This is a genomic window from Vreelandella halophila (assembly GCF_019903425.1).
GTDB lineage: Bacteria > Pseudomonadota > Gammaproteobacteria > Pseudomonadales > Oleiphilaceae > Halospina > Halospina halophila.
Window position 1 is genome coordinate 1 of sequence record NZ_JACHUZ010000011.1, and the last position, 55421, is coordinate 55421.

The following is a 55421-nucleotide window of genomic DNA, read 5'->3' on the forward strand; positions in this document are numbered from 1 at the left end:
GTAGTGTGGGAGATCCCATGTGAGAGTAGGTCATCGTCAGGCCCCTACACCCAAAGCCCCGCCGGTACTCGCCGTGCGGGGCTTTTTTTTGTGTGTGATAATGACGCCATGGATGAACGTCTGCGCCGCTATTACCTGACCGCCCTGGGGATTGAGCCTTGGTGTGCCCGCTGGCCCCTGCCGGGTGCGGCACCGTCTCCTGAGTTTCCTCCTGAGCCCGTGGCGCCGGCGCAGCCTGATAAACCAACGGCGGCGAAAGGTGTTATCCGCCAGCCGCCCCGGCCTGCACCTGCGGGGCAGGGTGTTTCCCTGGATGCAGTCCGAGAAGCACTGGGTTCCGGTGACGATGCGCAACCGGCGGAGCCCTCTGTAGAGGAAGCGCCTGTAGAAGAGGCCAGCGCCACTTCCGTTGCGGGTCAACAGGCGTTCAGCGCCATGGTCTGGCATGGGGGGCACTTCAGCCTCGCCGCCTCGGCCGCCGGGGATCTTCCGTATAAGCTTGCAAACAGGCTTGGTGTCAATATCCTTTGTGCGCTCGGGGAAGTCGTGCAGGATGGAGCTACCGTTTTCCGTTGGCCGCCGTTCGATAATCCTGAACTTCCCGGCAGTGATGACGCCACTTTTGAGAATGTGCTGGAACGCCTTACGGGTGGGTCAGCCTCAGGGCAGTGGATCCTCCTTGGCGAGGAGGTGGGGGCTGCGATGGGGTCCATGCTGTCATCGAAAGGGCATACTGTATTGCTGTCGTCTGAGCAGATACTCGGTGAGCTTCTGGCGGAACCGGCCGCCAAGCGTGCGCTCTGGGAGCATATGAAACCCCTGGTGCAGCAGGGGCAGAACCGATGACCCACGGCATGCATGAACTCCGTCTGGATCAGAGCCAGCTGGCGATGACAGCGTTGGATGAGGCTGACGTTCCCGGGATGATGGCTCTTGAGGAGGCAGCCTCCGGCCATCCCTGGACCCAGGGGCAGTACCTGACCTGTATGGGCGCTGAATACCGGTTCCATGGTGCCTGGTATGGCGATGCCCTTGTGGGGTTCATCGTGGACTGGCGCATGCTGGACGAAGGGCACCTGATGAACCTGTGCGTTCATGGGCAGTTCCAGCAGCAGGGAATCGGCCGCTGCCTTTTGCGGTACTGGCTTGCCACCATGCAGCGCGAGGGTATGGCAACGCTCACGCTGGAAGTCCGTGAGTCCAACCAGGCGGCCCTGCGCCTCTATGCCAGTGAAGGGTTCGAGGACCAGGGGAGCCGCCCCGGGTACTACCGTACAGCCGATGGGACCGAGGCTGCGCGGATCATGTCGCTGAGGCTTTACGCCGGTTCGTGCCGGTAACGCCTGAACTGCTACAATCGCCGTCCTTTCGCCGGAGCGTACCAGAGAGAGAGCAGACCCGACGCCATGAGCGATTTCACCGAGGAAGTCCGTAAACGCCGTACCTTTGCGATCATTTCGCACCCTGACGCGGGTAAGACCACCATCACCGAGAAGGTCCTGCTGTTCGGCAATGCGCTGCAGAGTGCGGGAACCGTCAAAGGCAAGAAGTCCGGGCAGCATGCCAAGTCCGACTGGATGGAGATGGAGAAACAGCGGGGGATCTCCGTAACCACCTCCGTCATGCAGTTCCCGTATCAGGACTGCCTGGTGAACCTGCTTGATACCCCGGGGCACGCGGACTTCTCCGAGGATACCTACCGTACGCTCACCGCCGTGGATTCCTGCCTGATGGTGATCGACGCGGCCAAGGGCGTGGAGGAGCGTACCATCAAGCTGATGGAGGTGACGCGCCTGCGGGATACGCCCATCCTGACCTTCATGAACAAACTGGATCGCGATGTCAGGGATCCGGTGGAGCTCATGGATGAGGTCGAGGACGTGCTCAATATTGCCTGCGCCCCCATCACCTGGCCCATCGGCATGGGCAAGCAGTTCCAGGGGGTCTATCACCTGCTCCGGGACGAGGTGGTCCTGTATCAATCCGGCCAGGGGCATCGCATCCAGGACACCCGCGTGATCAAGGGGCTGGATAACCCGGAACTGGACCAGACGATCGGTACCTACGCGGAGGAGCTGCGCGAGGAAATCGAACTGGTCAAGGGTGCTTCCCATGAGTTCGACCTGGATGCCTTTCTCCGGGGCGAGCTCACCCCTGTTTACTTCGGTACGGCGTTGGGGAACTTCGGCGTGGATCACATGCTCGACGGGCTGGTTGAGTGGGCACCGTCGCCCCAGACCCGGGAGCTCACGCAGCGCCCGGTTGAGGCTACCGAAGAGAAGTTCTCCGGCTTTGTGTTCAAGATCCAGGCGAACATGGACCCCCGGCACCGTGACCGGATCGCATTCCTAAGGATCGTCTCCGGGCGCTACCAGCAGGGCATGAAGATCCATCATGTGCGGATCGGCAAGGATGTGCGCATCAGCGACGCACTGACTTTCATGGCCGGTGACCGGGAGCGGGCCGAGGAGGCCGTTGCGGGCGACATCATCGGGCTGCACAACCATGGCACCATTCAGCTTGGTGATACCTTCACCGAGGGTGAGAAGGATCGGTTCACGGGTATTCCCAACTTTGCGCCGGAGCTGTTCCGTCGTATCCAGCTGCGTGACCCGATGAAGGCCAAGCAGCTCCAGAAGGGGCTGATCCAGCTTTCCGAAGAGGGCGCCGTGCAGGTATTCCGGCCGGTGCGCAACAACGACCTCATCGTGGGTGCCGTGGGCACGCTGCAGTTTGACGTGGTTGTGGCCCGGCTTAAGAACGAGTACGGGGTGGATGCCGTCTATGAGCCCATCAACGTAGCAACGGCGCGCTGGATTACCTGCGATGACCCGAAAAAGCTGGAAGAATTTGAGCGCAAAAACCAGGATAATCTGGCCCTTGATGGCAGCGACAACCTGACCTATATCGCGCCCACCATGGTCAATCTCCAGCTGGCGCAGGAGCGTTACCCGGATGTGTCCTTCCACAAGACCAAGGAGCGGTGAAACGCCCGCGCAGGGGTTGATCGATGCCCACTGCCACATTGATTTCCCCTGTTTTGACGAAGGGCGGGAGCAGCTTCTGGCCGAATGCGCCGCAAGCGGGATCCGCAGGATTGTGGTGCCCGGGACGGTGCCGGACGGCTGGTCGAAGATCCTGGAGCTGGCATGCACCTATCCCATTCTGGCTCCGGCAGCCGGCCTTCATCCCTGGTGGGCGGATGAATTCGGGGACGACAGCCTCGAGCAGCTGGACCAGCTTCTGGCCGCCAACAGTGATCTGGTGGCGGTGGGGGAATGCGGGCTGGACCGGAAGCGGGGAGCGGCTCTGGAACCGCAGCAGGCGGTTTTTGAGGCCCAGATCCGGTTGGCCGCACGCCATGGTCGGCCGTTGCTAATCCACAGTGTGGGAACCCATGACACCGTGCTGTCATTGCTGCGCCGGACCGGATTCACGGCCCCCTTTCTGATGCACGGTTTTAGTGGCTCCCTGGAGCAGGCCAAAGCGCTGGTCCGTCAGGGCGGGTTTATCGGTGTCAGCGGCATCATCACGCACCCGCAGGCCAGCAGGGCGCGGCGTGTCATGGCTCAGCTGCCTCTGGAAGCGCTGGTGCTGGAGACGGATGCACCGGGCCTGCCACCCCACGGGGTGCCCAGGGATAGCAATACGCCACTTAATCTACCCTGGGTCCTGAATGTCCTCTGTGGCCTCCGGGAAGAACCCCGGGCGGCGATTGTGGCCGCAATCCGGGACAATACCCGGCGGCTGTTCATGCAGCGACTGGGTACCGAGGGTTTGCAGAAGCGGGGCGCTCCGGTATAATGCCGCACCTGGCTTTTGGCGGGATCCGCAGCCCAGCCCCGATGCGGACCCGTTCGATACCTGGTTGTGATTACACGTCGCGGCCCTCGCAGGACGTGACGTCATAGCTTATTGATTCAAGGCGGGATTCATGAAAACTCAGAGTGCAAAACCGGAAAGCGTTACACGCGACTGGTTCGTGGTGGACGCGGCTGACAAGACGCTGGGGCGTCTTTCAACGGAAATTGCCCGTCGTCTTCGGGGCAAGCATAAACCGGAATTTACCCCTCATGTGGACACGGGTGACTACATCGTGGTCATCAATGCGGAGAAAGTGCGCGTGACTGGCAGAAAGAGCACGCAGAAGCACTACTATCGCCATACCGGCTATCCGGGTGGGCTGCGTTCGATGAACTTCGAGGAGATGATCCAGCGTCATCCCGAACGTGTCATCGAGTACTCAGTGAAGGGCATGCTGCCGCGTGGTCCGCTGGGTCGTGCCATGTTCCGGAAGCTCAAGGTCTATGCCGGCGACGAGCATCCGCACGCCGCTCAGCAGCCCCAGCAACTCGAGATTTAAACGGAAGGCGATTATGTCAGCTACTTATAACTACGGTACCGGTCGTCGCAAGATGTCGTCCGCACGGGTGTTTATCAAGCCCGGCAGCGGTAACATTGAAGTCAACGGGCAGTCCCTGGAACACTTCTTCGGTCGTGATACCCTCCGGATGATCGTCAAGCAGCCACTGGTGGTTGCCGACGCCGAGAACCGGTTCGATATCAAGATCACCGTCAGCGGTGGTGGTTCCAGCGGCCAGGCCGGCGCGGTCCGCCACGGCCTGACGCGCGCGCTGATGGACTACGATGAGACGCTGCGCCCTGCGCTGCGCCGTGCCGGCTACGTGACGCGTGATGATCGCGCGGTTGAGCGTAAGAAAGTCGGTCTCCGCAAGGCTCGTAAGCGGCCGCAGTACTCCAAGCGCTAAGCCGCCTTCGGCGGCAGCCCCGGAAGGCCCGATTTGCAGATCGGGCCTTTTTGTGTCGGGCAGTGCAAGGTTGCAAACTTGTAAGCGGTGACTGATTTAAATAACATTTGGTCGTTTTGATGCGGGTTGAACGCGACCGAATCAGGAGCGAACCGAGTGCGTCGAATGACCGCCTCGGCACGCGAATGCTTAATGGGAGAAGGCCAGTATGAACAATGGCGACGTGAACCACGGTCGGCGGCGCTTTCTGGTGGGCGCAACGACGGTTGTTGGTGGCGTCGGGGCTGTTGGAGCCGCGGTGCCGTTTGTCAGTTCCTGGTGGCCCAGTGCCAAAGCTGAGGCAGCTGGGGCCCCACGCAGGGTGGATATCTCAAAAATCGATGCTGGTCAACGGATAACCGTTGAGTGGCGTGGGAAGCCGGTTTGGGTGGTAAGGCGCACATCGGTAATGCTGGAAAACCTTGAAGGGATTTCTGATCGCCTTGAGGATCCGGAGTCCAAGGAGCCTCAGCAGCCTCCCTACATCGAGGGCCATGCCCGTGCGATCAAGCCGGAGTTCCTGGTTGTAGTTGGTATCTGCACCCATCTGGGCTGCTCGCCCAGCTTCAGACCTACGGAAGGCGCTGAAGGTCTCGGTGATGATTGGCCCGGCGGATTCTTCTGCGCCTGTCACGGATCCAAGTTTGATCTTTCGGGGCGGGTCTTCACGGGCGTTCCTGCACCGACCAATCTCGAAGTCCCGCCGTACCGATATGAGGATGACGGTCAGACCATCGCCATTGGCCTGGATCCGGAGGATGCAGCATGAATAAACTTCTTCAGTGGGTCGACGAACGGTTGCCGGTTGTGGACGCTTTCGAGCGCCACATGAGCAAGTACTACGCCCCCAAAAACTTCAACGTCTGGTACGTCTTTGGCGTTCTCTCGATGCTGGTGCTGGTCAACCAGCTTCTGACAGGCATCTGGCTGACTATGATGTACACGCCGACTGCCGAGGGCGCGTTCGCCTCGGTTGAATACATCATGCGGGATGTGGAATACGGCTGGCTGCTGCGCTACATGCACTCCACCGGCGCCTCCATGTTCTTTCTGGTGGTCTACCTCCACATGTTCCGGGGCCTCATGTACGGCTCCTACCAGAAGCCACGTGAGCTGATCTGGGTCTTCGGCATGGCGATCTACCTGATCCTCATGGCGGAGGCGTTCATGGGCTACGTGCTTCCCTGGGGACAGATGTCCTACTGGGGCGCCCAGGTCATCATCAACCTGTTCAGTGCCATTCCCGGCATCGGCGAAGACCTGGCGTTGTGGATCCGGGGTGACTACCTGATCTCGGGCGCTACCCTCAACCGCTTCTTCGCGTTGCACGTGGTGGCGATGCCGATGGTGCTTATCGGGCTGGTGATCCTGCACATCCTTGCTCTGCACGAGGTTGGGTCCAACAATCCTGATGGCATCGATATCAAGAAGAACAAGGACGCTGACGGCAAGCCGAAAGACGGCATCCCGTTCCACCCCTATTACACGGTGCATGACCTGGTACCGATTGCGGTCTTTCTTGCGGTGTTTGCCATCGTTGTTTTTTACTTCCCGGAAATGGGCGGGTACTTCATTGAGAAACCGAACTTCCAGGAGGCGGACCCGCTGCAGACCCCGGATCACATCGCGCCAGTGTGGTACTTTACACCCTTCTACGCGATGCTGCGGGCAATCACCTTCAATCTGTTGGGCCTTTCCTCGCAGTTCTGGGGTGTTGTCGTGATGGGCGCTGCCGTAGCCATCCTCTTTGTGCTGCCCTGGCTTGACCGGAGCCCGGTGCGGTCGATGCGCTACAAGGGGTGGTTCAGTCGTGGCGCGCTGGCGCTGTTCGCGGTCAGTTTCGTGATGCTCGGCTATCTGGGGGCTGAACCGGCGACGCCGATCAAGACGATGCTCGCGCAGCTCGGCACTGCCATCTACTTCGGTTACTTCATCCTCATGCCGTTCTATACACGGATGGAGTCCACAAAACCGGTTCCGGAGAGGGTGACAACCAAATGAAACAGCTTCTGACCATAATACTGGTGATGTGCATGCCGGTCGTCGCCCTGGCGGCTGGTGGTGGTGGCGGCAACCTCGACAGTATGGAGCCGGACCTGAGTGATCAGGCCTCGCTCCAACGTGGTGCCCAGCTCTTCACCAACAACTGCATGGGTTGCCATTCGGCGGAGTATTCCCGCTACAAGCGGGTGGCCAAGGACCTCGGGATTCCGAAGGAGCTTTACGAAAAGAACCTGATCTTCACGGATGCCCGTTTCGGTGAACTGATGAACATCGCCATGCCCGAGGAGCAGGCCGCTTCCTGGTTCGGCACAGCACCGCCGGACCTGACCCTGACTGCAAGGGTGAATGGGCCGGACTGGCTCTACTCGTACCTGCGCGCTTTCTATAAGGATGAAAGTCGGCCGCATGGCGTGAATAACGCGGTGTTCGACAACGTGGGCATGCCCCATGTAATGGTCAACCAGGGCGGGCTCTGCGCCGAGCCGCCTCATCTTGGCCAGGAACCGGAAGTGGATCCCTCCACCGGCGAAGTGGTCGGGGATAAGATCTGCGATGACTGGGCGATTGAAGGTAGCATGGAGCCGGAAGAATTCGACCGGGCCATGTATGACCTTACGAACTTTTTGGTCTATCTTGGTGAGCCGGCCCTGATGGATCGCAAGCGTATTGGCGTTTACGTGCTGATCTTCATCGGTGTCTTCTTCATCTTCGCGTACCTGCTGAACCGCGAATACTGGAAAGACATCCACTGAGGGAGTCCGGTATAATCCCGCCTCCAGCGCCCGGTACGCCGTACCGGGCCATCCGCGTTCAGTCCCTTCTTTCCGATCGGCGATATCATGGGGTAATACTATGGCGGCTGTGACCAAACGGTCCTCAATGACCTTCTTTTCCGACCCGCAGAGCCATTACAGCCACCGGGTGAGAATTGTACTGGCTGAGAAAGGGGTGACCGTTGATGTGGTCAATGTCGACCCCTCAAATCCGCCTGCGGAGCTTGCCGACCTGAATCCCTATAATGCGCTGCCGACTCTGGTGGATCGGGATCTGGTGCTCTACGAACCCAATATCATGATGGAATACCTGGATGAGCGGTTCCCGCACCCGCCGCTGCTTCCGGTGTATCCGGTAGCACGGGCCCAGAGTCGGTTGATGATGTGGCGTGTGGGGCGCGACTGGTGCTCCCTGGTGGACCGGATTGAGGTGGGCGGCAGCAACAGTGATGCCGAGCAGGCGCGGAAGGAGTTACGGGAAAGTCTGGTAGCCTCGGCCCCGCTGTTCCAGGAGATGCCGTTCTTCCTCAGTGAGGAGTTCACCATGGCGGACTGTTGCATTGGGCCACTGCTCTGGCGCCTGCCAGTGTTGGGCGTTGAGTTGCCGGAAAAGCGCATCAAGCCGCTGGAACAGTACATGGATCGGCTTTTCGAGCGTCGGGGATTCAAGGCCAGCCTTTCCGATTCGGAAGAGGACATGCGAACCTGATCCAATTGATCGGGCAGACCGGGAGTGAGTAATGAAATCGAGCCGACCCTATCTGATTCGGGCGCTCAATGAATGGGTTCTGGATAATGATGCGACACCGCATCTGGTTGTTGATGCAGGTATGAATGGCGTCCAGGTTCCGGCGGATTACGTCTCCAACGGTCAGATCGTGCTCAATATCAGTCCTTCCGCGGTCAAGGAGCTGATGCTGGGTGATGACGCCGTTTCCTTCACTGCTCGCTTTGGGGGCGTTCCGGTCAGTATTTACGTGCCGGTGTACGCCGTCATGGCCATCTATGCCCGGGAGAACGGCGAGGGTATGGTCTTCGGGCAGGAGCCTGGCGACCCCGAACCTCCGGATGGGCCTTCAGGGGAGCCTGGAGAGCAGAGCGATGAGGGCGGCAGTGCCGCGGATTCCGGCTCGAAGCGCCCGAATCTCAAGGTGGTTAAGTAGCCCCCGGAGTCAGCTGTCGCTGAAAAGGTGAGCCTCAATCTCGGCGCAGAGCGTATTGAGGATCACCACCATCAGTTCCGCAGTGCAGGCTGTGCCCATATCCGGAAGCGTGATGTCGATATCGTCTTCGTGGAACAGTGCGTGGATGTCGGTCTCCGAGCGACCGGTTACCGCGATGACCCTGATACCTCTGTCGTGGGCAGCCTGAAGGGCCTGGATCAGGCTTGAGCGGTTCCCATCATCGGTCAGAAGAAGCAGTGAGTCCCCCTCGTGGCCGAGTGCCTGGATCTGCCGTGAAAACACTTCCTGAATCCGGTTGCTGAGACCGATTGCGGCCAGCGTCGTGGCATCCGCTCCCAGGTTCAGGACCGGCAATGCCGGCCTTTCCGTCTCGTGATAGGCAAGCATGCAGCTGGCGAAATACTGGGCAAAGGCATTGGCCTTGCCACTCCCGCATACCAGAACCTGGCGTTCACTGAGCAGTGTTTCCACTATGGCCTCGGCGGCCTGACCCAGCACAGGCGCAACGATGCTGGCTGTCTCGCCGATGCATTCCATGTGGGTGGCAATGTGCTGGTTGAAGCGCTGTTCTGTGTCACTCATGGCGTAGCATCAAAGGCATTGGGTATCCATTCAAACTCATAGTGGTGCTCCCGGGAGATGGTGACCGCAAGCATATCAAAACGGCAGAAACAGTCGTTGAGGCCGTTACGGTGCAGGTAGAATCGGGCTGCCTGGATCAGCTTGCGCCGCTTGCGCCCATCCACGGAGGCAGCCCCGTCCACAAGGGCGCCTTCCTGGCGGGCTCGGACCTCTATGAAAACAAGCGATTCCCCATCATGTCCGATCAGGTCAATCTCGCCGGCGCGGCAGTTGAAGTTCCGTTCAAGGATGTGTAGACCCTGGGATTCCAGATAGTCCGCCGCTGCTGTTTCCGCATCCCGTCCCTGGCTGCGTCTGTCCATCCCTGCCTCTCCTGTTTTCCTTTACTCGTTGTCAGTGGTGTCCGGCAGCACGCCCTTTTCTTCCGTTGGCAGAGGGGTGGGCTCTCCCTTGCGGAACACTGCCCAATCGGGAGTTCGTTCAAAACTGCCATTACCGCTGTTGCGGATCATGCCGGTAACCCCCTGGTAGCGGTAGGCCTCGATCTCCTGCAGAGGCTGGATCTGGTGGGTCAGGCGATAGCTGTCAAAGCCAAGGGCAAACAGCCGGTCGTAGTTGTTTCCCAGTGCGGGAAACAGCGACTGCAGCGTGTCGCGCTTCGGCGGTGCGTCGCCCAGAACCCAGGGGATATCGGTAAACCGGATTCCATCCAGGTCGCTGTCCCTTGACGGGTTGGGGGAGCCGCGATAGAGCAGGGAACTGCCGTAAACCGGCAGGTCGCCTCCGTAATAGAAAGCGAAGAGCGGGTTGATCTGGCGTGCGTTCTCCGGAGACGCCAGCAGAACGATCGCATCCATGTCCTGGCGACGGCGTGGTTCGAAACGCATTGTGGTGCCGGTCAGACGCATCAGGGCATTGGCACGCCGACGACTCTGGTTGATATTGAAACCGTCCGCCACAACACGGTTGAGGTTGCTGTCCCCGGCGTATTGAACCGTCTCCAGCAGAGTGATGCCTTGATTCTCCGCTGCCCTGCGCAGGGCCTTTTCCATCCGTATGCCCCAGTCGCCTTCGGGCAGGAAGGCAAGCACGTTACTGTGGCCGTCCTGTTTCAGGCGCCGTGCGATAGCCTGCATCTCGTCTTCGCTGCCCAATCCGAACTGGAGCAGGTTGTCCGGCGTAATGAGCGCATCACGGTCGTAGTTCAGTGCCAGGACGGGGATGCTCAGCGCCGGCAATGCGGTCAGTTCCTGAACGCCCTCCTTGCTGAGCGGCCCGACTACGAGGTCCGGGTCTGTGTTGAGCAGGTTCCCGTAGATAGCGCTGAAAGTGCTGGCGTGGGTATCATGCAGGGTAATGGTGGGTGTTGTGCGGTCAGGGTCTTCAAGGTCCTGATAATAGGCAGCGAGGAACCCTTCGCGTACGGCTTCTCCCGCGCCTGCAAGAGGCCCGCTCAGTGGCAGTGCCAGTGCTACTGAGTCCGGGCGGAGTTCGTCCAGTTCACGCAGCAGTGCGAGCTCTCCCGGGAAAGGGTCCGCAGCACCGTGGTCAGGCCATACCTTCTTCCAGTCCCGGATGGCCCGGGAGCGGGCTTCAACCTCATGCTGGTCATGGGCTGCCAGTGCCAGTGCGAGCTCCAGCCAGCCGCGTGCCTGGTAGTCCGAGCTGCGCTCGGCGACCGGCTCCAGCTCCGCCCGGGGGACCTCGCGCAATGCACTCCAGATACGCTCATTGAGCGCTTCCGGCTGGCGCGTGTCGCTGCCACTCCAGAGAATCAGGGTCCGGGCGCCGGGCAGGTGGCGTTCTGCAAGTTCATAGACGCCAGCAACCGAGTCAAAGGCGCCGGCCCTCTGATCCAGGGGCAGCCGCAGCGGTAGTTTCGGATCCAGCTGGTCAGCCAGCGCCCGGGCAGCATCCGCGTCGCCGCGCTCAACCGCATCACGGCTGCTCAGCCACAGGTAACGGTCCCGGAGCTCGTCGTCGAGTTGATCCGGGTCCATCGCATCCAGAAGCGAGCGTGCGGTGGCATATTCCCCGTCAGCCTGCAGCATTTCGGCTGCCTTGAGCTGATATTGTCGGCGAAGGCTGGCATCATTGGTGTCCGCTGCGCCACTGAGCAGGCCCTGGATGGTGGTGGGTTGCTGCTCGGGAGTGGAGACCGGCTCCACGGCACAGCCGGCAACGAACAGCAGCAGGAAAACAGTCAGGACCGGCAAACGGATTGTCATGGGCGTCTCGGCTGGCGTTGTTGCAGGTGATTCGGCTTCATTGGAATCCGGCGATTCTAACAGGTAATGGCAGTCTGAGCATGGCCGAGACTTTACAGAAAGGTACCCTCTATGTCGTGGCGACGCCCATCGGCAATCTCGCAGATATAAGTACGCGCGCAGCCTGGGTGCTGTCGGGTGTGGATCGGGTGCTGGCCGAGGATACCCGCCAGACCCGGCGGCTTCTTGAGCACCTGGATCTGCACAAGACACTGACTCCGCTCCACGAACACAATGAGGATCGTCAGCTCGCACAGGTACTGGAATGGCTTCGCGGTGGCGAAATGCTGGCGCTGGTCTCTGATGCCGGGACGCCATTGATCTCTGATCCGGGCTTCGCCCTGGTCAGGGCGGCACGGGAGCAGGGGCTGCCGCTGGTCACGATTCCTGGTGCCAGTGCTGTAACGGCGGCACTGGCGGTGGCGGGGCTGCCCACGGACAGGTTCGTGTTTGAAGGCTTTCTGCCCGCGAAAGCGGGGGCGCGCAGGCGGGCGCTCGAGGCCCTGGGTCGGGAAACCCGAACCATGGTGTTCTATGAATCCCCCCGCCGGGTGGCGGGCGCACTTGCGGACATGGCCGCCGCTTTCGGCGATACCCGTGTCGCGGTGGTGGCCCGCGAGCTCACCAAGGCTCACGAACAGTCGGTTCAGGGCACGCTGGCGGAACTTGCAGAGCAGGTCGCGGTTGGCACGATTCCGTTAAAAGGGGAGTTTGTGATTATGGTTGCGGGCGCTGAGGTGGAGACAACCGGCCTGGATGTAGAGGCGGATCATCTGCTCACGCAGCTGATGACGCGGCTCAGTGTCAGTGATGCCGCCCGCATGGCCGCCCGTATCACGGGCCAGGGGCGCAGTGGGCTCTATCAGCGGGCCCTCGCGCTGCAGGGCCGGGAATAAAGCCCTTGTAAAACGCTGCAGAAGCCGTTAATTTCCCCGCTGAGTCCGCTATGCAGTCGCTGTTCCCGTTTCGTACGGGGATGGAGGAAAGTCCGGGCTCCACAGGGCGGAGTGCCAGGTAACGCCTGGGCGGCGCGAGCCGACGGAAAGTGCAGCAGAAAGGAAACCGCCTAAGCGGCCCATGGGCCGCCGGCAAGGTTGAAAAGGTGCGGTAAGAGCGCACCGCGTGGCTGGCAACAGTCCACGGCGACGGTAAACCCCACTCGGAGCAAGGCCAAATAGGAGTCCAGAGGTGTGGCCCGCACCGGACTCGGGTAGGCTGCTTGAGGTCTGCGGCGACGCAGATCCCAGAGGAATGACTGCACGCGACAGAACCCGGCTTACAGGTGGACTCGAACAGGCCCGTAGCTTCTCACTCAGGGAAGCGCGGGCCACCCCTTCTATTCCGATCCTTTCTTTTGAAGTACCTCTCTTATAGCAAAAAAGTCTTGACCTTGACGTGAATTCTTGGAGTTTTCTCCAGGTTTCTGAAAAGGCGGCATTTGTTGCCTGCGTGTTACCTTCCGTTCATCGCTTATTCCTCTAAATCACTGGCACAACGGCATTTTTTCCTGATCCAGGCGGTCTGGGTTTTCTTGCATTGCCCGGGGAGTCTTCTTATAGTGTCGCCAAGTGGTAAAAAGTGGCATCAAGTGGTGTCTTGTGGGTGATGAGTGGTGGCAATGGGTCAGTTGATGACCCGGCCACTGAATCGGGGTAGCGAATCGACCATGACGAATTTTCTCGGCAGTCATGCGATCAATATGGACGCCAAGGGGCGCCTGGCGATCCCCGCTCGTGTGCGCGAGGACCTCGAGACCCTCTGTGGTGGCCGAATTGTTCTGACTGCTCACACCGAGGAACGCTGCCTGCTGGTCTACCCCGAGCCGCAGTGGGAGGAGATCCTGCCCAAGATCGAAGCGTTGCCGAGCTTCAACAAGGCGGTACGTCGCACCCAGCGGCTGCTTATTGGTTATGCAACACCACTGGAACTGGATGGCGCGGGCCGGATTCTGGTACCGCAGCCACTGCGTGATTACGCCGGCCTGGAGAAAAAGCTCTACCTGGTCGGCCAGGGCCGCAAGCTGGAACTCTGGAGCGAGGATCGCTGGATGGCCTGGCTTGAGGAGGATGATGGCGATGAGGAAATCCCCGAGGAAATGAAGTCCCTGTCGCTTTAGCGGGGGCTGGAGAATTGGCCATGGCTCATGAGTCCGTACTGCAAGAGGAAGCCGTTGATGCGTTGGTGACCACGCCGGCGGGCCGGTATGTGGATGCGACTTTCGGTCGGGGCGGCCACAGTCGGGCCATTCTGGAGCAGTTGGATGATACCGGCCGACTCCTGGTTCTGGACCGTGATCCCGAGGCGATCCACGTGGCGAGGAAGCTGGCGGATGAGGATCACCGGGTCAGCGTGCAGCGTGGCGACTTCGGTAGCCTGGCCGGACTTCTGAATGAGGCCGGCTGGTCCTGGGTGGATGGGGTCCTTCTCGACCTGGGCGTCTCCTCCCCGCAGCTGGATGAACCGGAGCGTGGCTTCAGTTTCCGTCACGACGGCCCGTTGGATATGCGCATGGACCCGGATGCTGGCCAGAGTGCTGCCGACTGGTTGGCGCATGAGGATGAGAAGGAGATTGCGCGGGTCCTGCGTGACTACGGCGAAGAGCGGTTCGCGAAGCGTATCGCCCGCCGCATTGTGGAGGCACGGCAGGAACAGCCAGTTACCCGTACTACGCAGCTGGCCGAACTGATCCGTGAGGCGGTGCCGTTCGAGGACCGTTACAAGCACCCGGCGACCCGCTCGTTCCAGGCGATTCGCATCCGGGTGAATGAGGAATTGCCACAGCTGGACGAAGCACTCCGTCAGGCGGCGGACCACCTCGCCCCAGGAGGGCGGCTTGTGGTGATCAGTTTCCATTCGCTGGAGGACCGCCGCGTGAAGCGTTTCATGCGCGACCTCAGCCGGGGGCCGAAACTGCCGCGCGGCGTGCCGGTGACGGCCGAGATGGAAGAGACCGGATTCCGGACGATTGGCCGTGCCGTGCAGGCATCAGAGGCCGAACGCAGCGTGAATGTGCGTGCGCGCAGCGCAGTGATGCGTGTGCTCGAGCGCAGCAGCGCGGGGGAGGCCTGACCATGGGTGCAACAGCAGTCAGAACAGAGACCGGAGGGCGTGCGCTGCGCTGGCGGGAAGTGCTGGACGCTGCGGCACGTATTTCCGGTCGCATATTCCGGGGGCTCTGGGACTCCAGGGTTCTGGTGACGCTGCTGATGCTGCTGGTGCTGACGGTTTCGGCACTGGCGGTGGTGCATGCGTCCCATCTCAACCGGACCCTGTACGGCACCCTCAATGACCTCCGGGATGAGCGGGATGCCTATCAGCGGCAGTGGACACAGCTGCTTCTGGAACAGAGTGCGCTAAGCGCGCACAGCCATGTGGAAGGGCGCGCGGCGCGGGAACTGGATATGAAGGTTCCCGCCCGCGATGACATTGTAGTCGTGACAACGCGGTAGATTCATGGCGGGAAAAAAACACCAACAGACCGCTCGCAGGCACGACCGCGTGGCCATGGCATCGTGGCGGCACCTGCTGGTGCTCGTTGCGGTACTGGGCTCCGCCGTCGCCGTCGCCGGTCGGCTGGTGGAGCTGCAGGTGCTGGACCATGAATTCCTGCGCAAGCAGGGCGAGGAGCGCACCGCCCGTGTTGAACCCATTGACGCCAACCGCGGCGTGATCCGCGACCGTCACGGCGAGCCCCTGGCCATCAGCACCCCGGTGAAGACCCTCTGGGCCAACCCCGGTGAACTGCCCCCGGATCATCCCGCGATCCCCCGCCTCGCGGAGGTGGCGGAACTGGATGCGGAACAGCTGCGCGAACGCCTTGCCAGCAACAGCGAGCGTGAATTCCTCTACCTGCGTCGTAAGGTTCAGCCCGCCCTCGCGCGGGAAGTCATGGATCTGGGCGTTCCCGGCGTCTACAGCCGGCGTGAATACCGCCGCTATTACCCGGCCGGGGAGGTGGCTTCACACGTGGTCGGGTTTACCAATATTGATGAGCAGGGCCAGGAGGGGCTGGAGCTCTCCTTCAATCACTGGCTGGCCGGTGAGAAGGGCAGCAAGCGCGTTCTCCGGGATAACCGTGGGCGCACCATCCGTGATCTCGGCCCCATCAAGGAAGCCCACCCCGGTAACGATCTCAGCCTGAGCCTTGATCTCAGGCTCCAGTACCTCGCCTACCGTGAGCTCAAGGCGGCGGTGGAGGCCCACGAGGCACGCGGCGGTACCGTTGTAATGCTGGATGCCGACACTGGCGAGATCCTGGCAATGGCCAACCAGCCCGCGCTCAACCCGAATGATCGTGAGCAGAGGGATCCGGCTCGTGTCCGCAACCGCGCGATTACCGACCTTTACGAGCCGGGCTCAACCGTCAAGCCCTTTACGGCTGCAGCAGCACTTGAGTCCGGCGAGTTCACCCCGGAAACCGTCATCAACACCAGCCCCGGCTACCGCCAGATGGGCGCCTACACCATCCGGGACCACCGTGATTATGGCCGGCTGTCGCTCAGCGAGATCATCGTCCGCTCTTCCAATGTTGGCATCAGCCGCGTCGCCTCCGAGCTTTCCGGGGAGCGGCTCCAGAACCTGTTCTACGGCGTGGGTTTCGGGCAGTCCACGGGCATCGGCTTCCCCGGGGAGTCGGTTGGCATCCTGCCGGCGAGCATGAACCTGCGGCCGGTGGAGGTGGCAGCACTCTCCTATGGCTATGGACTCAGCGTGAACGCACTGCAGATGGCCCAGGCTTACATGACCCTGGCCAATGGCGGCATCCGTTACCCGGTGACCCTGCTTAAAAACGATGAGGCCCCCAAGGGCCAGCGGGTGATGTCGAAAGAGACCGCACGCCAGGTCCGGGGGATGCTCGCCAGTGTTGTGGAAGAGGGTACCGGGACCCGGGCGGACCAGGGCATCTACCGCCTGGCGGGCAAGACCGGGACGGTCCACCTGGTTGGTGCCAGCGGCTATGAATCCGATCAGTACAAAGCCCTGTTCGCCGGCATGGGCCCGGTTGATGATCCGCAGGTGGTGACCGTGGTCACCGTTGATGCGCCTTCGCGTACCGAATACTACGGCGGTGAAGTGGCCGCGCCCATTTTTGGGCGCATCATGGGTGATGCGCTGCGGCTGCTGAATGTGAGCCCCTCCGGGGGTGCATCCATGGCCGACGAATCCAGCGGTGCTGAGGGAGGTCAGGGATGAGCCACGTCGCGCACAGTCTCAAGAACCTTCTCCGGGACCGGGTTGCCATTCCCTCGGTACTGGATGTCTGGGTCCATGGGCTCAGTGCCGATAGCCGGCGTGTCCGTCCGGGGGATGCCTTCATCGCCCTGGCCGGCTCTCGGGAAGACGCCTGGGCGCATGTGGATGAGGCCGTGGCGAAGGGAGCGGCGGCGATCCTGCTTGAAGCCGACGCCGGAGAAAACCCAAGGGAGTACCTGGGGGCCGTTCTGGTGCCGGTTGCCGACCTGCCGGACTGTGTTGCGGGCCTGGCGGACTATTTCCATGGCCACCCATCCGCCCACCTCACCGTGGTCGGAGTGACCGGCACCAATGGCAAAACCTCGGTTACCGGCTTCATCGCGGCCATTCTGGAGGCAGGCGGTGTTCCCACGGCGACCATGGGAACGCTTGGCTACGCCTTCCGGGAATTCCAGGAAGAAGCCAGTCATACAACGCCGGACGTGGCCCGGGGTCATGATCTGCTTGCACGCTTCCTGGAGCAGGGGGCTAAAGCAGTGGTCATGGAGGTCTCATCCCATGCCCTCGTTCAGGGCCGTGTGGGCCGGGTGCGGTTTGATGCCGGTGTGTTCACCAATCTGTCGCCGGAACACCTGGACTACCACAGCGACATGGCCGCCTATGGCGCCGCCAAGGCGCGCCTGTTCACCGATCACGAACCGGAAATCGGCATCGTGAACGCGGACGATGAATTTGGCCGGCAACTGCCCGGTCAGCTGCCGGCCGAAACCCGTCTTTGGCGTTATGGCCACACCGCGGAGCAGCTCGAGTGCCGCATCCGTGATCCCCGGCCCGCCTCCGAGGGCATGGCCGCGACCCTGGATACCCGCCTGGGACGGCTGTCATTGGAGACCCGTCTCATGGGCCATTTCAATATTGAGAACCTGGCGGCCGCCAGCGCCACGGCACTGGCCCTGGGCGTTCCGCCCAGGGTGGTCGAGGCCGCTGCCGGCGAGGTGGCAGCGCCGCCGGGGCGCCTCGAGCCCCATACGGCGGCCAATGGCCTGAAGCTGGTGATTGATTACGCCCACACCGCAGCGGCACTCGAACAGGCGCTCACAGCGCTCAGGCCCCATGTCAACGGCGAGCTCTGGTGCGTGTTCGGTTGCGGTGGCAATCGCGACCAGGGCAAGCGCCCGGCGATGGGCGAGGTCGCGGTGCGGTTGGCGGATCATGTGATCCTGACGGATGACAATCCACGGGACGAAGCCCCAGAGGCTATCGTGGAGGGAATCCTTTCCGGAATGGCCGATGGCGTTGGCGTCCGGGTTATCCATGACCGGGATGAGGCCATTACCACCGCCTTCCGTGAAGCGGAACCGGCGGATCTGGTTCTGATTGCGGGCAAAGGGCATGAAACCACCCAGGAGCGTAACGGCGTCCGTATCGCCTTCAGCGATGCCGGGGTGGTACGCAGGCTGATCAGTAAGGGAGGGGAAGCAGCATGATGCGTGCATTCTCCCTGGCGGAAATCACCCCCCTGGTCCAGGGCACCCTGCGCGGTGAGGACCTGTTCTTCACTCGTGTAGGCATTGATACCCGCACGCTGCCAAAAGGGGCCCTCTATGTGGCCCTGAGTGGTGACCGGTTCGACGGTCACGATTTCGTGCGCGAAGCCGAAAAGGCGGGGGCCTGCGCCATCATCGCCGAGAAGGAGGTGGACGCCAGCATGCCGGTGATCCAGGTGCGGGACAGCCGGTATGCACTGGGGCGCCTTGCCGGGCTCAACCGTTCCGAATTCGCGGGGAAGCTGGTGGCTATTACCGGTAGCTCCGGTAAGACCACTACCCGGCAGATGATGCAGACGGTGCTGGCGGAAGCCGGCTCCGTGATGGCAACCGAGGGCAACCTGAACAATGAGATCGGTGCGCCGCTGACCCTTTTCCGGCTTGGGCCGGATACGGATTACGCGGTTGTGGAGCTGGGGGCCAGCGGGCTCGGCGAGATCGCCTGGACCGGATCCCTGTCCGCGCCGGATGTCGGCATCATCGCCAACGCCAGCGAGGCGCACCTGGAGGGCTTTGGCAGCCTTGAGAACATCATCTCCGCCAAGGGCGAGATCATTGACTCAGTGCGCGCCGGGGGCACCGTCATCCTGAACCACGACGACGACGCCTTTGAGGAATGGCGCGCACGCGCCGGCATGCGCCGGGTGCTCAGCGTCTCTGCGGACGGGCGTCAGGATGCCAGCTTCCGGGCGGAAGCCATGCGTGAGGATGCCGATGGCATTGCCTTCACACTGCTCGGGGATGCCGTGACCGCCACCGACATCCGGCTGCCCATTCCGGGCCGGCACAACGTGGCCAACGCCCTTCTGGTGGCGGCCGCAGCGCACAGCCTGGGGCTGGATATGGACCGGGTTTCCTGGGGGCTGGCAAAAACACCGGCCGTTTCCGGTCGGCTGGAGCCGATAACACTGCGGCCCGGCATCCGGATTCTCAACGACAGCTACAACGCCAATCCGGCCTCCATGGCGGCCGCGCTCAGGACACTCGCTGCTATGCCGGCACCGCGTATGGCGCTGTTGGGGGATATGGCGGAACTGGGGTCGGAAGCTGCCAGCCAGCACCGGGCTCTGGGAGAGCTGGCCCGGCAGCTGGGTATTGAACAACTGATGGTCACCGGAAGCCATACCAGCGATTACGCCGATGGCTTCGGTGACGGGACCCATACCGGTGATGCCCCGGAAGCACTGGCGGACCGGGTATGGGACGAACTGGGGGAGACCGCCTCGATCTTGGTCAAGGGCTCGCGCAGCGCGGGCATGGACCGGGCGGTTACCCGTCTCAAAGAGAGGAACGACGACGCATGCTAGTCTGGCTGACTGATTTTCTGGCGCAGTACATCAGCGGCTTTGCCGTGTTCCAGTACATTACGCTCCGGGGCATTATGGGCGTGCTGACGGCACTGCTGACCTCGCTGCTTATCGGCCCCGCCATGATCCGGCATCTGGCCCAGTACCAGATCGGCCAGGCGGTGCGGGATGACGGTCCCGAAACACACCTCAGCAAGGCCGGTACCCCTACCATGGGCGGTGCGCTCATCCTGGTGGCGGTGGCGCTGAGTACCCTCCTGTGGTCGGACCTGACCAACCGCTATGTCTGGATCACGCTGGGCGTGACGCTGGCATTCGGCGCTATTGGCTGGGTTGATGACTACCGCAAGGTGGTGGAGCGCAATCCCAAAGGGCTGCCGGCGCGCTGGAAATACTTCTGGCAGTCAGTGACCGGGTTTCTGGCAGCCGTGGCCCTCTACGCCACCGCCACGTTGCCCCAGGAGATCACCCTGATCATGCCGTTCTTCAAGGACTTCGGCCTGTTGATGGGGCCGATTGCCTTTGTGGTACTGAGCTACCTGGTGATTGTCGGCAGCAGCAACGCCGTCAACCTCACCGACGGACTGGATGGGTTGGCCATCATGCCGACGGTCATGGTCGGCGCCGCCCTGGGAATCTTTGCCTATGCCTCCGGTCACGCTAATTTTGCGGACTACCTGCAGATTCCGAACCTGCCGGGCACCGGCGAACTGCTTGTCTACTGCGGCGCCCTGGTCGGGGCTGGTCTGGGCTTTCTGTGGTTCAACACCTATCCCGCGCAGGTCTTCATGGGGGATGTGGGCTCCCTGGCGCTGGGTGCGGGCCTTGGCGTTCTGGCGGTCATCGTCCGCCAGGAGATCGTGCTGTTCATCATGGGCGGCATCTTTGTGGTGGAAACCCTCTCAGTCATCGTCCAGGTGGCGTCGTTCAAGCTCACCGGGCGGCGGGTCTTCCGCATGGCGCCACTGCATCACCACTTTGAACTCAAGGGCTGGCCGGAGCCGCGCGTGATTGTGCGGTTCTGGGTCATCACGGTCATTCTCGTACTCGTGGGTCTCGCGACCCTCAAGCTGAGGTAGGGCAGACAGTCATGGCACTGATCGCATCGGATCGTCGCACACTGATCGTTGGGCTGGGAGCTACCGGCCTTTCGTGTGTGCGTCATTGCCATGCGCTCGGCCGTCAGCTGGCCGTGACGGACAGCCGTGCCCAGCCACCCGGGCTTGATGAAGTGCGGGCGCACTGGCCGGACGTGGAAGTGGCGACCGGGGAATTCGACCCTGACTGGTTCCGCAGCTTCGATGAACTCATCGTCAGTCCCGGGGTCAGCCTTGATGAACCAGCGATTGTGGCGGCCGCCGACGCGGGCGCGCGCATTTCCGGCGATCTTGACCTGTTCCGCGAGGCGGTGGAGGCACCGGTGGTGGCCATCACCGGCTCCAACGGCAAGAGCACGGTTACCACGCTGCTCGGAGAGATGACCGCGGAGGCCGGCGTGAACGCCGGGTTTGGCGGCAATCTGGGTACGCCCGCGCTGGATCTGATTGCGCCGGATGTGCCGCTCTACATCCTGGAGGTTTCCAGCTTCCAGCTGGAACGCACCACCGACCTGAAAGCCGAGGTGGCCACCGTCCTGAATGTCAGCGATGACCACATGGACCGCTACCCGGACCGCATGAGCTACTTCCAGGCTAAGCACCGGATCTTCCAGGGCGCGCGCAACGCCGTGGTGAACCTGGACGATCCCCTGAGCCAGCCCCTGCTCAACGAGGGCATGGTGCCGCACTTCTTCGGCCTCTTCCGGGTGGATCTCGGGGTCTTCAGCACCCGCGAGGACGAAACCGGTCTCTGGCTGACCCATGGCCTGGACAACCTGATGCACGCCCGCGAGCTGGCCGTGGCCGGCATGCACAACATCGCCAACGTGCTGGCGGCACTGGCACTGGGCAATGCCATCGGGCTGCCGATGGAGCCCATGCTGGCGGCGGCCCGCCGGTTCCGGGGCCTGCCGCACCGCAGCCAGAGCCTGCGGGAATTCAACGGTGTGCTCTGGGTGAACGATTCCAAGGCTACCAATGTGGGTGCCACCCGCGCGGCGATCGAAAGCCTGGCTCCCTCCGATGGCCAGCTGGTGCTGATCGCCGGGGGCGATGCCAAGGGCGCGGACCTGTCCCCTCTGGTAGAGGCGGTTACGGGCCGGGTCCGCCATCTGGTGCTCATGGGTCAGGATGCGCCGATCCTGGAAGAAGCTTTCGGTGATCGTGTAGCCAGTACACGCGTCGGCACCATGGAGGAAGCGGTCAGGGTTGCGGCGGGCCAGGCATGTGCCGGCGACCGGGTATTGCTTTCCCCGGCGTGCTCGAGTCTGGATCAGTACAGTAGCTATGAGGCCCGTGGCGATGCCTTCGCCCGGGCCGTGGAGGCGCTATGACGGCGGTTGCGGGAAACATGCCCATCCGTGCACCGCGGCGCGAACTCACGGCGCTGCTGTTGAGCGCGGGTGTGCTGCTGACACTGGGCATTGTGATGATTGGCTCGGCTTCCATGGACGTGGCGGCACAGAACTACGGCAACCCGCTGCATTTTGTCCTGCGCCAGAGCGTCTATGTGGTGCTGGGCTGTCTGGCGGGGCTGGTTGCGGCCAACATTCCGCTGGTGTGGTGGCTGCGTGGTGCCTGGCTGTGGCTGGCCGGCGCCTTTCTGCTGCTGATCCTGGTGCTTACGCCGCTGGGAGTCACTGTCAATGGCAGCACCCGCTGGATTTCCCTGGGCGCCGCGAACCTTCAGGTATCAGAGGCGGCCAAGTGGCTGCTGGTGGTCTATCTGGCCGGCTATGTGGTCCGGCGCCATGCGGAAGTGGTGGATACCTGGCCCGGCGTGCTCAAGCCCCTGGCCATACTGGGGGCTGCCAGCGGGCTTCTGCTGGCCCAGCCGGACTTCGGTGCCGTGGTGGTCCTGATGGCGGCTGCCTTTGGCGTTATCTTCGTCAGCGGTGTCGGGCTGGGCCGTTTCCTGGTGGTGAGCCTGACCGGTCTGGCCCTGGGCGCCGCGGCGCTGTTCAGCCAGCCGTACCGGATTGAGCGCCTTGTGGCCTACCTCGATCCCTGGAAGGACCAGTTCAATTCCGGCTATCAGCTGACCCAGGCGCTGATCGCCTTCGGTCGTGGCGAATGGACTGGCGCCGGCCTGGGCAACTCGATCCAGAAACTGTTCTACCTGCCGGAAGCCCACACGGATTTCATCTTTGCCATCGCTGCCGAGGAATTCGGTCTGCTGGGGGCGCTGGGCATCCTGGTGACATTCACGGTGCTCGTTCTCAGTGGTCTGCGTATTGCGCGCCAGGCCCGGGATGCCGGCATGACGTTCGGCGCCTGCCTGGCCTACGGCCTGACGCTTCTGATCGCGCTCCAGGCCTACATCAACATGGCGGTGAACACGGGGCTGCTTCCCACCAAGGGCCTGACCCTGCCGCTCGTCAGCTATGGCGGCTCCAGCCTGGTTGTGACCTGCGTCACCATTGGTGTGATCGCCCGGGTCCAGATGGAAGTGGAAGATCAGCGGGCGCAGGAGGGCGAGGCATCATGAGCCAGCGTTTCCTGATCATGGCGGGTGGCACAGGTGGGCATGTTTTCCCGGCACTGGCCACTGCGGAAGCCCTTCGCGAGAAGGGCCATGAAGTCGCCTGGCTCGGATCCAGTGGCGGTATGGAAGCCGACCTGATCGGTGGCAGGGACATTCCCCTTTACCTGATCGAGGTTTCGGGGCTGCGGGGCAAGGGCGATCTCACCCGCCTGGCGGCACCGGTGAAGCTGGTGCGGGCCCTGTGGCAGGCGTTTGCGGTGGTCCGCCGTTTCCGCCCTGACTGCGTGCTCGGCATGGGTGGTTTCGCAGCCGGGCCGGGCGGTCTTGCGGCCTGGCTGCTGCGCCGGCCACTGGTGATCCACGAACAGAATGCGATTGCCGGTATGACCAACCAGTGGCTCTCGCACCTGGCCGAGATCACGCTGGAGGCATTCCCCGGCGCCTATGGAACGAAGACCGTGACCCGCTGCACCGGTAATCCGGTGCGTCAGGACCTGACGGGGCTCCCTGAACCGGCGGAACGTGTCGGTCGTGGGCAGAAGCTGAAACTGCTGGTACTCGGGGGCAGCCGCGGTGCCCGAGCCATCAATGAGGTGGTGCCGGAGGCGCTGAAAACGCTGGAGGCCGGTCGACAGCCGGAGGTCCGCCATCAGTGTGGCCGGGATCATCTGGAAAGCACCCGGGAGACCTACGCGGATGCGGGCGTCCCGGCGGACGTGGTGCCCTTTATCGGGAACATGGCCGAAGCCTACGGCTGGGCCGACCTGGTGGTCTGCCGGGCGGGCGCCCTGACGCTGGCGGAGCTCGCCTGTGTAGGCGTGGGGTCCGTGCTGGTGCCTTTCCCGCATGCAGTGGATGACCATCAGACGGCCAACGCGCGCCATCTCAGCGATGCAGGGGCAGCCCTTCTGATGCCCCAGTCCCAGCTGGATGCGGCGGGGCTGGCGCGCGAAATCCAGCGTCTCAGTGAAGACCGTGAGGCGCTGCGCACCATGGCGGAACGGGCCCGCGAGCTGGCGGTCCCGGACGCCACCGAACGTGTTGTCAATTACTGTCTGGAGGCGGCTCATGGCCGAGCGTAATACCAGCCCCATGGTCCATGACGTGCCCGAGATGCGGCGTATCCGCGGGATCCACTTCGTGGGTATCGGCGGCGCCGGTATGAGCGGGATCGCGGAAGTGCTCTACAACCAGGGCTATGAGGTCACCGGCTCCGATATCCGCGAAAGCGCCGTGACCCGGCACCTGGGAGGGCTGGGGATCCGGGTGGCCATCGGGCACCGTGGCGAGAACAGTGCCGATGCGGACGTGGTCGTGGTTTCCAGCGCCGTCGATGAATCCAATCCCGAGGTCGTCACGGCCCGCGAAAACCGTGTTCCGGTGGTTCCGCGGGCGGAGATGCTGGCCGAGATCATGCGCTACCGCCACGGCATTGCGGTGGCGGGCACCCATGGCAAGACCACGACCACCAGCCTGATCGCCTCGATTCTGGGCGAGGGCGGCCTGGACCCCACTTTCGTGATCGGCGGCAAGCTCAACAGCGCCGGCACCAATGCCCAGCTCGGGCGTTCGCGTTACCTGGTGGCGGAGGCCGACGAGAGCGATGCCTCCTTCCTGCACCTGACACCGGTGATCAGCGTGGTGACCAACATCGATGCGGATCACATGCATACGTACGGCGGGGATTTCGAGAAGCTCAAGCAGACCTTCGTGGAGTTCCTGCACAGCCTTCCGTTCTACGGTGTGGCCATCATGTGCTGTGACGATCCCCGCGTGCGGGAAGTGGCGGAGCGCATCTCGCGGGCCGTGATCACCTATGGTTTCAGCGAGGATGCCGACTACCGCGCCGTGGACGTGAGCACGGACGGCTTCAGTACCGGTTTCCGCGCCCTGCGTCCCGACGGTTATGCGGACCTGCAGGTACGCCTGCGCATGCCGGGCCGGCACAACGTCCTCAATGCCATGGCAGCCATTGCCGTTGCCACGGATGAGGGCGTCGGGGATGAGGATATTCTGAGGGCGCTGGAGCATTTCTCCGGTGTCGGCCGTCGCTTCCAGGTCTACGGCGACTACCCGGTAGCCGGGGGCGAGGTCACGCTGGTGGACGACTACGGGCACCATCCACGTGAGGTGGAGGCGGTGATCCAGGGTGTGCGCGATGCCTGGCCCGGTCGTCGCCTGGTCATGATCTACCAGCCGCACCGGTTCAGCCGGACCAGTGATCTCTATGACGATTTTGTGCGGGTGCTGTCCACCGTGGACGTGCTGCTGATGCTGGATGTCTACGCGGCGGGCGAGCAGCCGATTCCGGGCGCGGACAGCCGCAGCCTGTGCCGGAGCATGCGCCAGCGGGGCCAGCTGGATCCGGTGTTCGTGGAGGATACGGATCGTGTTGAGGACCTGCTGGGGAACCTGCTCCAGCCCGGCGACCTGCTTATTACCCAGGGGGCTGGCGACATCGGAGGCCTGTCGGCACGCCTTGCGGCCAACGGACTGACGGGCAGTGGAGGTGATCATGACGGTCACTGACGATTACCGCGTCAGCGCTGAACAGGCACAGGCCCTGGGCCGTGTTGCCGTCCTGATGGGTGGCGATTCGGCGGAGCGCAGTGTTTCCCTCAAGAGCGGTCAGGCCGTGACGGACGCGCTCCAGGCGGCCGGGGTGGATGCCTATGCCGTGGATGTGCAGGGCAATGCCATTCTCAGGCTGGCCGCCGAAGGCGGATTTGACCGGTGCTTCATCGCCCTTCACGGACGTGGCGGAGAGGACGGCACCCCCCAGGCCATACTGGATCAGGCGGGGCTCCCCTATACCGGTAGTGGGGTCCTGGCCTCGGCGCTGGGCATGGACAAGCTGCGCACCAAGTACGCGTTCGCGGGTGCTGGGCTTCCCACGCCGGCTTTCCGATTCATGCGTTCGGTCGGGGAGGCCGAGGCCATCCTGGGCGAGCTGCGCGCGCCACTCGGCGTCAAGCCGGCGCGGGAGGGGTCGAGTATTGGTATCCGCAAGGTGGAAACGGTCGCCGAACTGAAGGATGCCTACATCCAGGCCTGTGAACTCGATCCACTGGTGCTGGTGGAGGAATGGATAACGGGTAGCGAATACACCGTCAGCATTCTGGGTGACCAGGCACTGCCGGTGATCGGGCTGGCCACCGACCATATCTTCTACGACTTCGAAGCCAAATACCTCTCGGACGACACCCACTACATGCTTCCCAGTGGCCTGGACAGCACCCACGAGCAGCGAATCCGGGAGCTGTCGCTCGAGGCCTTCGGGGTCATTGATGGCTGCGGATGGGGACGGGTGGATGTCATGCAGGACGCCGCGGGGGATTTCTGGCTGCTGGAAGTGAACACCATTCCCGGCATGACCGACCACAGCCTGGTGCCCATGGCCGCCGAGGCGGCCGGTATCGGGTTCCGGGAACTCTGTGTCCGGATCCTGGAACAATCACTGGAGGTGCGGGCATGAACGGGCTTCTGTCGCCATTGCGGATCCGGGATACGCGTGCGAAGACGGCGCGTCAGCGCGGCGCCAGCCCCATGGTGGAGGACCCCTCCGCGCTGCGCCTGGCCCTGCGCATGGCCGGCAGTGCCGTGGCGCGGGTGCCCTGGAGCCAGGTGTCGCTCGGGATGGTAGTGGCGATTACCGCCGCCATGCTGCCCTGGGCCATTGGCCAAGGAGTTCAGTTCCTGGATCAGGACTTCAGTCGGGTCCAGGTGCAGGGCGATCTGACGCGGGTGACGGAGCCGGCGCTTCAGAATCATCTGGAGCCCTTCATCGGGACCAGCTATTTCGCCACCGACCTTTCCCGCGTGAAGGCCCAGCTCGAGATGCTGCCCTGGGTTGAGAGCGCGGCCGTCGAGCGCGAATGGCCCGGAACCCTGTCCGTCAGCGTGCGCGAGCATGACCCCGTGGCCCTGTGGAACGGGCGGGCCCTGATCAGCGACGAGGGTGCGGTATTCCGGCCCGCCGCCCCGGCGGCCCTGGACCTGCCCCGGCTCAACGGTCCGCCGGGGCGCGCGGACGAGGTGCTGGAGCGGGCCCGGGCCTTCCGCAGCGAACTGGCGGCGCTGGGTCTGGGGCTTGAGAGCATCAGCCTGGAGGCCAGGGGCGCCTGGACGCTGCTCCTGGACAACGGCATCAGCGTCTCGCTGGGCCGGGACCGGGTCCGGGAGCGCTTTGAACGCTTCATGACGGTTTATGAATCCCGGCTGTCGCCTGTGGCGGCGGATATCACCGGGGTGGATGCGCGCTATGGCAACGGGGTTGCGGTGCGCTGGAGAGATTCTTGAATCACGGGACTCAGGTTATGTCATCGGCAGACACAGAGAACATGATCGTCGGGCTTGATATCGGCACCTCAAAGGTGGTGGCGCTGGTCGGCAAGCAGAATCCGGACGGTTCCATCGAGGTTGCCGGCATCGGCTCGCATCCGTCGCGCGGCCTCAAGCGCGGGGTGGTGGTCAACATCGAGACCACTGTCCAGGCCATCCAGCGCGCGGTCGAGGAAGCGGAGCTGATGGCCGGCTGCCGGATCCACTCCGTGTATGCCGGTATCGCGGGGAGCCACATCCGCAGCATGAACTCCCACGGCATTGTCGCCATCCGTGACCGGGAAGTGACCCAGGCCGATATCGACCGGGTCATTGATGCCGCCCAAGCGGTGGCGATCCCGGCGGACCAGAAAGTGCTGCACATCCTGCCCCAGGAGTTCGTGATCGATAACCAGGAGGGCATCAAGGAGCCCCTGGGCATGTCCGGAGTACGGCTCGAGGCGAAGGTTCATCTGGTGACCTGCGCGGTGAACGCGGTCCAGAACATCGACAAGTGCGTGCGCCGCTGCGGCTTGGATGTGGACGACATCATCCTGGAGCAGCTGGCATCGAGCTATTCGGTGCTGACGGACGACGAACGCGAGCTGGGCGTGTGCATGGTGGACATCGGTGGCGGCACCACCGATATCGCCATCTTCACCGGCGGAGCCATCCGTCACACGGCGGTGATTCCCATTGCCGGCGACCAGGTGACCAACGACATCGCCATGGCACTGCGTACGCCCACTCAGAACGCGGAAGAGATCAAGACCCGCTACGCCTGCGCCCTGACACAGCTTGCCGGCGCCGAGGAAACCATCAAGGTCCCGGGGGTCGGCGACCGTGCGCCCCGGGATCTTTCCCGGGCGGCGCTGGCGGAGGTGGTCGAGCCCCGTTACGAGGAGCTCTTCACCCTGGTCCAGTCCGAGCTGCGGCGCAGCGGATTTGAGGATCTGATTCCGGCGGGGATCGTGGTGACCGGCGGCTCTTCCATGATGGAAGGCGCGGTGGAACTGGCGGAAGAGATCTTTCACGCGCCCGTGCGCCTGGCGATACCGTCAGGCGTGACGGGCATGAGCGACGTTATCGGCACCCCGGTGTACGCCACCGGCGCGGGGCTGCTGATGTACGGCTTCCGGCAGGCGGAGAAAGGGCGCGGGGGCGGCCCCTCTCCGGCTGCGGGGGATTCACTCCTGGCACGAATCAAGCAATGGTTCACCGGGAATTTCTGAATCGATCATCAATGAATCCAAATAAAGCGGCATGAGCTGCTGGATAGAAGGAAGGAGAAGGGGAATGTTCGAACTGGTAGACAACGTAGAGCAGAGCGCAGTGATCAAGGTCGTCGGCGTCGGCGGGGGTGGCGGTAACGCTGTCCGTCACATGCTGGCAAGCGAGATCGAGGGCGTTGAGTTCCTGTGCGCCAACACCGACGCCCAGGCACTGAAGGATCTGGACAGCAAGTCCCTGATCCAGCTGGGTGGCAACATCACCAAGGGTCTGGGCGCCGGGGCGAACCCGGAGATCGGGCGTCAGTCCGCTATGGAGGACCGTGATCGCATAGCCGAAGCCCTGAAAGGCTCGGACATGGTCTTCATCACCGCGGGCATGGGTGGTGGCACCGGCACAGGGGCGGCACCCATCGTGGCCGAAGTGGCCCGCGAGATGGGCATCCTGACGGTGGCCGTGGTCACCAAGCCGTTCGGCTTCGAGGGCGGCAAGCGCATGAAGGTTGCCGATGCCGGCCTCAAGGCGCTTGAGGATACCGTGGATTCGCTGATCACGATCCCCAATGAAAAACTGCTGACCGTGATGGGCAAGAACACCAGCCTGCTGGATGCCTTCGCCTCGGCGAACGATGTGCTGCTGGGCGCCGTCCAGGGCATCGCCGATCTGATCACCCGCAACGGCATGATCAATGTCGACTTTGCGGACGTGAAGACGGTCATGTCCGAGATGGGCAACGCCATGATGGGTACCGCCCGTGCCACCGGCGACGAGCGCGCCCGCGAGGCGGCCGAGGGTGCCATCCGCAGCCCGCTGTTGGACGACATCAACCTTCAGGGCGCGCGCGGCATCCTGGTGAACATCACCGCGGGCATGGACCTGAACCTGGGCGAGTTCAGCGAGGTCGGCGACATTGTGCGCGAATTCGCTTCCGAATCCGCCACCGTTGTGGTCGGCACCGTGATTGATCCGGAAATGGAGAACGAGCTGAAGGTGACCGTGGTCGCCACGGGGCTCAATGCCGAGGGAGATTCGCCCCAGAAGGTGGTGGACAACACCCGCAGTATGGATGGCAAGACCGACTACAACCAGCTGGACCGCCCGGCGGTACTGCGTCGGCGTGCCGTGGCCAGCGAGGGGAATGCGGCCGTGGATCAGGACAGCCAGGGCGAGCAGGATACCAATGTCGACTACCTCGACATCCCGGCATTCCTGCGTCGGCAGGCAGACTGAGGCCGAGGGGATCCCGGGGCAGTGGGCGTCGATGCGGCCAATGTCTCGGTTTTCCACAGACTGTACAAATGGCGTCTAAGCACGCCATCTGTTACGGTATGAGCTATATTACGGCTTCAGTTTAAGCCGTTTCCATGACGGAACAATGACATCATGATCAGACAACGCACCCTGAAGAACACCATCAGAGCCACCGGCGTCGGACTCCATTCCGGCGAAAAGGTGTTTCTGACACTGAAGCCGGCGCCGGTGGATACGGGCATCGTGTTCCGGCGCGTGGACCTGGACCCGGTTGTGGAGGTGGCAGCGAGAGCCGAATACGTCGGCGAGACCATGCTATCCACCACCCTGGTGAAAGAGGGTGTCCGTGTGGCGACGGTTGAGCACCTGATGTCGGCCATGGCCGGCCTGGGGCTCGATAACTGCTTGGTGGAGCTGAGTGCGGCGGAAGTGCCGATCATGGATGGCAGCGCGGGGCCCTTTGTGTTCCTGTTGCAGTCCGCCGGCATCGCCGAGCAGGAAGCGCCCAAGAAGTTTACCCGCATCAAGCGTGAGGTGACCGTCGAGGAAGAGGGCAAGTGGGCCACGTTCACACCCTTTGACGGCTTCAAGGTGAGCTTCACCATTGAGTTCAATCACCCGGTGTTCGAGGGTCGCAACCAGAATGCCACGGTTGATTTCTCAAGCACCTCCTTCGTCAAGGAGGTGAGCCGGGCGCGGACCTTTGGCTTCATGCGCGATATCGAGGCATTGCGTTCCATGAACCTGGCCCTCGGTGGCAGTGTGGATAACGCCATTGTGGTGGACGATTACCGCATCCTGAACGAGGACGGCCTGCGCTACGACGATGAGTTCGTCCGTCACAAGATGCTCGATGCCATTGGCGACCTCTATCTGATGGGCAGCAGTCTGATCGGTGAGTTCCGTGGCTTCAAATCGGGACACGACCTGAACAACAAGCTTCTCCGCAAGCTCATTGCGGAAGAGGACGCGTGGGAGGTCGTGACCTTCGACGATGAGGCCAAAGCCCCTATCTCCTACTTCAAGCCGAGTCTGGCCGCCACAGGCTGAACCGGCTACTGGCCCTCCCCGGCATGTGAGGACAGGCGTCTCAGTACTCCGCTGAGGCCGCTGTCCTCCGTTTCCTCCGCAATTTCCCGAAGAAGTTGGGCGTTATCCGCTGTCATTGCCGGTCGTTCCCGTGCTGTTCGCGGGCGCGGGTCATGCCAGGGCTGAACCCTTGCGCGGACACGCCACACCTGACTGAAGCGTTCATCCTGTCGCAGATTCTGGACGATGGCGCGCTGCTGGAAGCGAACCTGGCTGGCGCGGGTGCTGTCGGGCACCAGAAGTGTCAGTTCGCCGTTCGCATAACCGCCGAAACGGCAGCATTCGGCCAGGTTGCCGGGAAGTGCTTCAAGGATGACGGTTTCTACACGCCGGTGCTGTTCGGCCTGTCTGAGAAGCCGGCTGAGCGGGCCTTCCGAGCCACTGTCGAGGGGATGGGCGGGGCGGTTTTCCCGGGGCATCAGCGCTACCTGCAGAGGGAGAATACCTTAAAATTGTAACGGAACCTTTCCGTGACCTGTCCCACAGTTAAGATTCCGTTAGACTCTCACTTGGAGTATGCTCGGCATCCATCCTACGATCAACAACCGGTCGAGGGATGCTGCAGGGTCTCAGAACACAGAGTCGCAAGACGGAGAGTTCGGGTGAACCTATGAACATACTTTTTGTGGGCCGCCATCACGGCAGAGCCCGGGTCTTTTCTCCGGGTCGAAGCACGCTGTTTGCCGCGGGTGCCAGTCTCGCACTGATGATGGCCGGCGCCGGCTGGGGTGGTTACCAGCTGGCAGTCCAGTCCGGGGCCACTGGCACCGTTGCGGAGAGTCACATGGTTGACCGCTGGAAAGAGCGGCTGGATCAGACCCAAGCGGAGCTGGACCGGATAGAGTCCAGTGCCGAGAACGAGATCTCGGCACTGACACGGCGTGTGGGCGAGCTTCAGGCCCGCGCCATGCGGGTGGATGCGCTGGGCCAGAACCTGATGGCGTCCGCGGATCTGTCCGGCGAGGAGTTCGACTTTGAGTCCCGCCCGGCGATGGGCGGCCCGGAACCCGAGATGGCGGGGGAAAGTCAGACCACGACCGCCCTTGAGCATCAGATCAGCGCCCTTGAAAGCCGGCTGAGCTCCCGCGAGAAGCAGCTGACGCTTCTGGACCGGCTGATTGCCAATCGTGAGCTCAAGAGCCAGCGTGAAGTGGATGGCAGGCCAGTGAACTGGGGCTGGACCTCGTCGCCCTATGGCTACCGGACTGATCCCTTCAATGGCCGTCGGGCGTGGCACACAGGGGTTGATATCGCAGGCCGTGAAGGTGGCGATGTCATCTCGGTCGGCGCCGGTGTTGTGACAGAGGCCCGCAAGAAGGGCGGCTATGGCTATATTGTTGAGATTGACCATGGTGATGGCTATAAGACCCGTTATGCCCATGCTAAGAAACTGCTGGTCGAGAAGGGCGACATCGTGGAGAAGGGCCAGAAGATCGCCGCCATGGGATCAACAGGCCGTTCCACCGGGCCGCATGTGCATTTCGAGGTGGTCAAGGACGGCACCCGCAAGAATCCCACCGACTTCATGTAACGCCCCGGCCGGGCCAGCCCCCGGCCACTGCTTTTCCCTCTCAGTTAATTGGCGTTAGAATGCAGTGCCTTATTGTGTTCGACAGCGCCGACTCCATCTGTTCCGCCCTGTCCCTTTTCGCGGCGCCCGTCCAGGCAGGGCTTTTAGGGAAATGAATCAGGATTATGTTCTCACAGCTGGCCACCCGTCTTTTCGGAAGTAAGAACGCCCGTGAAATCAAGCGCATGCAGAAACTGGTTGATCAGATCAACCAGTTCGGAGAGGGCCTCGGGGAGCTCTCGGATGAGGCGCTCAAAGCGAAGACCGGAGAACTCCGGGAAAAGCTCGGTAACGGCGCCGAGCTGGAGGACATACTGCCGGAAGCGTTCGCGGTGGTGCGCGAGGCCAGTGACCGGGTTCTCGGCCTGCGCCATTTCGATGTCCAGCTGATCGGGGGCATTACCCTGCACGAGGGACGCATTGCCGAGATGCGCACCGGTGAGGGCAAGACGCTGGTGGCGACCCTGCCGATCTACCTCAACGCGCTTACCGGTAACGGTGTTCACCTGGTCACCGTGAACGACTACCTGGCCCGGCGTGATGCGGCCTGGATGGGCCAGCTGTACAACTTCCTGGGGCTGAGTGTGGGCGTGATCAACTCCGGCCAGCCCTCGGAGGATAAGCGCGCGGCCTATGCCTGTGATGTCATCTACGGCACCAACAACGAGTTCGGCTTCGACTACCTGCGCGACAACATGGCGTTCAGCCTGGAGGACAAGGTCCAGCGTGGGCTCCACTACGCCATTGTGGACGAGGTTGACTCCATCCTGATCGACGAGGCGCGTACACCGCTGATCATCTCTGGTGCGGCGGAAAGCGATACGGACATTTATCGGCGGGTGAACGAACTCATTCCCCATCTGGAGAAATCCTCCGAGGATGCGGAAGAGGAGCCGGACGGCGACTTCACCATTGATGAGAAGTCCCGTTCCGTGGAGCTCACGGAGAAGGGTCATGAGAAGGTGGAGGCCCTGCTGCGCGAGGCCGGGCTTCTGGAGGAGGACTCCAGCCTCTATTCGGCGGCCAACCTGAGCCTTCTGCATCACATCCACTCCGGGCTGCGGGCCCACCACCTGTTCCATCGCAACGTGGATTACATCATCAGTGAGGGCCAGGTGGTCATCGTGGACGAGCACACCGGCCGCACCATGCCCGGCCGGCGCTGGAGCGAGGGCCTGCACCAGGCGGTGGAGGCCAAGGAAGGCGTCGAGATCAAGGCCGAGAGCCAGACGCTGGCCTCGACCACCTTCCAGAATTTCTTCCGTCTCTACGACAAGCTGGCCGGCATGACCGGTACGGCGGATACAGAGGCGTTCGAGTTCCGCCAGATCTATGGCCTGGATGTGGTCTGCATCCCCACCAACAAGCCGGTCAACCGCACGGACTACAACGATCTGATCTACCTGACCAAGGAAGAGAAGTATCAGGCGATTATCGACGAGATCCGGGATGAGGTTTCCGCAGGGCGTCCTGTGCTGGTGGGTACGGCCTCCATCGATACCTCCGAGGTGATGTCGAAGCTCCTCAGCGAGGCAGGCATTCCCCATAACGTGCTCAACGCCAAGCAGCACGAGAAGGAGGCCCATGTCATCGCCCGGGCGGGTAAGCCCGGCACCGTTACCATCGCCACCAACATGGCGGGCCGTGGTACCGATATTGTATTGGGTGGCAACCTGGATGCGGAGCTGGCCGATCTCGGCGAGAATACCTCCGAAGCCGATGTCGAGGCCCTGAAGCAGGACTGGCAGCGCCGCCATGACGCGGTGGTTGAGGCCGGTGGCCTACACATCATCGGTACCGAGCGCCATGAATCCCGCCGGATCGACAACCAGCTGCGTGGCCGTGCCGGCCGCCAGGGCGATCCGGGCTCCTCCCGGTTCTTCCTGTCCCTGGAGGACGACCTGATGCGCATCTTCGCGCCGGATCGGGTCAAGAACCTGATGCAGGCGCTGGGTATGCAGAAGGGGGAGGCCATTGAGCACCGCATGGTCACCAACTCCATCGAGAAGGCCCAGCGCAAGGTCGAGGGGCGCAACTTCGACGTGCGCAAGCAGCTGCTCGAGTACGACGACGTGGCCAACGACCAGCGCCGCGTGGTATATGAGCAGCGCAATGAGGTGATGGAGTCCGAGGATATCTCGGGGCTCATCCAGCAGGTGCGCGAGGATGTGGTCGACTCGGTCATAAGCCAGCACATTCCGCCCCAGAGCATGCCCGAGCAGTGGGACATTCCCGGCCTGGAGCAGCAGCTCGAGAGCGAACTGGGCCTGCAGGTGCCGGTACGCGACTGGCTTGAGGAAGAGGGCATGTACGAGGAGAAGCTGCGCCAGCGGATCCTCGATGAGCACATCCGTGTCTATCAGGAGAAAGAAGAGGTGGTCGGTGCCGAGACCATGCGCCGCTTCGAGAAGCAGGTGTTCCTGCAGACACTGGATACCCTCTGGAAGGAGCATCTGGCGAACATGGATCACCTGCGCCGGGGCATTCACCTGCGTGGCTATGCCCAGCGTAACCCCAAGCAGGAATACAAGCGCGAGGCCTTCAACCTCTTCCAGAACATGCTGGAGTCGATCAAGTTTGACGTCGTGCGGGTGATCTCGCGCGTTCGCGTCCAGCGTCAGGAAGAGCTGGATGAGATGGAGCGCCGTCGGCGTGAAGAACTGCAGCAGGAGCTGGCCAGGGCCCAGGCGCGCCATGACGAGGCCAGCGGCCAGGCCGCTGGCCGCGCGGATGACAGCGAGGCTGGTGAAGGCCAGGATGACGGCGATGAGGACAGTGCCGGTGTTGGCCAGCAGCCGTTCGTTCGTGATAACCGCAAGATCGGCCGTAACGAGCCCTGCTACTGCGGTTCCGGCAAGAAATACAAGCACTGTCACGGTAAGGCGGAATAAGCGTTATGGCGGTCAATCCCGCACCTCTTCCCGAATTCCACGCGGTACCGGGCGTGCGTCTGGGTACCGCGGATGCGGCCATCAAGAAGCCGGGTAGTGACGATCTGGTGCTGGTGGAGCTGGCCGAAGGCAGTGCCGCTGGTGCCGTCTTTACCCGCAATGCCTTCCGTGCCGCACCGGTGCTCGTGGCTGAGCAGGCGCTGGCGGCCGGACGACCGCGCTATCTGCTGATCAACACTGGCAACGCCAATGCCGGCAATGGCGAGCAGGGCCTTTCGGACGCCCGCGCCTGCTGTCGGGCCGTGGCGGAAGCCGCAGGTGTGGGCGCCGAGCAGGTCCTGCCGTTTTCCACCGGTGTGATCGGCGAGCCGCTGCCCCTGGCACGCATGCTTGAGGCCATCCCGAACGCCGTCACGGCGCTGGATGCCAGCGGCTGGGCAAAAGCGGCGCCTGCCATCATGACCACAGACACGGTGTCCAAGGGGGCCACGCGCCGGGTGATGATTAACGGCGAACCGGTGCACATCTCCGGCATCAGCAAGGGCGCTGGCATGATCCGCCCCAACATGGCCACCATGCTCGCCTTTGTCACCACGGACGCTGCCATTCCGGCGGACGTTCTCAAATCGCTGGTGCGCGAGCTGGCGGACACCAGTTTCAACCGCATCACGATTGACGGTGACACCTCCACCAATGACGCCTGTCTGCTGGCGGCCACGGGTCGGAGTAACGCCGAGGTCCTGGATTCACAGGGTCGGATCGTAGCGGAGCTGCGCGAGGCGCTGGCATCCGTGTTCCTTGAGCTCTCCCAGGCCATTGTCCGGGATGCGGAAGGCGCAACCCGCTTCGTGACCGTGGAGGTTGGCGGGGCCGCCGACGCCGATGAGGCCTGCCGTGTGGCTTTCGCCGTGGCCGAGTCGCCGCTGGTCAAAACGGCGCTCTACGCAGCCGACCCCAACTGGGGCCGGATACTTGCGGCCGTGGGGCGTGCAGGCATCGAGAACCTCGCTATCGACGGTGTTGCGATCCATCTCGATGATGTCTGCATCGTGCGTCATGGCGGGCGGGCCCCGGAGTACACCGAGGAGGCCGGCCAGGCCGTGATGGACCAGCAGGAGCTGACCATCCGCATTGACCTGGGGCGTGGCAGCGCACTGGAACGGGTCTGGACCTGCGATTTCTCCCATGAGTACGTCACCATCAACGCCGAATACCGCACCTGAGCCCGTGAAAACGGTGCATGTGGCCGTTGCGGCGGTCTGTCGCCAACAGGCCGGGCGCGAGCAGGTACTGGTGGCCCGCCGGCACGCCCAGCAGCATCAGGGCGGCCTTCTGGAGTTCCCGGGCGGCAAGGTCGAGCCCGGCGAGTCCCCTGCGGCCGCGCTTGTCCGTGAGCTTGATGAGGAGGTCGGCCTCCGGGTGCTGGAGAGCGGCCTGGGCTTTGAATTGAGCCTGACCCACGACTATGGCGACCGCCGTGTCCAGCTGGATCTCTACCGCGCCACCGGATTCTCGGGAGAACCGCAGGGTCGGGAAGATCAGCCGCTGATGTGGCTCGATGTGGCCACCCTGGATCCAGGTGACTTTCCGGCCGCCAACCGCCGCATGATCCAGGTGCTGGCGCTGCCGGCACGCACGCTGGTTACCGGTGCCGGCGTGACAGCGGATGGTCTCGCAGACCGGCTTCAGGGCTGGGCGGGCAGCCAGTGCCTGCTGCGCTGTCCGGAGCTCGATGATGCGGCGTATCAGGGGCTGGCTTCGGCCTGTTTACCTGTGGCCCGAAACGCGGGTTGTCCGCTGCTGCTTCACGGCGCACCGGAACGCCTGACGGCGGTTCCCGATGCCGACGGCTTGCACCTGCCCTGGCTGGAGGCACGTGCTCTCATGGAGCGCCCTGTCAGTAGGGCGTACCGCCTTGGGGTGTCTTGCCATGACCGCGCCAGCCTGGAGCATGCACAGAGGCTGGACGCGGACTATGCCTTTGTCTCGCCGGTCAGGCCCACGGCCAGCCACCCGGATCGCCCGCCACTGGGCTGGGACGGTTTCCGGGCGCTGTTGAGGGATCTGGATCTTCCAGTCTATGCACTGGGCGGGGTTGGTGGCGATGATGTGGCAGAGAGCCGCCGGCATGGCGGCTGTGGAATTGCCGGTATCGGCTTCTGGTGGCATTGAAGGAGGAATGATGAGCGGTCTCAGTCATGTGGACGAAACCGGTGCGGCCAATATGGTCGATGTCGGGGACAAAGCGGTGACCCAGCGCGAGGCGAGAGCGGGGGGGACCATCCGGATGCAGCCGGAAACACTGGACATGATCCTGGCGGGTGAGCACCCCAAGGGAGATGTGCTGGCCACCGCGCGGATCGCCGGCATCATGGCCGCCAAGCGCACCCATGAGCTGATTCCCTTGTGCCATTCGCTGAATCTGAGCTCGGTCAAGGTCTGGCTCACGCCCCGGGAGGAGCGTGACGGCATCGACATTGAAAGCCGGTGTCGCCTCAACGCCGCCACGGGTGTAGAAATGGAGGCGCTCACAGCTGTATCCGTGGCGGCTTTGACGCTCTATGACATGTGCAAGGCAGTGGATCGTGGCATGGTCATGGACGGTATCCGGCTCCTGGAAAAGCAAGGCGGTCAGTCCGGTCACTGGCAGGCACCTGAGCAAGGCGGGGCCTGACCCCGTTCAGCGGCGCTGCGCCTTCTGTTAAACTGCCGCCTCTTTTCATGCTGTGAGGATCGCCCGTGGTCGTCCGATTCATCGAGAGCTGTCGCCTCCCCACGCCTTTCGGTGTGTTCGATATGCATGGGTTCGAGGAGATCGACACCGGCCAGGAGCATGTGGTGCTCAGTCTGGGCGAGGTTTCGGACGGCAGGCCTGTGCTCGGGCGCACCCACTCCGAGTGCCTCACCGGTGACGCCCTTTACAGCATGCGCTGCGACTGCGGCTACCAGCTTGAGGAGGCCCTGCGCAGCATCGCCATCGAAGGGCGCGGAGTGCTTCTCTATCTGCGCCAGGAAGGGCGGGGTATCGGGCTTCTGAACAAGATCCGGGCCTACCGGCTGCAGGATGAAGGTGCGGATACCGTGGAGGCGAACGAGCGCCTGGGCTTTGCGGCGGATCTGCGGGACTACAGCATGTGCCTGGACATGCTTGAGCATCTGGGCATCAAACAGCTGCGGCTGATGACCAACAACCCGGTCAAGGTGGATGCACTCAGGGATCTGGGTGTGGACGTGGTCGAGCGCGTACCACTGGAAGTGGGCCGTAACCCCCACAATGAGTCCTATCTGGACACCAAACGCTCACGCATGGGCCACTGGTTCCATACCCATCAAGACGACGACCCGCCACCCTCCGGGGGCTGACGGGTCAGGTCTGGGCGACGGCGAGGCCGCTGTCGCTGCCCCCGGAAAGACGTTTGCTGATGGCGCTGTGGATGCTCTGCGCATCCAGCCCGGCATCCGCGAGCTGTTCTGCGGGCTTGCCGTGGTCGATGAAGCGGTCGGGCAGGCCCAGCTGCAGAAGATCCACGCCAACCCCGGCGGCATGCAGGTGTTCCGACACGCCACTGCCGGCACCACCGGCCACCATATTCTCCTCGATGGTCACCAGCAGGTCATGGCTGGCCGCCAGTTTCTCCACCAGTGCCGTGTCCAGCGGTTTCACGAAGCGCATGTCCGCCACGCTGGCATCCAGTGATTCAGCAACTTCAAGTGCAGGCGTAACCATGGCCCCGAAGGCCAGTATCGCCACCCGCTTGCCCTCGCGGCGCATCACGCCCCGACCGAGCGGCAATGCCTCCATGTGCTCATCCACGACAGCCCCGGGGCCTGTCCCTCGCGGATAGCGCACCGCGGCGGGCCCTTCATGGCACCAGCCGGTATAGAGCATGTGCCGGGTCTCGTTTTCGTCCGAGGGCGCCATGACCACCATGTTGGGCACGCAGCGCAGATAGGTCAGATCGAAGGCCCCGGCGTGGGTTGGGCCGTCTTCGCCCACCTGGCCGGCACGGTCCAGTGCGAAGAGCACATCCAGGTTCTGCAGGGCCACATCGTGGATCAGCTGGTCGTAGGCCCGCTGCAGGAAGGTGGAGTAGATGGCCACCACCGGCTTGGCGCCGTCACAGGCCATGCCGGCCGCCAGGGTGACCGCGTGCTGCTCGGCGATGGCGACATCGAAGTAGCGCTCCGGGAAGCGCTCGGAGAAGGCCACCAGGTCCGAGCCCTCGCGCATGGCGGGGGTGATGCCCATGACCCGGTTATCCTGTTCGGCCATGTCGCACAGCCACTGGCCGAAGATGTTGGAGTACTTGGGCTTCTTGGGCGCGTCCGCGGGCTGCACGGGTGGCGCGGGTTCGATCTTGTTGATGGCGTGGTAGCCCACCGGATCGGACTCCGCCGGGCCGAAGCCCTTGCCCTTGGTGGTGACCACGTGCAGGAACTGGGGGCCGTCGAGCTGGCTGATGGTATCCAGTGTTTCCAGCAGCAGCGGCAGGTCGTGGCCATCGATGGGGCCGATGTAGTTGAAGCCCATCTCCTCGAACAGGGTGCCCGGGGCCAGCATGCCCTTGAAGTGTTCCTCGGTGCGGCGTACCAGGGCCTTGAGCCCCGGGGTGTTGGCCAGCGCACGCTTGCTGCTGTCGCGCACCTGATTGTAGGTCCGGCTTGCCAGAAGGCGCCCGAAGTAGTTGGAAAGCCCGCCCACGTTGTGGGAGATGGACATCTCGTTGTCGTTCAGTACCACCAGCAGGTTGGCGCGTACATCCGCGGCATGGGTCAGGGCCTCAAAGGCCATGCCCGCCGTCATGGCGCCATCACCCATGACGGCGATGCCTTTGCGGTTGTGGCCCTGCTGGCGTGCGGCCAGCGCCATGCCCAGGGCGGCACTGATGGAGGTGCTGGAGTGGCCCACACCGAAGTGGTCGTACGGGCTTTCATCGCGGTTGGGGAACGCAGCCAGGCCGTCCTTCTTGCGGATGGTGCGCAGCTGCTCGCGGCGCCCGGTCAGGATCTTGTGGGGATAGGCCTGATGGCCGACGTCCCAGACCAGGCGGTCCCCTGGGGTTTCAAAGATGTAGTGCAGGGCCAGTGTCAGCTCCACCACGCCCAGGCCGGCACCGAAGTGCCCGCCGGACTGGCCCACGGACCATAGCAGGAAGGCCCGCAGTTCGCGCGCCAGCGGTACCAGCTGGTCACGGCTGAGTGTGCGCAGCTGCTCCGGTGTGTTGATGCGGTCCAGCAGGGGCGTCTCCGGGCGCTGCGTGGGTATGCTGTTGAAAACGGTCTTGTCCTGCATCCGGGCCTTGCTGCCTTGGCGGTTCCTGACGGTAATCCCGCATTATAGTGAAATCGGCGCGGAAGATCAGTCCCGCGTTTCCTGGCACAATAAGCCTGCGGCCGAGGCAGTGACAACAGCGTGACGTCAGTGGTTACGCTCGATGATAAAAGCGGCCAGTGCGGCGAGCAGGGAGGCGTCGCCGGGAATCCGCTCCAGGTGCTCCAGGGCATCACGATGGAGGTCATCCAGCCGCGCGCGGGCGCCATCCAGGCCCAGCAGGGCGGTGTAGGTGGCCTTGTCCGCGGCCGTGTCCGACCCCTGGGGCTTGCCGGTCACGGCGGAGCTGCCTTCCACATCCAGGATGTCATCCTGCACCTGGAAGGCGAGCCCGATACTGCGCCCGAAGGCACGCAGGGAGGTGATGAGCCGTTCATCGCCACCGGCGCAGTGGGCGCCGAGCACCAGCGAAGCCTCGATGAGCGCGCCGGTCTTGCGTCGATGCAGCGCCTCAAGGGCATCCATGGAGGGATGGGCGCCGGTGGCGTCCAGATCCAGTGCCTGCCCTCCCGCCATGCCCCTGTGGCCGGAGGCGGTGGACAGTTCCCGGACCATGGCCACAACTGCTTCGGCAGGCCGGTCAGTGCCGGAAAGCGTCTCGAAGGCCAGTGTCTGCAGGGCATCCCCGGTGAGGATGGCGGTGGCCTCATCAAACGCCACGTGGCAGGTGGGCTGGCCACGGCGGAGGTCGTCGTCGTCCATTGCCGGCAGGTCATCGTGCACCAGGGAATAGGCATGGATGAGTTCAACGGCTACTGCCGCGGGCAGGGCCTGCTCATCACTGCTTTCCCCGGCGCAGCGGTACGCGGCCAGCACCAGTGCGGGGCGCAGGCGTTTGCCGCCACCGAGTACCGCATGGCGCATGGCCTGGTGAAGGCGGCGGGGCTCGGTGTCCGGGTCCGGAAGGGCGCGCTCCAGGGCGTCTTCCAGACGCTCACGGGTGTCGTTGAGGAAAGCGTCGACTGTCATGCCTCGGAGCTGTCCTCCGGGAAGGGGTGTGTCTCAAGTTCGCCCTGGCTGTTCTCGATCACCTGCTCCACGCGCTGTTCCGCATCACGCAGGGACTGCTGACATGAGCGGGTAAGCTGGACCCCGCGCTCGAACGCCTTCAGGGATTCCTCCAGCGGCATGTCGCCCTGTTCGAGCTTGCGCACCAGGGATTCCAGCTCCTGGATGCTCGCCTCGAAGCTGGCGGCGTTGCCGCTGTCACTGTTGCTGTTGTCGCTGTCACTTTCGCTCATGCATCCACTCCCGTCGCTGCCGGTGCCACCATCGGGTGAACGGCCGGATTGTAGCATGCCCTCTGTCCCCGTCACCCAGCCTGCGGCTACTTCCATCCTCTGGTACCATGCCGGGCTTTATCGGACAACGGAACGGAATCGGATGGGCATCCTCGAAGCACTGGTTTTCTATCTGGGGCTGGGCGCCGTCGCCGGAACGCTGGCGGGCCTGTTCGGGATCGGTGGCGGGCTCATCATCGTGCCCGCGCTGGTGTTCGCTTTTGGCTGGCAGGGTGTCAGCGGCAGTGTTACGGCGCATCTGGCGGTCGGTACCTCCCTGGCGACGGTCGTATTCACGTCCCTGAGCTCCATCCGGACCCATCACGGCAAAGGCGCCGTACGCTGGGACCTGTTCCGGCCCATGGCCGCGGGTATACTGCTGGGGGCAGCGCTGGGCGCGGTCACGGCCGGACTTCTCAGCGGGGAAATCCTTCAGGGCATCATCGGTGTCTTTGTGCTGCTGGTCGCCGTTAAGATGGTGACCGGCTGGTCTCCCATGGCCTCCGACCGCCAGCCCGCGAAAGCGGAACTCGGGGGCGTGGGCGGTGGCATCGGCTGGCTTTCCGCGATTGTCGGCATCGGTGGTGGCACACTGACGGTGCCGTACCTGACGTGGGTCGGCGTGCGCATGCAGCATGCCGTGGGCACATCGGCGGCCTGTGGCCTGCCCATTGCGGTTTCCGGGGCGCTGACCAACATGGCCGTGGGCTGGGGGCGTGAAGGGCTTCCGGCGTACAGTGTCGGGTTCGTGTTCCTGCCTGCGCTGCTGGGTATTGTATTGATGAGCGTTCCCTTTGCCCGCGTTGGGGCGCTGTTGGCACACCGGTTGGATGAGCGCTGGCTCAAGCGCCTGTTCGCGCTGCTGCTGGTGGTGATTGGTGTGCGGTTTCTGATTTCAGGTTGAAGGTCTCATGCTGGTACATCCGCAATTCGATCCGGTCGCTGTTTCCCTGGGTCCTCTGGACATCCACTGGTACGGGCTGACCTATCTGGTCGCCTTTGTCGGGGGCTGGGCACTGGCGCGGCTGCGCACCAGCCGCCCGGATTCGCCGGTCAACGCCGAACAGCTGGGGGATCTGCTTTTCTATATGGCGCTGGGCGTGATCCTGGGTGGGCGCTTCGGCTATGTGCTTTTCTATCACTTTGAACGCTTTTTCGCGGAACCGCTCTGGCTTATCCAGATCTGGGAAGGGGGCATGTCCTTCCACGGGGGGCTCATCGGTGTTCTGGCCGCCATGCTGGTGTTCGCCCGGCGCATCGGCACCGGTTTCTTCAACATCGCGGATTTCATCGCGCCGGTGATTCCCGTGGGCCTGGCCCTTGGGCGGCTGGGCAATTTCATCAACGGTGAACTCTGGGGGCGCCCCACGTCGCCGGAACTGCCTTGGGCGATGGTCTTTCCCCAGGCCGGGGATGCCCTGCCGCGCCATCCCTCGCAGCTCTACCAGTTCGCGCTCGAGGGCGTGCTGCTGTTCGTGGTGCTCTGGTGGTTCTCCGCCAGACCCCGCCCGCGAATGGCGGTCTCCGGGCTCTTCCTGGCCGGTTACGGGGTTCTGCGTTCCGTGGCCGAGTTCTACCGCGAGCCCGACGCTCACCTTGGTTTTGTGCTGCTGGACTGGATGACCATGGGGCAGGTCCTGTCCGCGCCCATGATCGTGGCCGGCGCCATACTGCTGTTTCTGGCCTATCGACAGGGGAGGCCCGCCTGAATGGAGTCCTATCTGGCGCTGATGCGCGATGTGATTGATAACGGCGTTGACCGGGGCGACCGTACCGGTGTTGGTACCCGTTCGGTGTTTGGGCGCCAGCTGCGCTTTGACCTGGGCCAGGGCTTTCCGCTGCTGACCACCAAGAAGGTCCATGTGCGCAGCATCATCCATGAGCTCCTGTGGTTCCTTCGTGGATCAACCGACAACCGGGAACTGCAACAGCACAATGTCTCCATCTGGAATGAATGGGCCACCGACGACGGGGACCTGGGGCCGATCTACGGCAAGCAATGGCGCAGCTGGCAGTGCCCGGATGGCAGTACGGTGGACCAGATCAGTGAGGTTCTGGACGGCATCTGCAGCCGGCCCGAGTCCCGGCGGCTGGTGGTGACGGCGTGGAACCCGGCGGAGCTGCCGGATGAGTCCATGGGTCCCCAGGAGAACGTGCACGCGGGTTGCATGGCACTGGCGCCCTGTCACTGCCTGTTCCAGTTCTTTGTCGCGGACGGGCGGCTTTCCTGTCAGCTCTATCAGCGGAGCGCCGATCTGTTCCTGGGGGTACCGTTCAACATCGCCTCCTACAGCCTGCTCACCTGCATGATGGCGCAGCAGGCGGGGCTGGAGCCCGGTGATTTCGTGCATACCTTCGGGGACGTGCATCTCTATCAGAACCATCTGACGGAGGACATTGTCTACGAGCAGTTGCGCCGCACACCGGGGGCGCTGCCGGTGCTGGAGCTGCAGCGTCGTCCGCCCAGCCTGTTCGAATACAGGGAGGTGGATTTCCGGATCTCCGGTTATGATCCGTATCCGGTGATCCGCGCGCCCATCGCCATCTGAGGTCTTTCATGCGTATAGCACTGATCGTGGCCATGGCCCGCAACCGGGTGATTGGCCGGAATAACCGACTTCCCTGGTATCTCCCGGAGGAGCTGCAGTATTTCAAGCGGGCCACCATGGGTAAGTCCATCATCATGGGGCGCCGCACCCACGGATCCATCGGGCGACCGCTGCCCGGTCGCAGCAACATCGTGGTAACAAGGGATCCCGCCTGGTCCGCGGAAGGGGTATCGGTTGTGCATTCCCTGGAGGAGGCCTTCGAGCAGGCGGAGCGTCAGGCTCTGATTGACGGTACCGAAGAGTGCGTGGTGATCGGGGGGGCTCAGCTCTACGCCGAGGCGCTGCCGGAAGCGGACCGGCTCTACATGACGGAGGTTCACGCGGAAGTGGAGGGCGATACTTTCTTTCCGGAAGTGGATCTCAGCCTCTGGGAGGAGGTGTCGCGCGTGGATCATGCCGGTGGCGAGGAAGCCAACCGCTACCCTTACAGCATTGTTGTCTATGACCGGGGAGAGGTCTGAATGAGTGATTTTGACAGCCTGATGCATGCTGCCCGGGAGGGGCGGGCCGATCTGACGCCGGACTGGAGCCAGGGGCGGGCCACTTTTGGCGGGCTTCTGGCGGCCATGGCCCATGAGGCCATGCGGGGACAACTGGTGGATGAGCGGCCAATGCGCTCGCTGGCGGTTTCCTTCGTGGGGCCGGCGGCGCCGGACCAGCCTGTTGATGTGAGTGCGGAGATCCTGCGCCAGGGCAAGGCGGTGACCCAGGTGGAGAGTCGTATCCACCAGGGTGGTGACACCGTGATGGTGGCCATGGGCAGCTTCGGTTCCGGCCGCGATTCCGTGGTCTCGGTTGATCAGGAGGCAGCCCCGGAAGCGCCGGATGCCGGTTCCGCGCAGCCGATGCCGCAGATCGAGGGCGTAACCCCGGACTTCATGCGCCACTACGATCTGCGGTTCTGTCTCGGCGGGTTTCCGCTCAGTGGCTCAAGCGACCGCACCATGGGAGGTTGGATGCGCTTCCACGAGGCGCCGCAGGCCATCACCCACTCGCATCTGGTGGCTCTGGTAGATACCTGGCCCCCGGCGGTGCTGCCGCACCTCAGCCAGCCCGCGCCTGCCAGCACCCTGAGCTGGACCATGGAACTGGTGCACCCCATGCCCTCCATTGGTCCCTCAGACTGGCTGCTCTATCGTGCCACCATTGATCAGGCCAGGGACGGCTATGGCCTTACCCGGGCTGGGATCTGGACCGCCGAGGGCGAGCTGGTGGCTCGCAGCCAGCAGACGGTCACGGTTTTCGCCTGACATGAAGGATCAGCGCCAGGCCATGATCCTGGGGGTGACCACGGTCCTGCTGTGGTCGACGGCGGCAACGGCCTTCAAGATCTCGTTGGAACACCTGTCGCGCACCGGTCTCATGTTCTGGGGTGTTACCTTTTCCATACTGGTGCTGGTCGTCTGGCAGGCCTGGCAGGGGCGTCTGGGTGAAACCCTGCGCCCGGGGCGGCGAGGGCTTCAGCTGTCCCTCGGATTCGGGCTCATCAATCCGATCCTCTACTACACCCTGCTGTTCGGGGCCTATGACCTGCTGCCGGCGCAGGAGGCCATGGCCATCAACTACACCTGGGCGCTCACGCTCGCCTATCTGGCGGTACCGTTTCTGGGGCACAGGCTGAAGGCGGTGGACGCCTTTGCCGGGCTGATCTGCTATAGCGGTGTCTTCATCATCGCCACGCGCGGGGATCCGCTGGCATTTGATCTCTCGAATGGGCTGGGCGTGGCGCTGGCCCTCGGGAGCACACTGGTCTGGGCGTTCTACTGGATCTTCAATACCCGTGATACGCGTGAGCCGGTTGCCGGTCTGCTGCTGAACTTCCTGGTGGCCTGGCCGCTGATCCTGGTTCTGGCCCTCTGGGATGGCTGGCATTGGCCCGCGTGGCAGGGGCTGGCCGGCGCCGCCTGGGTGGGGGCCTTTGAGATGGGGATTGCCTTTGTGCTCTGGCTGCTGGCCATGAAGAAGGCGACCAACACCTCGCGCCTGAGCAACCTGATCTTCCTGTCGCCGCCGCTGTCGCTGGGCTTCATCGCGCTCATCGTGGGCGAGCCGATTCTGGGGTCAACGGTGGTGGGGCTGGCCCTGGTCATTACCGGGCTCTACCTGCAGCAGTACGTGCACTCGCGCAGTCAGTGATCCTCGACCGGGCGGCGGTTGGAGCGCGGATCCTCCCAGTGGAGTTCGCGCGGGTCGTACCAGCCGAGCGCCTCGCGGACGCGCTGGCGTGACCGTTCCGAGAGTGTGTCCCAGATGGCTTCGAAGCGTTCCGTGGCCTCGCTGCGGACCGGGCCGCTGCGGCTCTGAAGGCGGTGGATGATGACAGGAAGGCCTAGTGCCTCGCCAAGCTGGCCGGGCACGATGCGCTCCTCGCCCAGAACCTTGCGCTTGTGGGTACGGCTGGCGAGCACATGCTGGAGCGCCTCGGCGGCGCTCAGGGCGCTTTCCTCGGAGAAACGGTTGTCAGTCACGATGGTATGACCCGGATTCAGAGCCGATCCAAAAACTATAACGCGTCTGTAATCCAGCTGTCTCCCCCCGCGGGAGATGACGAGCGAACCCTTGATTGGTACTGTATCAACCTTCGTGAATCGAGGGAGTACAGAAAGTGGACAACGACAGCATCAAGGGTGCCTATAAGCGTTACGCACCGGTGTACGACTGGGTGTTCGGGCTTGTGTTTCGGAACGGGCGGCATGTGGCCATGGATTCTCTTGAGTTTAAATCCGGTGACCAGGTTCTGGAACTGGGCGTGGGTACTGGCCTTTCGCTGCCGGAATACCCCGATGACGTGGACATCCACGTGACTGGCGTTGATATTTCACAGGACATGCTCGACAAGGCCGAAAAGCGCATCCAAAAGCACGGGCTGAACAACTGCGAGCTGTACAACATGGACGCCGAAGCGCTGGACTTCCCGGACAACAGCTTCGACAAGATCATGGTTCTGTACGTGCTCTCCGTGGTGCCCGATCCCTATAAGGTGATGAGTGAGGTCCGCAGGGTTGCCAAGCCGGGGGCGGACGTGATCTTCGTCAACCACTTCGCCAAGGAAAACCCCCTGGTCCGCCGGTTTGAATCCACGCTTTCGCGCTGGGCCGCTCCCCTTGGGTTTGATCCGGATTTCCCCATGGAGCCGGTGCTTGAGAATGTGGGCCTGAACGTGGAGAAGATTGAGTCCGTGAACCTGTTCGGTTACTGGACTATGCTGCACGGTCGCTGCCCCGAAGAGTAACACCAGCCCGCCGGGAGTCACGGCCATGAATCGAGCGCTGTTCCCCCTCAACTCGGTGGTGCTTCCCGGCGGCCGCCTTCCCCTGCGGCTCTTCGAGCGCCGCTATATGGACATGCTGACCCATTCACTGCGCGCCCGGGAGCCTTTTGTACTGGTGCTTCTGGAACAAGGCGGCAGTGACACCCGGGCGGATGTCGCATTCCATCCCATTGGCTGTGAGGTCTCGGTGGTGGATTTCTCGCCGCTGGAGAATGGCTTCCTGGGCATTACGGTAGAGGGCCTGAGCAAGGTGTCCGTGGCACGGAACTGGCGGGAGACGGACGGCCTCAACCGTGGGGACGTGGTGGTTCTTCCTGAGGAGCCCCGAACGCCGACGCCGCTGCGTCACGAGGATCTTTCCGAGCTTCTGGCGGCGCTTTGCCGCCACCCTTCCGTGGCGGAACTCGATCTCAGTATTGATTACGACGATGCGCGTCAGGTCGGATGGCGGCTGACAGAGCTGCTGCCCATGGTCACTGAGCAGCGTCAGTCACTGGTGGAGATGGATGATCCATTGGAGCGGCTGGAAATTCTTTCACGATTGGTCGAAGACATGGAATGACCCGAACCGCCCAGGTGCCAGACCTGGTCTTGGCCTCGCTTTTGAGCCTCTCTGAGTGCCTGCTCACAGCGCTCACGCAGTGACTCCACCGAGTTTTCCCCGGGCGAGCGCGTTGTACAGCCGATGCTGGCCGTGATGCTTTCCACCGTGGGCCAGCGTGACTCGCCCAGCAGCCGCCGCACGCGTTCGGCGATCACCCGCAGTCCCTCTTCGGGGGTGAACGGCAGCAGCAGGACGAAGCGACCATCGCCCAGGTGGTAATGACTGTCTCCGGCCCGGATGGTGGTGCGCAGACTGCGACTGATGGCGGCACTGAGCCCGGACATTGCCTCCTCACCGTGAACGCCGGTGAGTTCCTCCCGGTGATCGATGCTCAGGAGGGCCAGTGACAGGGGGTGGCCTGTGGCCTCTGAGCGGCTGATCTCCCTGCTGAGGGTCTCGTTGAGGCTGCGCTCGTTGTAGGCCCCGGTTTCCGGGTCCACGATGGTCAGCGTGTCCACATAGCGGGCACTGGCATGGTAGTGGCGCGCGAACCAGCCGGCACCGGCGCCCAGCAACAGGGCAGTGCCGGCGAGCGCCAGCTGTTCCTGCGCCGGCAGATTCCAGGCCGCCACCAGGCTGAGAAGCAGGCCGACTGTACAGAGAGCGCCTGCCTGGTGGACCCTGAGGAGCAGGAAAGCCGCCATCAGCAACGGATAGAGCCAGTAGAAGGCGAGCGAGGGTTCCCGGGCGATGGCCTGGAGGATGGTGATGGCCATCAGAACCAGGATCAGAAGGTGGCTGCGGGTCTGCAGCTGGCGGTGTCGCCGGATCATGGTGACGGCGATGCCGGCGATCGCCAGGGCAGCAATGGCCAGGCCGCAGAAGAAGAGCTCATAGAATCCGTAGCGCAGGCTGCGCTCTGCCAAAACCATGAAGCACAGTAGCATCAGCGCATAGGCAACGCTGTTGGTGCGGGTACGCAGTGCGGTTTCAGTCATGGCCCGCGCCTCCGGCGTCCGTCCATGTCAGCGTCCGGCCGCCCCCCTGTTTCTCGGCCCGGCGCAGGGTTTCCTGGGCCTTTTCCGAAAGGCTGCGGGCATCATCACCCACATTGGCGCCCACCACGCCGGCCGAGAGCGTCAGCTCCATCCCTTCACGGGAGAGCATGTCCCGGGCTTGGTCGCGGATCGCCTCTATCGTCTGGACGGAATCGGGCGTCGCGGTGGCAGGCAGCACGATGATGAAGCCAGCCTCATCACTACGGTAGTAGCTGTCGAAGTCCCTAAGGGAGCGATGCAGCAGGCGGCCGAGCCGCACCATCAGGTTGCTCTGGTCCTGTTCCGGCAACGGGGTTTCGGGGTCATCAAGATGCAGGATACCTACGGTCACCGGTGTGCCTTCGCGTTCCCCGCGCCGGATCTCACGGTTGAGGTCGCTGTCGAGGTAGTCCCGGGTGGAGGCCAGGGTGAGTGAGTCGGTACGCCGCAGCGGGGCAAGCTGGGCGGCCTTGTACTCGCGCAGGTAAACGAATACCGCAGCCAGTCCGGTGGCAAGGATCAGCATGGGCACGAACTGGTGGCGGGCCATGCCAAGCTCGGGGGACAGGCCCAGGCTGAGTGTGCCGATGAGGAATAGCGCGCAGCCGGCGCCGGCCAGCCACAGGCCCCAGCCGGCAAACAGTGCCAGCGGCACCAGGAACGCCACAGGCGTCAGCCAGGGCCAGTGCCCGGCGAAGACCGCCAGAGTCAGAAGCAACAGCAGCAGGGATCCGGCCCGCAGCGTCCACCGCAGTGGCAGGGGCATTGTTGTTTCCGTTTCCATGATCAGCTCCCGGTGTTGCAATGCGAGGCTGTATCCGCTGCCCCACGCACGGGTATAATAGCCTACTTTTCCCGCAGAGCCCTGAAAACAGATGCGGAATCCGATTGGGAGGGATATGAGCACAGAATCCATGATGCGGGCCCTGGGCGAACAGGCCAGGGCGGCAAGCCGCGAACTGGCCCGTTCCAGTACCGGCATGCGTAATGAGGCCCTTCTTGCCACAGCCCGGGCGCTTGATGCCAGCCGGGAGACGCTGCAGGTGGAGAATCGGAAAGACCTGGAAGTGGGCCGTGAAAAGGGGCTTGATGAGGCCATGCTGGACCGGCTGGCGCTCACTGGTGGGCGCATCGATACCATGATCGAGGGCCTGCGCCAGATCGCCGGGCTCACGGATCCGGTGGGGGTGATCACGGACATGGAATATCGCCCGTCCGGTATCCAGGTCGGGCGCATGCGGGTGCCGCTCGGGGTGATCGGCATCATCTACGAGTCCCGTCCCAACGTCACCGTGGATGCGGCCAGTCTCTGCATCAAATCCGGCAACGCCACGGTTCTGCGTGGTGGCTCCGAGGCCTCGCACTCGAATCAGGCCATTGCCGGATGCGTGGCGCAGGGGCTGCGGGAAGCTGGCCTGCCCGAGACCGGGGTGCAGGTGGTCGGAACCACCGACCGCGAGGCCGTGGGTCACCTGATCCGGATGCCGGAGTATGTGGATGTGATCGTCCCCCGTGGTGGTAAGAGCCTGATCGAACGCATCAGCAATGAGGCATCGGTGCCCGTCATCAAGCACCTGGACGGCATCTGCCACAGTTTCCTGGACCGTGATGCGGATCCGGAGAAGGCCGTGAGCGTGACGGTCAATGCCAAGACCCAGCGTTACGGCACTTGCAACACCCTGGAAACCCTGCTGGTGGACGCCCCCGTGGCCGAATCCCTGCTGCCACCCATCGCGGAGCAGCTCCGTGGCATTGGCGTGGAGCTGCGGGGCTGTGCCGCTGCCTGCAAAATCCTGCCGGAGGCTGGAGAAGCGTCGGAGGAGGACTGGGCCACGGAGTACCTGGCTCCCGTTCTGTCCATCCGGGTGGTGGACGGGCTGGATGAGGCCATGGCGCACATCAACCGTTACAGCTCCCAGCATACTGACAGTATCATTACCGAGAACTACACCCGGGCCCGGCGCTTTCTGACGGAGGTGGATTCAAGTTCCGTGATGGTCAACGCCTCCACGCGTTTCGCGGACGGCTTTGAGTACGGGCTGGGCGCCGAGATCGGCATCTCCACCGACAAGCTCCACGCTCGGGGCCCGGTAGGGCTGGAGGGGCTGACCAGCCAGAAATACGTTGTATTCGGGGATGGCCATGTCCGTGAATGACCAGGAGCCGGCATGCTGCACGTGATGCTGGGTGGCACCTTTGACCCCGTCCACAATGGCCATCTGCGGATGGCGGTGGAACTGCATGAACGTCTTGAGGGGGCCCGGATCCGGCTCCTGCCCTGCCACCGCCCGCCGCACCGTGATCAGCCAGGAGCCGAGGGCGACACCCGGCTGGGCATGCTGCGGGATGCGGTGGCGGAAGAGCCGGGGCTTATGGTGGATTCCCGTGAACTGGACCAGGACCGGGTGTCCTATAGCGGGGAAACACTCCAGCAGCTGCGCTCCGAGCTGGGGGCGCAAACGCCGCTGGCGATGGTCGTGGGAACCGACGCTTTCAATACCCTTGATCAGTGGCGTGGCTGGATGCAACTGCCTGAGCTCGCCCATATAATCGTGGTCAACAGACCCGGATTTCCTCTGGCGCCAACGGAGCCCGTTGCAGCCATGCTGCAGGAACGCCGGGCAGCGGACGCGGCTGATCTCCAGCACAATGCCAGTGGTTCCATCCTGGTGATGGAGCTGCCGCTGCTGGAGATTGCGGCCACGGAAGTCCGGAGCCGGGCCGCTGCCGGGCGATCAATCCGCTACCTGGTGCCGGACGCGGTCTGGCGGACCATTCGGGATCAGGGGCTGTATCGACTTGAAACAGGATGATTATGGAATCTGAACAACTGAAGTCACTGGCGGTGGATGCCGTCGAATCAATGAAGGGCCAGGACGTGGCTGTACTGGACGTGCGCGACCGTACCAGCATGACGGATTACATGGTCATCGTCTCGGGCAACTCCAATCGCCATATCCATTCGCTGGCCGAGGAAGTGGTGCAGCGCGCCAAGCAGGAAGCGGACAGCAAGCCGAAACTCGAGGGCGGTGAAACCAGCGATTGGGTGCTGGTGGACATGGGTGACGTGATCGTTCACCTGATGCTGCCGGCGACCCGTGAGTTCTACGACCTGGAACGGTTCTGGCGGGATGCTCCGGGGCTGGGCGTCTCGGGTACGGAGTAGCATGCATCTGAAGGTCATCAGCGCCGGGCAGAAGCTGCCCGACTGGCTCAACGCGGGCTTTGAAGAGTACCGTAGGCGTTTTCCCCGAGAGATGCGGCTGGAACTGACGGAAGTCCCCCTCGGAGGCCGGGGGCGGCAGGCCGATACGGCACGCGCGGTTCGGGATGAAGGCGACCGGATGCTGAAGGCGCTGCGTGGTCCCGAATGGGTGATCGCCCTTGAGATTGACGGTCGCCAGTGGTCCACGGAGAAACTCGCGGAGCGCCTTGAGCACTGGCGCATGGAGGGGCAGGACGTTGCCTTCCTGATCGGTGGGCCGGAAGGGCTCTCGGATGCGTGCCGGGAGCGTGCCAACCAGACCTGGTCACTGTCGCCTCTGACGCTTCCCCATCCACTGGTGCGGGTGATGCTGGCGGAGCAGCTCTATCGCGCCTGGAGCATCAACTGCAACCACCCTTACCACAGGGCCGGCTGACCATGAGCTGGGGAACGCTCCGCAATACCGGTCAGGAACGGGAGCTCTTCCAGCGAAGGTCGTTCGTAGCGGTCATAGCAGTGCTCATAGTGATCGGGGTTCTGATCGGGCGCTTCTATTATCTCCAGGTCATCGAGCATGAGACTTACTCTACGATCTCTGACCGCAACCGCCTTCAGGTGCAGCCGGTGCCTCCCACCCGCGGACTGATCTATGACCGCAATGGTGTACTTCTGGCGGAAAACCGGCCGGTTTTCAGCCTGACGGTTATTCCGGAGCAGGTATCGGACATGGATGCCCTGATCGGTGAGATCCGGGATATTGTGGATGTTCGCCCGGAGGATGTTGAGAACTTCCGGCAGCGGATGGATGAACGGCGCCGACCCTTCGAGCCCGTGCCACTGCGCTACCATCTGACCGAAGCCGAAATGGCCCGGCTCGCGGTGAACCGCCACAGCCTGCCCGGTGTGGAAATGGAAGCACGGCTGGTGCGGTACTATCCCTATGGCCGGCTGACCTCCCATGTACTGGGTTACGTGGGCAGGATCAATGAGCAGGATGCGCGACGCATCGACCAGGTGGCATATGCGGGGACCCATTACATCGGCAAGACTGGCCTTGAGCGGGTCTATGAGGAAGAGCTGCACGGTGAGGTGGGGTACCAGAATGTCGAGACCAATGCCCGTGGTCGCGTAATGCGGGTGCTGGAACGAGAGGATCCGAGCCCCGGGCGGGATCTGACCCTGAGCCTGGACATCCGGCTTCAGCAGGTGGCCCAGGAGGCTCTGGGCGATCGGCGGGGTGCGGTTGTGGCCATCAATCCGGAAACCGGTGGGTTGCTCGCCCAGGTCAGTACGCCGGGTTTTGACACCAACAAATTCGTCACCGGCATTGATCACAAGAGTTACGCCGCGTTGCGCGACTCGCCTGACAAGCCCCTGTTCAACCGCGCCACCCGCGGCCAGTACCCGCCGGGGTCCACCATCAAGCCCATGATGGCGCTGGCCGGGCTGGCGTCGGATACCGTGACCAAGTCCGAAATTGTCCATGACCCTGGTTACTATCAACTGCCCAACAGCAGTCAGGTCTTTCGCAACTGGAAGCGGCAGGGGCATGGGGATACCACCCTCTATGACGCCATTGTGCTTTCCAGTGATACCTACTTCTACAAGATGGCCTACGAAATGGGCGGCAGCAGGATGGCCGATTATCTGGGACGCTTTGGTTTTGGCTCCGTGACGTCGCTTGATGTGCGGGATGAGCGCTCCGGGATTCTGCCGAGCCCTGAGTGGAAGCGCCGCGTTCACGACGCGCCCTGGTATCCGGGGGATTCGGTGAACATGGGGATTGGCCAGGGCTATTTCCTCTCCACGCCCCTGCAGCTGGCCGCCACCACCAGCGTGCTCGCCAACCGCGGGGAGCGGCACCCGCCCCGGCATCTGCGCTACATCGATGGCAATATCCCGGCACAGCACCTACTGCCGGACATTGTCCGCCCGCCCGTCGATATGGGGAGCGAATCGGACTGGGAATACGTGATCAATGCCATGGAGGATGTGGTGCATGGCTCCGAGGGCACGGCGCGCCGCATCAGCCCGGGCCTCAATTACCGTATGGCCGGCAAGACCGGAACCTCTCAGGTCTTCAGCCTGGATGGTGAGGAGTACGATGAGGATGAGGTTGCCGAACGCATGCGGGATCATGCCCTGTTTGTGGCCTTTGCACCTGCTGATGATCCGGAAATTGTTGTGTCTGTACTGGTTGAGAACGGCGGCAGTGGCAGTGCCACGGCGGCGCCGGTGGCACGCCAGGTAACAGATGCCTGGATCAATGGTTTCCCGGACGTACTGACCAGACAGGCCCTGCCTGGAAGTATGGAGAGTGATGGCGGGACCGCGGGAGGTCAGCCATGAGACAGGAATTCGTACGCCAGATCGCCATGGATCCGGACTACCTGCAGCGTCGTGGCGGCTGGCTGAGCCGTCTGCACCTGGATCCCTGGCTGCTCCTGCTGCTGATGCTCATCATGGGGTTCGGGCTGGTGGTTCTCTACAGTGCGGGGGAAAATGGCATGGCCATTGTCCGGAGTCAGGCGCTGCGCATTGGTGT

Annotated in this window: 58 protein-coding genes and 1 other RNA gene (1 of these 59 running past the window's edge); 49 read left to right on the top strand and 10 right to left on the bottom strand. The window is 63.2% G+C overall.

The window, feature by feature from the left end; translation table 11 throughout:
• Window positions 1-108: 108 nt before the first annotated feature.
• From H4I92_RS00150 to H4I92_RS00200, 11 genes are all read left to right on the top strand, one after another.
• Window positions 109-846, top strand: coding sequence for a hypothetical protein (locus tag H4I92_RS00150; protein WP_143512558.1), 738 nt, complete (start codon window positions 109-111; stop codon window positions 844-846).
• An 8-nt stretch (window positions 847-854) separates the two neighbouring features.
• Window positions 855-1340, top strand: a complete 486-nt coding sequence (rimI, locus tag H4I92_RS00155; RefSeq protein WP_223073621.1) for a ribosomal protein S18-alanine N-acetyltransferase — start codon at window positions 855-857, stop codon at window positions 1338-1340.
• A gap of 66 nt (window positions 1341-1406) precedes the next feature.
• Window positions 1407-2987: a peptide chain release factor 3 gene (gene prfC / locus H4I92_RS00160; RefSeq protein ID WP_077528633.1), complete on the top strand. Its 1581-nt coding sequence runs from the start codon at window positions 1407-1409 to the stop codon at window positions 2985-2987.
• Window positions 2956-3804 (top strand): TatD family hydrolase, encoded by an 849-nt coding sequence (locus tag H4I92_RS00165; RefSeq protein ID WP_077528634.1) that lies wholly within the window; start codon window positions 2956-2958, stop codon window positions 3802-3804. The genes prfC and H4I92_RS00165 overlap by 32 nt, the downstream gene beginning before the upstream one ends.
• A gap of 130 nt (window positions 3805-3934) precedes the next feature.
• Entirely contained in the window at window positions 3935-4363 is a 429-nt protein-coding gene (rplM, locus tag H4I92_RS00170; protein WP_077528635.1) for a 50S ribosomal protein L13, read from the top strand.
• A 13-nt stretch (window positions 4364-4376) separates the two neighbouring features.
• Entirely contained in the window at window positions 4377-4769 is a 393-nt protein-coding gene (rpsI, locus tag H4I92_RS00175; protein WP_077528636.1) for a 30S ribosomal protein S9, read from the top strand.
• 208 nt (window positions 4770-4977) lie between these two features.
• Window positions 4978-5577: a ubiquinol-cytochrome c reductase iron-sulfur subunit gene (gene petA / locus H4I92_RS00180; protein ID WP_077528637.1), complete on the top strand. Its 600-nt coding sequence runs from the start codon at window positions 4978-4980 to the stop codon at window positions 5575-5577.
• The gene (locus H4I92_RS00185) at window positions 5574-6809 is read left to right on the top strand and encodes a cytochrome b (protein WP_077528638.1); all 1236 of its coding nucleotides are present in this window, start codon (window positions 5574-5576) and stop codon (window positions 6807-6809) included. Before petA ends, H4I92_RS00185 begins: the two co-directional genes overlap by 4 nt.
• Entirely contained in the window at window positions 6806-7564 is a 759-nt protein-coding gene (locus H4I92_RS00190) for a cytochrome c1 (protein ID WP_077528639.1), read from the top strand. The genes H4I92_RS00185 and H4I92_RS00190 overlap by 4 nt, the downstream gene beginning before the upstream one ends.
• A gap of 100 nt (window positions 7565-7664) precedes the next feature.
• Window positions 7665-8294, top strand: a complete 630-nt coding sequence (locus tag H4I92_RS00195) for a glutathione S-transferase N-terminal domain-containing protein (protein WP_077528640.1) — start codon at window positions 7665-7667, stop codon at window positions 8292-8294.
• A 31-nt stretch (window positions 8295-8325) separates the two neighbouring features.
• A complete protein-coding gene (locus H4I92_RS00200) occupies window positions 8326-8748 on the top strand; it encodes a ClpXP protease specificity-enhancing factor (protein ID WP_077528641.1) in 423 nt (140 codons plus the stop codon).
• A gap of 9 nt (window positions 8749-8757) precedes the next feature.
• Here the strand turns inward: H4I92_RS00200 and H4I92_RS00205 are convergent, their stop codons facing one another.
• From H4I92_RS00205 to H4I92_RS00215, 3 genes are read right to left on the bottom strand one after another with little or no spacing between them, the layout of a single operon-like run.
• Complete coding sequence (locus H4I92_RS00205; RefSeq protein WP_077528642.1) at window positions 8758-9351, bottom strand: SIS domain-containing protein; 594 nt, start codon at window positions 9349-9351, stop codon at window positions 8758-8760.
• The gene (locus H4I92_RS00210; protein WP_077528643.1) at window positions 9348-9713 is read right to left on the bottom strand and encodes a YraN family protein; all 366 of its coding nucleotides are present in this window, start codon (window positions 9711-9713) and stop codon (window positions 9348-9350) included. The genes H4I92_RS00205 and H4I92_RS00210 overlap by 4 nt, the downstream gene beginning before the upstream one ends.
• Window positions 9714-9734: 21 nt before the next feature.
• Entirely contained in the window at window positions 9735-11579 is a 1845-nt protein-coding gene (locus H4I92_RS00215; RefSeq protein ID WP_077528644.1) for a penicillin-binding protein activator, read from the bottom strand.
• A gap of 80 nt (window positions 11580-11659) precedes the next feature.
• On the opposite strand from H4I92_RS00215, the gene rsmI reads away from it, so the two are divergent.
• The 18 genes from rsmI (at window position 11660) to lpxC (ending at window position 31098) form a co-directional block, all read left to right on the top strand.
• A complete protein-coding gene (gene rsmI / locus H4I92_RS00220; RefSeq protein WP_077528645.1) occupies window positions 11660-12514 on the top strand; it encodes a 16S rRNA (cytidine(1402)-2'-O)-methyltransferase in 855 nt (284 codons plus the stop codon).
• 40 nt (window positions 12515-12554) lie between these two features.
• Window positions 12555-12913, top strand: an RNA gene (gene rnpB / locus H4I92_RS00225) — RNase P RNA component class A.
• Window positions 12914-13284: 371 nt separating this feature from the next.
• A complete protein-coding gene (mraZ, locus tag H4I92_RS00230; protein ID WP_077529066.1) occupies window positions 13285-13734 on the top strand; it encodes a division/cell wall cluster transcriptional repressor MraZ in 450 nt (149 codons plus the stop codon).
• 20 nt (window positions 13735-13754) lie between these two features.
• A complete protein-coding gene (rsmH, locus tag H4I92_RS00235) occupies window positions 13755-14687 on the top strand; it encodes a 16S rRNA (cytosine(1402)-N(4))-methyltransferase RsmH (protein WP_077528646.1) in 933 nt (310 codons plus the stop codon).
• A gap of 2 nt (window positions 14688-14689) precedes the next feature.
• Entirely contained in the window at window positions 14690-15067 is a 378-nt protein-coding gene (gene ftsL, locus H4I92_RS00240; protein WP_077528647.1) for a cell division protein FtsL, read from the top strand.
• Between the two features lie 4 nt (window positions 15068-15071).
• On the top strand, window positions 15072-16811 hold the full coding sequence (locus H4I92_RS00245; RefSeq protein ID WP_077528648.1) for a peptidoglycan D,D-transpeptidase FtsI family protein: 1740 nt from the start codon (window positions 15072-15074) through the stop codon (window positions 16809-16811).
• Window positions 16808-18298: a UDP-N-acetylmuramoyl-L-alanyl-D-glutamate--2,6-diaminopimelate ligase gene (locus H4I92_RS00250; RefSeq protein WP_077528649.1), complete on the top strand. Its 1491-nt coding sequence runs from the start codon at window positions 16808-16810 to the stop codon at window positions 18296-18298. Before H4I92_RS00245 ends, H4I92_RS00250 begins: the two co-directional genes overlap by 4 nt.
• Entirely contained in the window at window positions 18295-19665 is a 1371-nt protein-coding gene (locus tag H4I92_RS00255) for a UDP-N-acetylmuramoyl-tripeptide--D-alanyl-D-alanine ligase (protein WP_077528650.1), read from the top strand. Before H4I92_RS00250 ends, H4I92_RS00255 begins: the two co-directional genes overlap by 4 nt.
• A complete protein-coding gene (mraY, locus tag H4I92_RS00260; RefSeq protein ID WP_077528651.1) occupies window positions 19659-20744 on the top strand; it encodes a phospho-N-acetylmuramoyl-pentapeptide-transferase in 1086 nt (361 codons plus the stop codon). Before H4I92_RS00255 ends, mraY begins: the two co-directional genes overlap by 7 nt.
• Before the next feature lie 11 nt (window positions 20745-20755).
• A complete protein-coding gene (gene murD / locus H4I92_RS00265; RefSeq protein ID WP_077528652.1) occupies window positions 20756-22096 on the top strand; it encodes a UDP-N-acetylmuramoyl-L-alanine--D-glutamate ligase in 1341 nt (446 codons plus the stop codon).
• Window positions 22093-23250: a putative lipid II flippase FtsW gene (gene ftsW / locus H4I92_RS00270; protein ID WP_077528653.1), complete on the top strand. Its 1158-nt coding sequence runs from the start codon at window positions 22093-22095 to the stop codon at window positions 23248-23250. The genes murD and ftsW overlap by 4 nt, the downstream gene beginning before the upstream one ends.
• Window positions 23247-24329: an undecaprenyldiphospho-muramoylpentapeptide beta-N-acetylglucosaminyltransferase gene (murG, locus tag H4I92_RS00275; protein WP_077528654.1), complete on the top strand. Its 1083-nt coding sequence runs from the start codon at window positions 23247-23249 to the stop codon at window positions 24327-24329. The genes ftsW and murG overlap by 4 nt, the downstream gene beginning before the upstream one ends.
• Complete coding sequence (gene murC, locus H4I92_RS00280) at window positions 24316-25776, top strand: UDP-N-acetylmuramate--L-alanine ligase (RefSeq protein WP_077528655.1); 1461 nt, start codon at window positions 24316-24318, stop codon at window positions 25774-25776. Before murG ends, murC begins: the two co-directional genes overlap by 14 nt.
• A complete protein-coding gene (locus H4I92_RS00285; RefSeq protein WP_077528656.1) occupies window positions 25763-26722 on the top strand; it encodes a D-alanine--D-alanine ligase in 960 nt (319 codons plus the stop codon). Before murC ends, H4I92_RS00285 begins: the two co-directional genes overlap by 14 nt.
• Window positions 26719-27546, top strand: a complete 828-nt coding sequence (locus tag H4I92_RS00290) for a cell division protein FtsQ/DivIB (protein WP_077528657.1) — start codon at window positions 26719-26721, stop codon at window positions 27544-27546. The genes H4I92_RS00285 and H4I92_RS00290 overlap by 4 nt, the downstream gene beginning before the upstream one ends.
• Window positions 27547-27563: 17 nt before the next feature.
• Window positions 27564-28799, top strand: coding sequence for a cell division protein FtsA (ftsA, locus tag H4I92_RS00295; RefSeq protein ID WP_077528658.1), 1236 nt, complete (start codon window positions 27564-27566; stop codon window positions 28797-28799).
• Window positions 28800-28863: 64 nt separating this feature from the next.
• Complete coding sequence (gene ftsZ / locus H4I92_RS00300; RefSeq protein ID WP_077528659.1) at window positions 28864-30027, top strand: cell division protein FtsZ; 1164 nt, start codon at window positions 28864-28866, stop codon at window positions 30025-30027.
• A gap of 153 nt (window positions 30028-30180) precedes the next feature.
• Window positions 30181-31098 carry a UDP-3-O-acyl-N-acetylglucosamine deacetylase gene (gene lpxC, locus H4I92_RS00305; protein WP_077528660.1) on the top strand — a complete coding sequence of 306 codons (918 nt, stop codon included), beginning with the start codon at window positions 30181-30183 and terminating at the stop codon, window positions 31096-31098.
• A 5-nt stretch (window positions 31099-31103) separates the two neighbouring features.
• On the opposite strand, the gene H4I92_RS00310 is transcribed toward lpxC, so the two are convergent.
• Window positions 31104-31556 carry a DciA family protein gene (locus H4I92_RS00310; protein WP_077528661.1) on the bottom strand — a complete coding sequence of 151 codons (453 nt, stop codon included), beginning with the start codon at window positions 31554-31556 and terminating at the stop codon, window positions 31104-31106.
• A gap of 191 nt (window positions 31557-31747) precedes the next feature.
• On the opposite strand from H4I92_RS00310, the gene H4I92_RS00315 reads away from it, so the two are divergent.
• From H4I92_RS00315 to ribA, 6 genes are all read left to right on the top strand, one after another.
• Window positions 31748-32668, top strand: coding sequence for a M23 family metallopeptidase (locus H4I92_RS00315; RefSeq protein ID WP_077528662.1), 921 nt, complete (start codon window positions 31748-31750; stop codon window positions 32666-32668).
• Between the two features lie 164 nt (window positions 32669-32832).
• Window positions 32833-35598 (top strand): preprotein translocase subunit SecA, encoded by a 2766-nt coding sequence (secA, locus tag H4I92_RS00320; protein WP_077528663.1) that lies wholly within the window; start codon window positions 32833-32835, stop codon window positions 35596-35598.
• A 5-nt stretch (window positions 35599-35603) separates the two neighbouring features.
• Window positions 35604-36821, top strand: coding sequence for a bifunctional glutamate N-acetyltransferase/amino-acid acetyltransferase ArgJ (gene argJ / locus H4I92_RS00325; protein WP_077528664.1), 1218 nt, complete (start codon window positions 35604-35606; stop codon window positions 36819-36821).
• Entirely contained in the window at window positions 36784-37770 is a 987-nt protein-coding gene (locus H4I92_RS00330) for a Nudix family hydrolase (protein ID WP_077528665.1), read from the top strand. Before argJ ends, H4I92_RS00330 begins: the two co-directional genes overlap by 38 nt.
• A 10-nt stretch (window positions 37771-37780) precedes the next feature.
• Complete coding sequence (moaC, locus tag H4I92_RS00335; RefSeq protein WP_077528666.1) at window positions 37781-38272, top strand: cyclic pyranopterin monophosphate synthase MoaC; 492 nt, start codon at window positions 37781-37783, stop codon at window positions 38270-38272.
• Between the two features lie 65 nt (window positions 38273-38337).
• A complete protein-coding gene (gene ribA, locus H4I92_RS00340; protein WP_077528667.1) occupies window positions 38338-38961 on the top strand; it encodes a GTP cyclohydrolase II in 624 nt (207 codons plus the stop codon).
• 4 nt (window positions 38962-38965) lie between these two features.
• On the opposite strand, the gene dxs is transcribed toward ribA, so the two are convergent.
• The 3 genes from dxs to H4I92_RS00355 form a co-directional block, all read right to left on the bottom strand.
• A complete protein-coding gene (gene dxs, locus H4I92_RS00345; protein WP_077528668.1) occupies window positions 38966-40891 on the bottom strand; it encodes a 1-deoxy-D-xylulose-5-phosphate synthase in 1926 nt (641 codons plus the stop codon).
• 126 nt (window positions 40892-41017) lie between these two features.
• Window positions 41018-41899, bottom strand: coding sequence for a polyprenyl synthetase family protein (locus H4I92_RS00350; RefSeq protein ID WP_077528669.1), 882 nt, complete (start codon window positions 41897-41899; stop codon window positions 41018-41020).
• Window positions 41896-42171, bottom strand: coding sequence for an exodeoxyribonuclease VII small subunit (locus H4I92_RS00355; RefSeq protein WP_077528670.1), 276 nt, complete (start codon window positions 42169-42171; stop codon window positions 41896-41898). Before H4I92_RS00355 ends, H4I92_RS00350 begins: the two co-directional genes overlap by 4 nt.
• 142 nt (window positions 42172-42313) lie before the next feature.
• Between H4I92_RS00355 and H4I92_RS00360 the strand changes: the two genes are divergently transcribed.
• The 6 genes from H4I92_RS00360 to H4I92_RS00385 are packed head-to-tail and all read left to right on the top strand — an operon-like array spanning window position 42314 to window position 46955.
• A complete protein-coding gene (locus H4I92_RS00360) occupies window positions 42314-43114 on the top strand; it encodes a sulfite exporter TauE/SafE family protein (RefSeq protein ID WP_077528671.1) in 801 nt (266 codons plus the stop codon).
• A gap of 7 nt (window positions 43115-43121) precedes the next feature.
• Entirely contained in the window at window positions 43122-43919 is a 798-nt protein-coding gene (lgt, locus tag H4I92_RS00365; protein ID WP_077528672.1) for a prolipoprotein diacylglyceryl transferase, read from the top strand.
• Window positions 43920-44759 (top strand): thymidylate synthase, encoded by an 840-nt coding sequence (locus H4I92_RS00370; protein ID WP_077528673.1) that lies wholly within the window; start codon window positions 43920-43922, stop codon window positions 44757-44759.
• Window positions 44760-44767: 8 nt separating this feature from the next.
• Window positions 44768-45280, top strand: a complete 513-nt coding sequence (locus H4I92_RS00375) for a dihydrofolate reductase (protein ID WP_077528674.1) — start codon at window positions 44768-44770, stop codon at window positions 45278-45280.
• The gene (locus tag H4I92_RS00380; protein WP_077528675.1) at window positions 45281-46069 is read left to right on the top strand and encodes an acyl-CoA thioesterase; all 789 of its coding nucleotides are present in this window, start codon (window positions 45281-45283) and stop codon (window positions 46067-46069) included.
• 1 nt (window position 46070) lies between these two features.
• Window positions 46071-46955 (top strand): DMT family transporter, encoded by an 885-nt coding sequence (locus H4I92_RS00385; protein ID WP_077528676.1) that lies wholly within the window; start codon window positions 46071-46073, stop codon window positions 46953-46955.
• Here H4I92_RS00385 and H4I92_RS00390 read toward each other — a convergent pair.
• Complete coding sequence (locus H4I92_RS00390) at window positions 46949-47287, bottom strand: hypothetical protein (protein ID WP_143512559.1); 339 nt, start codon at window positions 47285-47287, stop codon at window positions 46949-46951. The two genes, H4I92_RS00385 and H4I92_RS00390, sit on opposite strands and share 7 nt — an antisense overlap.
• 137 nt (window positions 47288-47424) lie before the next feature.
• On the opposite strand from H4I92_RS00390, the gene H4I92_RS00395 reads away from it, so the two are divergent.
• Window positions 47425-48051: a class I SAM-dependent methyltransferase gene (locus H4I92_RS00395; RefSeq protein ID WP_077528678.1), complete on the top strand. Its 627-nt coding sequence runs from the start codon at window positions 47425-47427 to the stop codon at window positions 48049-48051.
• A 25-nt stretch (window positions 48052-48076) separates the two neighbouring features.
• Window positions 48077-48652: an LON peptidase substrate-binding domain-containing protein gene (locus tag H4I92_RS00400; RefSeq protein WP_077528679.1), complete on the top strand. Its 576-nt coding sequence runs from the start codon at window positions 48077-48079 to the stop codon at window positions 48650-48652.
• Here H4I92_RS00400 and H4I92_RS00405 read toward each other — a convergent pair.
• Window positions 48577-49632, bottom strand: a complete 1056-nt coding sequence (locus tag H4I92_RS00405; protein ID WP_077528680.1) for a GGDEF domain-containing protein — start codon at window positions 49630-49632, stop codon at window positions 48577-48579. The genes H4I92_RS00400 and H4I92_RS00405 overlap by 76 nt on opposite strands.
• On the bottom strand, window positions 49625-50455 hold the full coding sequence (locus tag H4I92_RS00410; protein WP_179105571.1) for a GGDEF domain-containing protein: 831 nt from the start codon (window positions 50453-50455) through the stop codon (window positions 49625-49627). The genes H4I92_RS00405 and H4I92_RS00410 overlap by 8 nt, the downstream gene beginning before the upstream one ends.
• Before the next feature lie 115 nt (window positions 50456-50570).
• On the opposite strand from H4I92_RS00410, the gene H4I92_RS00415 reads away from it, so the two are divergent.
• The 6 genes in view from H4I92_RS00415 to rodA are tightly spaced (at most 12 nt apart) and all read left to right on the top strand, a layout consistent with a single transcriptional unit that may run on beyond the window.
• Window positions 50571-51827, top strand: coding sequence for a glutamate-5-semialdehyde dehydrogenase (locus tag H4I92_RS00415; protein ID WP_077528681.1), 1257 nt, complete (start codon window positions 50571-50573; stop codon window positions 51825-51827).
• A 12-nt stretch (window positions 51828-51839) separates the two neighbouring features.
• On the top strand, window positions 51840-52484 hold the full coding sequence (gene nadD, locus H4I92_RS00420) for a nicotinate-nucleotide adenylyltransferase (protein ID WP_218668093.1): 645 nt from the start codon (window positions 51840-51842) through the stop codon (window positions 52482-52484).
• Between the two features lie 2 nt (window positions 52485-52486).
• Entirely contained in the window at window positions 52487-52837 is a 351-nt protein-coding gene (rsfS, locus tag H4I92_RS00425; protein WP_077528682.1) for a ribosome silencing factor, read from the top strand.
• A gap of 1 nt (window position 52838) precedes the next feature.
• Window positions 52839-53312, top strand: coding sequence for a 23S rRNA (pseudouridine(1915)-N(3))-methyltransferase RlmH (rlmH, locus tag H4I92_RS00430; protein WP_077528683.1), 474 nt, complete (start codon window positions 52839-52841; stop codon window positions 53310-53312).
• Between the two features lie 2 nt (window positions 53313-53314).
• Window positions 53315-55225, top strand: a complete 1911-nt coding sequence (gene mrdA, locus H4I92_RS00435) for a penicillin-binding protein 2 (RefSeq protein WP_077528684.1) — start codon at window positions 53315-53317, stop codon at window positions 55223-55225.
• On the top strand, window positions 55222-55421 hold the start of the coding sequence (gene rodA / locus H4I92_RS00440; protein WP_077528685.1) for a rod shape-determining protein RodA. 946 nt of this gene lie beyond the right edge of the window; only the first 200 of its 1146 coding nucleotides appear in the window; the start codon lies at window positions 55222-55224; the stop codon falls past the right edge of the window. The genes mrdA and rodA overlap by 4 nt, the downstream gene beginning before the upstream one ends.

Bases quoted from the DNA above. Each gene is read 5' to 3' on its own strand.
- H4I92_RS00290 (WP_077528657.1), top strand. From the start codon at position 26,719: ATGAACGGGCTTCTGTCGCCATTGCGGATCCGGGATACGCGTGCGAAG.
- H4I92_RS00165 (WP_077528634.1), top strand. From the start codon at position 2,956: ATGTGTCCTTCCACAAGACCAAGGAGCGGTGAAACGCCCGCGCAGGGG.
- H4I92_RS00190 (WP_077528639.1), top strand. From the start codon at position 6,806: ATGAAACAGCTTCTGACCATAATACTGGTGATGTGCATGCCGGTCGTC.
- H4I92_RS00200 (WP_077528641.1), top strand. From the start codon at position 8,326: ATGAAATCGAGCCGACCCTATCTGATTCGGGCGCTCAATGAATGGGTT.
- ftsZ (WP_077528659.1), top strand. From the start codon at position 28,864: ATGTTCGAACTGGTAGACAACGTAGAGCAGAGCGCAGTGATCAAGGTC.
- H4I92_RS00360 (WP_077528671.1), top strand. From the start codon at position 42,314: ATGGGCATCCTCGAAGCACTGGTTTTCTATCTGGGGCTGGGCGCCGTC.
- moaC (WP_077528666.1), top strand. From the start codon at position 37,781: ATGAGCGGTCTCAGTCATGTGGACGAAACCGGTGCGGCCAATATGGTC.
- murG (WP_077528654.1), top strand. From the start codon at position 23,247: ATGAGCCAGCGTTTCCTGATCATGGCGGGTGGCACAGGTGGGCATGTT.
- ftsA (WP_077528658.1), top strand. From the start codon at position 27,564: ATGTCATCGGCAGACACAGAGAACATGATCGTCGGGCTTGATATCGGC.
- H4I92_RS00330 (WP_077528665.1), top strand. From the start codon at position 36,784: ATGAGTACGTCACCATCAACGCCGAATACCGCACCTGAGCCCGTGAAA.
- H4I92_RS00385 (WP_077528676.1), top strand. From the start codon at position 46,071: ATGAAGGATCAGCGCCAGGCCATGATCCTGGGGGTGACCACGGTCCTG.
- prfC (WP_077528633.1), top strand. From the start codon at position 1,407: ATGAGCGATTTCACCGAGGAAGTCCGTAAACGCCGTACCTTTGCGATC.
- mraY (WP_077528651.1), top strand. From the start codon at position 19,659: ATGCTAGTCTGGCTGACTGATTTTCTGGCGCAGTACATCAGCGGCTTT.
- H4I92_RS00405 (WP_077528680.1), bottom strand. From the start codon at position 49,632: ATGACTGAAACCGCACTGCGTACCCGCACCAACAGCGTTGCCTATGCG.
- H4I92_RS00375 (WP_077528674.1), top strand. From the start codon at position 44,768: ATGCGTATAGCACTGATCGTGGCCATGGCCCGCAACCGGGTGATTGGC.
- secA (WP_077528663.1), top strand. From the start codon at position 32,833: ATGTTCTCACAGCTGGCCACCCGTCTTTTCGGAAGTAAGAACGCCCGT.
- H4I92_RS00370 (WP_077528673.1), top strand. From the start codon at position 43,920: ATGGAGTCCTATCTGGCGCTGATGCGCGATGTGATTGATAACGGCGTT.
- H4I92_RS00210 (WP_077528643.1), bottom strand. From the start codon at position 9,713: ATGGACAGACGCAGCCAGGGACGGGATGCGGAAACAGCAGCGGCGGAC.
- H4I92_RS00195 (WP_077528640.1), top strand. From the start codon at position 7,665: ATGGCGGCTGTGACCAAACGGTCCTCAATGACCTTCTTTTCCGACCCG.
- H4I92_RS00315 (WP_077528662.1), top strand. From the start codon at position 31,748: ATGAACATACTTTTTGTGGGCCGCCATCACGGCAGAGCCCGGGTCTTT.
- nadD (WP_218668093.1), top strand. From the start codon at position 51,840: ATGCTGCACGTGATGCTGGGTGGCACCTTTGACCCCGTCCACAATGGC.
- rsmI (WP_077528645.1), top strand. From the start codon at position 11,660: ATGGCCGAGACTTTACAGAAAGGTACCCTCTATGTCGTGGCGACGCCC.
- H4I92_RS00250 (WP_077528649.1), top strand. From the start codon at position 16,808: ATGAGCCACGTCGCGCACAGTCTCAAGAACCTTCTCCGGGACCGGGTT.
- H4I92_RS00415 (WP_077528681.1), top strand. From the start codon at position 50,571: ATGAGCACAGAATCCATGATGCGGGCCCTGGGCGAACAGGCCAGGGCG.
- H4I92_RS00205 (WP_077528642.1), bottom strand. From the start codon at position 9,351: ATGAGTGACACAGAACAGCGCTTCAACCAGCACATTGCCACCCACATG.
- murC (WP_077528655.1), top strand. From the start codon at position 24,316: ATGGCCGAGCGTAATACCAGCCCCATGGTCCATGACGTGCCCGAGATG.
- mraZ (WP_077529066.1), top strand. From the start codon at position 13,285: ATGACGAATTTTCTCGGCAGTCATGCGATCAATATGGACGCCAAGGGG.
- lgt (WP_077528672.1), top strand. From the start codon at position 43,122: ATGCTGGTACATCCGCAATTCGATCCGGTCGCTGTTTCCCTGGGTCCT.
- H4I92_RS00355 (WP_077528670.1), bottom strand. From the start codon at position 42,171: ATGAGCGAAAGTGACAGCGACAACAGCAACAGTGACAGCGGCAACGCC.
- H4I92_RS00285 (WP_077528656.1), top strand. From the start codon at position 25,763: ATGACGGTCACTGACGATTACCGCGTCAGCGCTGAACAGGCACAGGCC.
- rpsI (WP_077528636.1), top strand. From the start codon at position 4,377: ATGTCAGCTACTTATAACTACGGTACCGGTCGTCGCAAGATGTCGTCC.
- rplM (WP_077528635.1), top strand. From the start codon at position 3,935: ATGAAAACTCAGAGTGCAAAACCGGAAAGCGTTACACGCGACTGGTTC.
- H4I92_RS00245 (WP_077528648.1), top strand. From the start codon at position 15,072: ATGGCGGGAAAAAAACACCAACAGACCGCTCGCAGGCACGACCGCGTG.
- H4I92_RS00380 (WP_077528675.1), top strand. From the start codon at position 45,281: ATGAGTGATTTTGACAGCCTGATGCATGCTGCCCGGGAGGGGCGGGCC.
- petA (WP_077528637.1), top strand. From the start codon at position 4,978: ATGAACAATGGCGACGTGAACCACGGTCGGCGGCGCTTTCTGGTGGGC.
- argJ (WP_077528664.1), top strand. From the start codon at position 35,604: ATGGCGGTCAATCCCGCACCTCTTCCCGAATTCCACGCGGTACCGGGC.
- H4I92_RS00310 (WP_077528661.1), bottom strand. From the start codon at position 31,556: ATGCCCCGGGAAAACCGCCCCGCCCATCCCCTCGACAGTGGCTCGGAA.
- murD (WP_077528652.1), top strand. From the start codon at position 20,756: ATGGCACTGATCGCATCGGATCGTCGCACACTGATCGTTGGGCTGGGA.
- ftsW (WP_077528653.1), top strand. From the start codon at position 22,093: ATGACGGCGGTTGCGGGAAACATGCCCATCCGTGCACCGCGGCGCGAA.
- rsmH (WP_077528646.1), top strand. From the start codon at position 13,755: ATGGCTCATGAGTCCGTACTGCAAGAGGAAGCCGTTGATGCGTTGGTG.
- H4I92_RS00400 (WP_077528679.1), top strand. From the start codon at position 48,077: ATGAATCGAGCGCTGTTCCCCCTCAACTCGGTGGTGCTTCCCGGCGGC.
- H4I92_RS00185 (WP_077528638.1), top strand. From the start codon at position 5,574: ATGAATAAACTTCTTCAGTGGGTCGACGAACGGTTGCCGGTTGTGGAC.
- rsfS (WP_077528682.1), top strand. From the start codon at position 52,487: ATGGAATCTGAACAACTGAAGTCACTGGCGGTGGATGCCGTCGAATCA.
- H4I92_RS00410 (WP_179105571.1), bottom strand. From the start codon at position 50,455: ATGGAAACGGAAACAACAATGCCCCTGCCACTGCGGTGGACGCTGCGG.
- rlmH (WP_077528683.1), top strand. From the start codon at position 52,839: ATGCATCTGAAGGTCATCAGCGCCGGGCAGAAGCTGCCCGACTGGCTC.
- H4I92_RS00255 (WP_077528650.1), top strand. From the start codon at position 18,295: ATGATGCGTGCATTCTCCCTGGCGGAAATCACCCCCCTGGTCCAGGGC.
- H4I92_RS00350 (WP_077528669.1), bottom strand. From the start codon at position 41,899: ATGACAGTCGACGCTTTCCTCAACGACACCCGTGAGCGTCTGGAAGAC.
- ftsL (WP_077528647.1), top strand. From the start codon at position 14,690: ATGGGTGCAACAGCAGTCAGAACAGAGACCGGAGGGCGTGCGCTGCGC.
- dxs (WP_077528668.1), bottom strand. From the start codon at position 40,891: ATGCAGGACAAGACCGTTTTCAACAGCATACCCACGCAGCGCCCGGAG.
- rimI (WP_223073621.1), top strand. From the start codon at position 855: ATGCATGAACTCCGTCTGGATCAGAGCCAGCTGGCGATGACAGCGTTG.
- H4I92_RS00150 (WP_143512558.1), top strand. From the start codon at position 109: ATGGATGAACGTCTGCGCCGCTATTACCTGACCGCCCTGGGGATTGAG.
- H4I92_RS00215 (WP_077528644.1), bottom strand. From the start codon at position 11,579: ATGACAATCCGTTTGCCGGTCCTGACTGTTTTCCTGCTGCTGTTCGTT.
- lpxC (WP_077528660.1), top strand. From the start codon at position 30,181: ATGATCAGACAACGCACCCTGAAGAACACCATCAGAGCCACCGGCGTC.
- mrdA (WP_077528684.1), top strand. From the start codon at position 53,315: ATGAGCTGGGGAACGCTCCGCAATACCGGTCAGGAACGGGAGCTCTTC.